The sequence below is a fragment of the Corynebacterium kalinowskii genome, from assembly GCF_009734385.1.
Taxonomy (GTDB): domain Bacteria; phylum Actinomycetota; class Actinomycetes; order Mycobacteriales; family Mycobacteriaceae; genus Corynebacterium; species Corynebacterium kalinowskii.
This window is the reverse complement of sequence record NZ_CP046452.1, coordinates 1,553,656-1,610,029: the sequence shown is the minus strand read 5'-3', so window position 1 is coordinate 1,610,029 and position 56,374 is coordinate 1,553,656. Positions and strand designations below refer to the sequence as shown.

The 56,374-nt window shown below is 58.6% G+C and carries 56 protein-coding genes (2 of these 56 running past the window's edge); 30 read left to right on the top strand and 26 right to left on the bottom strand.

The annotated features are described in order from the left end of the window. Together CKALI_RS07600 and CKALI_RS07595 are read right to left on the bottom strand one after the other, a co-directional pair. Positions 1–1,133 carry the 5' portion of an amino acid permease gene (locus tag CKALI_RS07600; RefSeq protein WP_156192721.1) on the bottom strand. Its footprint begins 229 nt before the window's first position, so the window shows 1,133 of its 1,362 coding nt (coding positions 1–1,133); it begins with the start codon at positions 1,131–1,133; its stop codon lies beyond the left edge, outside the window. Positions 1,134–1,238: 105 nt separating this feature from the next. Then, on the bottom strand, positions 1,239–2,183 hold the full coding sequence (locus CKALI_RS07595) for a DapH/DapD/GlmU-related protein (protein ID WP_156192720.1): 945 nt from the start codon (positions 2,181–2,183) through the stop codon (positions 1,239–1,241). 168 nt (positions 2,184–2,351) lie between these two features. Here CKALI_RS07595 and CKALI_RS07590 point away from each other — a divergent pair, with 168 nt between their 5' ends. From CKALI_RS07590 to CKALI_RS07565, 6 genes are all read left to right on the top strand, one after another. Continuing rightward, positions 2,352–3,179: an LOG family protein gene (locus CKALI_RS07590; RefSeq protein ID WP_156192719.1), complete on the top strand. Its 828-nt coding sequence runs from the start codon at positions 2,352–2,354 to the stop codon at positions 3,177–3,179. A gap of 61 nt (positions 3,180–3,240) precedes the next feature. Then, positions 3,241–4,053 (top strand): dihydropteroate synthase, encoded by an 813-nt coding sequence (gene folP / locus CKALI_RS07585; protein WP_156193705.1) that lies wholly within the window; start codon positions 3,241–3,243, stop codon positions 4,051–4,053. Next, entirely contained in the window at positions 4,050–4,814 is a 765-nt protein-coding gene (locus tag CKALI_RS07580; RefSeq protein ID WP_156192718.1) for a glucosyl-3-phosphoglycerate synthase, read from the top strand. Before folP ends, CKALI_RS07580 begins: the two co-directional genes overlap by 4 nt. A 27-nt stretch (positions 4,815–4,841) precedes the next feature. After that, on the top strand, positions 4,842–5,153 hold the full coding sequence (locus CKALI_RS07575) for a DivIVA domain-containing protein (protein ID WP_156192717.1): 312 nt from the start codon (positions 4,842–4,844) through the stop codon (positions 5,151–5,153). Between the two features lie 131 nt (positions 5,154–5,284). Continuing rightward, the gene (locus CKALI_RS07570; RefSeq protein ID WP_156192716.1) at positions 5,285–5,452 is read left to right on the top strand and encodes a DUF3117 domain-containing protein; all 168 of its coding nucleotides are present in this window, start codon (positions 5,285–5,287) and stop codon (positions 5,450–5,452) included. An 84-nt stretch (positions 5,453–5,536) separates the two neighbouring features. Continuing rightward, positions 5,537–6,403, top strand: a complete 867-nt coding sequence (locus CKALI_RS07565) for a methyltransferase domain-containing protein (RefSeq protein ID WP_156192715.1) — start codon at positions 5,537–5,539, stop codon at positions 6,401–6,403. Here CKALI_RS07565 and CKALI_RS07560 read toward each other — a convergent pair. The 4 genes from CKALI_RS07560 to glgA form a co-directional block, all read right to left on the bottom strand. Then, a complete protein-coding gene (locus tag CKALI_RS07560) occupies positions 6,400–7,872 on the bottom strand; it encodes a GH32 C-terminal domain-containing protein (RefSeq protein WP_156192714.1) in 1,473 nt (490 codons plus the stop codon). The two genes, CKALI_RS07565 and CKALI_RS07560, sit on opposite strands and share 4 nt — an antisense overlap. Positions 7,873–7,998: 126 nt before the next feature. Continuing rightward, on the bottom strand, positions 7,999–9,945 hold the full coding sequence (locus CKALI_RS07555; RefSeq protein ID WP_156192713.1) for a sucrose-specific PTS transporter subunit IIBC: 1,947 nt from the start codon (positions 9,943–9,945) through the stop codon (positions 7,999–8,001). Positions 9,946–10,052: 107 nt separating this feature from the next. Continuing rightward, on the bottom strand, positions 10,053–11,351 hold the full coding sequence (locus tag CKALI_RS07550) for a glycoside hydrolase family 32 protein (protein WP_156192712.1): 1,299 nt from the start codon (positions 11,349–11,351) through the stop codon (positions 10,053–10,055). 73 nt (positions 11,352–11,424) lie between these two features. Then, a complete protein-coding gene (gene glgA / locus CKALI_RS07545) occupies positions 11,425–12,597 on the bottom strand; it encodes a glycogen synthase (RefSeq protein ID WP_156192711.1) in 1,173 nt (390 codons plus the stop codon). A 206-nt stretch (positions 12,598–12,803) separates the two neighbouring features. On the opposite strand from glgA, the gene glgC reads away from it, so the two are divergent. Then, on the top strand, positions 12,804–14,021 hold the full coding sequence (gene glgC / locus CKALI_RS07540; protein WP_156192710.1) for a glucose-1-phosphate adenylyltransferase: 1,218 nt from the start codon (positions 12,804–12,806) through the stop codon (positions 14,019–14,021). Between the two features lie 121 nt (positions 14,022–14,142). Here the strand turns inward: glgC and CKALI_RS07535 are convergent, their stop codons facing one another. Next, positions 14,143–14,775, bottom strand: a complete 633-nt coding sequence (locus CKALI_RS07535; protein WP_156193704.1) for an O-methyltransferase — start codon at positions 14,773–14,775, stop codon at positions 14,143–14,145. 258 nt (positions 14,776–15,033) lie between these two features. Here CKALI_RS07535 and sigE point away from each other — a divergent pair, with 258 nt between their 5' ends. From sigE to tatB, 3 genes are read left to right on the top strand one after another with little or no spacing between them, the layout of a single operon-like run. Further along, on the top strand, positions 15,034–15,669 hold the full coding sequence (sigE, locus tag CKALI_RS07530; RefSeq protein WP_156192709.1) for an RNA polymerase sigma factor SigE: 636 nt from the start codon (positions 15,034–15,036) through the stop codon (positions 15,667–15,669). A 48-nt stretch (positions 15,670–15,717) separates the two neighbouring features. Then, the gene (locus CKALI_RS07525) at positions 15,718–16,098 is read left to right on the top strand and encodes an anti-sigma factor family protein (protein ID WP_156192708.1); all 381 of its coding nucleotides are present in this window, start codon (positions 15,718–15,720) and stop codon (positions 16,096–16,098) included. A gap of 52 nt (positions 16,099–16,150) precedes the next feature. Next, positions 16,151–16,612, top strand: coding sequence for a Sec-independent protein translocase subunit TatB (gene tatB / locus CKALI_RS07520; RefSeq protein WP_156192707.1), 462 nt, complete (start codon positions 16,151–16,153; stop codon positions 16,610–16,612). Here tatB and CKALI_RS07515 read toward each other — a convergent pair. From CKALI_RS07515 to CKALI_RS07500, 4 genes are read right to left on the bottom strand one after another with little or no spacing between them, the layout of a single operon-like run. Continuing rightward, on the bottom strand, positions 16,609–17,634 hold the full coding sequence (locus tag CKALI_RS07515; protein WP_156192706.1) for an FAD-dependent oxidoreductase: 1,026 nt from the start codon (positions 17,632–17,634) through the stop codon (positions 16,609–16,611). The genes tatB and CKALI_RS07515 overlap by 4 nt on opposite strands. A 17-nt stretch (positions 17,635–17,651) precedes the next feature. Beyond that, positions 17,652–18,776 (bottom strand): Mrp/NBP35 family ATP-binding protein, encoded by a 1,125-nt coding sequence (locus CKALI_RS07510; RefSeq protein WP_156193703.1) that lies wholly within the window; start codon positions 18,774–18,776, stop codon positions 17,652–17,654. 20 nt (positions 18,777–18,796) lie between these two features. Continuing rightward, positions 18,797–19,414 (bottom strand): DUF1003 domain-containing protein, encoded by a 618-nt coding sequence (locus CKALI_RS07505; RefSeq protein WP_156192705.1) that lies wholly within the window; start codon positions 19,412–19,414, stop codon positions 18,797–18,799. Positions 19,415–19,423: 9 nt separating this feature from the next. After that, positions 19,424–20,728 (bottom strand): magnesium transporter MgtE N-terminal domain-containing protein, encoded by a 1,305-nt coding sequence (locus CKALI_RS07500; RefSeq protein WP_156192704.1) that lies wholly within the window; start codon positions 20,726–20,728, stop codon positions 19,424–19,426. 128 nt (positions 20,729–20,856) lie between these two features. Here CKALI_RS07500 and CKALI_RS07495 point away from each other — a divergent pair, with 128 nt between their 5' ends. Continuing rightward, positions 20,857–21,369 (top strand): general stress protein, encoded by a 513-nt coding sequence (locus CKALI_RS07495; RefSeq protein WP_156192703.1) that lies wholly within the window; start codon positions 20,857–20,859, stop codon positions 21,367–21,369. Here CKALI_RS07495 and corA read toward each other — a convergent pair. After that, entirely contained in the window at positions 21,366–22,460 is a 1,095-nt protein-coding gene (gene corA, locus CKALI_RS07490; RefSeq protein ID WP_156192702.1) for a magnesium/cobalt transporter CorA, read from the bottom strand. The two genes, CKALI_RS07495 and corA, sit on opposite strands and share 4 nt — an antisense overlap. A gap of 164 nt (positions 22,461–22,624) precedes the next feature. Here corA and CKALI_RS07485 point away from each other — a divergent pair, with 164 nt between their 5' ends. Continuing rightward, positions 22,625–23,302 (top strand): type 2 periplasmic-binding domain-containing protein, encoded by a 678-nt coding sequence (locus tag CKALI_RS07485; protein WP_156192701.1) that lies wholly within the window; start codon positions 22,625–22,627, stop codon positions 23,300–23,302. On the opposite strand, the gene CKALI_RS07480 is transcribed toward CKALI_RS07485, so the two are convergent. Then, on the bottom strand, positions 23,292–23,921 hold the full coding sequence (locus tag CKALI_RS07480) for a hypothetical protein (RefSeq protein ID WP_156192700.1): 630 nt from the start codon (positions 23,919–23,921) through the stop codon (positions 23,292–23,294). The two genes, CKALI_RS07485 and CKALI_RS07480, sit on opposite strands and share 11 nt — an antisense overlap. Positions 23,922–24,019: 98 nt before the next feature. Here CKALI_RS07480 and CKALI_RS07475 point away from each other — a divergent pair, with 98 nt between their 5' ends. Further along, on the top strand, positions 24,020–25,423 hold the full coding sequence (locus tag CKALI_RS07475) for a DNA polymerase IV (RefSeq protein WP_156192699.1): 1,404 nt from the start codon (positions 24,020–24,022) through the stop codon (positions 25,421–25,423). On the opposite strand, the gene CKALI_RS07470 is transcribed toward CKALI_RS07475, so the two are convergent. Further along, positions 25,392–26,333, bottom strand: a complete 942-nt coding sequence (locus tag CKALI_RS07470; RefSeq protein WP_156192698.1) for an asparaginase — start codon at positions 26,331–26,333, stop codon at positions 25,392–25,394. The genes CKALI_RS07475 and CKALI_RS07470 overlap by 32 nt on opposite strands. 167 nt (positions 26,334–26,500) lie before the next feature. On the opposite strand from CKALI_RS07470, the gene CKALI_RS07465 reads away from it, so the two are divergent. Both CKALI_RS07465 and CKALI_RS07460 read left to right on the top strand, forming a co-directional pair. Beyond that, on the top strand, positions 26,501–27,034 hold the full coding sequence (locus CKALI_RS07465; RefSeq protein ID WP_407643745.1) for a hypothetical protein: 534 nt from the start codon (positions 26,501–26,503) through the stop codon (positions 27,032–27,034). 263 nt (positions 27,035–27,297) lie between these two features. Further along, on the top strand, positions 27,298–27,501 hold the full coding sequence (locus tag CKALI_RS07460; protein ID WP_156192697.1) for a YgaP family membrane protein: 204 nt from the start codon (positions 27,298–27,300) through the stop codon (positions 27,499–27,501). A 68-nt stretch (positions 27,502–27,569) separates the two neighbouring features. Here the strand turns inward: CKALI_RS07460 and CKALI_RS07455 are convergent, their stop codons facing one another. Further along, entirely contained in the window at positions 27,570–29,159 is a 1,590-nt protein-coding gene (locus CKALI_RS07455; protein ID WP_156192696.1) for an ABC-F family ATP-binding cassette domain-containing protein, read from the bottom strand. A 77-nt stretch (positions 29,160–29,236) separates the two neighbouring features. After that, positions 29,237–30,145, bottom strand: coding sequence for a hypothetical protein (locus CKALI_RS07450; RefSeq protein WP_156192695.1), 909 nt, complete (start codon positions 30,143–30,145; stop codon positions 29,237–29,239). 81 nt (positions 30,146–30,226) lie between these two features. Between CKALI_RS07450 and lspA the strand changes: the two genes are divergently transcribed. From lspA to CKALI_RS07435, 3 genes are read left to right on the top strand one after another with little or no spacing between them, the layout of a single operon-like run. After that, on the top strand, positions 30,227–30,718 hold the full coding sequence (gene lspA, locus CKALI_RS07445; protein ID WP_231580434.1) for a signal peptidase II: 492 nt from the start codon (positions 30,227–30,229) through the stop codon (positions 30,716–30,718). Next, positions 30,711–31,634 carry an RluA family pseudouridine synthase gene (locus CKALI_RS07440; RefSeq protein ID WP_156192694.1) on the top strand — a complete coding sequence of 308 codons (924 nt, stop codon included), beginning with the start codon at positions 30,711–30,713 and terminating at the stop codon, positions 31,632–31,634. The genes lspA and CKALI_RS07440 overlap by 8 nt, the downstream gene beginning before the upstream one ends. Further along, entirely contained in the window at positions 31,631–32,173 is a 543-nt protein-coding gene (locus CKALI_RS07435; protein WP_156192693.1) for a hypothetical protein, read from the top strand. Before CKALI_RS07440 ends, CKALI_RS07435 begins: the two co-directional genes overlap by 4 nt. Here CKALI_RS07435 and rarD read toward each other — a convergent pair. Further along, a complete protein-coding gene (rarD, locus tag CKALI_RS07430) occupies positions 32,157–33,008 on the bottom strand; it encodes an EamA family transporter RarD (RefSeq protein WP_156192692.1) in 852 nt (283 codons plus the stop codon). The two genes, CKALI_RS07435 and rarD, sit on opposite strands and share 17 nt — an antisense overlap. A 66-nt stretch (positions 33,009–33,074) precedes the next feature. Between rarD and dnaE the strand changes: the two genes are divergently transcribed. Continuing rightward, complete coding sequence (dnaE, locus tag CKALI_RS07425; protein ID WP_156192691.1) at positions 33,075–36,635, top strand: DNA polymerase III subunit alpha; 3,561 nt, start codon at positions 33,075–33,077, stop codon at positions 36,633–36,635. Positions 36,636–36,715: 80 nt separating this feature from the next. On the opposite strand, the gene CKALI_RS07420 is transcribed toward dnaE, so the two are convergent. Further along, the gene (locus CKALI_RS07420) at positions 36,716–38,497 is read right to left on the bottom strand and encodes a choice-of-anchor I family protein (RefSeq protein WP_231580433.1); all 1,782 of its coding nucleotides are present in this window, start codon (positions 38,495–38,497) and stop codon (positions 36,716–36,718) included. Positions 38,498–38,654: 157 nt separating this feature from the next. Between CKALI_RS07420 and ilvA the strand changes: the two genes are divergently transcribed. Beyond that, a complete protein-coding gene (gene ilvA / locus CKALI_RS07415; RefSeq protein WP_156192690.1) occupies positions 38,655–39,959 on the top strand; it encodes a threonine ammonia-lyase IlvA in 1,305 nt (434 codons plus the stop codon). Here ilvA and treZ read toward each other — a convergent pair. Beyond that, complete coding sequence (treZ, locus tag CKALI_RS07410; RefSeq protein WP_231580432.1) at positions 39,951–41,666, bottom strand: malto-oligosyltrehalose trehalohydrolase; 1,716 nt, start codon at positions 41,664–41,666, stop codon at positions 39,951–39,953. The genes ilvA and treZ overlap by 9 nt on opposite strands. 63 nt (positions 41,667–41,729) lie before the next feature. Here treZ and CKALI_RS07405 point away from each other — a divergent pair, with 63 nt between their 5' ends. The 5 genes from CKALI_RS07405 to CKALI_RS07385 are packed head-to-tail and all read left to right on the top strand — an operon-like array spanning position 41,730 to position 43,912. After that, positions 41,730–42,209 carry a hypothetical protein gene (locus CKALI_RS07405; protein ID WP_156192688.1) on the top strand — a complete coding sequence of 160 codons (480 nt, stop codon included), beginning with the start codon at positions 41,730–41,732 and terminating at the stop codon, positions 42,207–42,209. Continuing rightward, positions 42,199–42,657 carry a GyrI-like domain-containing protein gene (locus tag CKALI_RS07400; RefSeq protein WP_156192687.1) on the top strand — a complete coding sequence of 153 codons (459 nt, stop codon included), beginning with the start codon at positions 42,199–42,201 and terminating at the stop codon, positions 42,655–42,657. Before CKALI_RS07405 ends, CKALI_RS07400 begins: the two co-directional genes overlap by 11 nt. 8 nt (positions 42,658–42,665) lie before the next feature. Then, positions 42,666–43,301: an IMPACT family protein gene (locus tag CKALI_RS07395; RefSeq protein ID WP_156193701.1), complete on the top strand. Its 636-nt coding sequence runs from the start codon at positions 42,666–42,668 to the stop codon at positions 43,299–43,301. Between the two features lie 10 nt (positions 43,302–43,311). Further along, positions 43,312–43,542, top strand: coding sequence for a hypothetical protein (locus CKALI_RS07390; RefSeq protein ID WP_156192686.1), 231 nt, complete (start codon positions 43,312–43,314; stop codon positions 43,540–43,542). 7 nt (positions 43,543–43,549) lie between these two features. Beyond that, complete coding sequence (locus CKALI_RS07385; protein ID WP_156192685.1) at positions 43,550–43,912, top strand: RNA-binding S4 domain-containing protein; 363 nt, start codon at positions 43,550–43,552, stop codon at positions 43,910–43,912. Between the two features lie 183 nt (positions 43,913–44,095). On the opposite strand, the gene CKALI_RS12305 is transcribed toward CKALI_RS07385, so the two are convergent. The 7 genes from CKALI_RS12305 to CKALI_RS07355 all read right to left on the bottom strand — a co-directional run bounded on the left by CKALI_RS12305 (position 44,096) and on the right by CKALI_RS07355 (position 52,688). Continuing rightward, a complete protein-coding gene (locus CKALI_RS12305) occupies positions 44,096–44,224 on the bottom strand; it encodes a hypothetical protein (protein ID WP_269076349.1) in 129 nt (42 codons plus the stop codon). Between the two features lie 48 nt (positions 44,225–44,272). After that, positions 44,273–45,277, bottom strand: a complete 1,005-nt coding sequence (locus CKALI_RS07380) for a GTP pyrophosphokinase (RefSeq protein ID WP_156192684.1) — start codon at positions 45,275–45,277, stop codon at positions 44,273–44,275. Positions 45,278–45,287: 10 nt separating this feature from the next. Then, complete coding sequence (treY, locus tag CKALI_RS07375; protein ID WP_156192683.1) at positions 45,288–47,702, bottom strand: malto-oligosyltrehalose synthase; 2,415 nt, start codon at positions 47,700–47,702, stop codon at positions 45,288–45,290. Between the two features lie 90 nt (positions 47,703–47,792). Continuing rightward, positions 47,793–48,434, bottom strand: coding sequence for a hypothetical protein (locus tag CKALI_RS07370; protein WP_156192682.1), 642 nt, complete (start codon positions 48,432–48,434; stop codon positions 47,793–47,795). Between the two features lie 85 nt (positions 48,435–48,519). Beyond that, positions 48,520–49,854: an exonuclease domain-containing protein gene (locus tag CKALI_RS07365; protein ID WP_156192681.1), complete on the bottom strand. Its 1,335-nt coding sequence runs from the start codon at positions 49,852–49,854 to the stop codon at positions 48,520–48,522. A gap of 51 nt (positions 49,855–49,905) precedes the next feature. Further along, a complete protein-coding gene (gene glgX, locus CKALI_RS07360) occupies positions 49,906–52,125 on the bottom strand; it encodes a glycogen debranching protein GlgX (protein WP_156192680.1) in 2,220 nt (739 codons plus the stop codon). Positions 52,126–52,139: 14 nt separating this feature from the next. Next, positions 52,140–52,688, bottom strand: a complete 549-nt coding sequence (locus CKALI_RS07355; RefSeq protein ID WP_156192679.1) for a TetR family transcriptional regulator — start codon at positions 52,686–52,688, stop codon at positions 52,140–52,142. Between the two features lie 130 nt (positions 52,689–52,818). On the opposite strand from CKALI_RS07355, the gene CKALI_RS07350 reads away from it, so the two are divergent. The 5 genes from CKALI_RS07350 to nadA form a co-directional block, all read left to right on the top strand. Further along, entirely contained in the window at positions 52,819–53,496 is a 678-nt protein-coding gene (locus CKALI_RS07350) for an RAD23 family protein (RefSeq protein ID WP_156192678.1), read from the top strand. 107 nt (positions 53,497–53,603) lie between these two features. After that, on the top strand, positions 53,604–54,611 hold the full coding sequence (gene bioB / locus CKALI_RS07345; RefSeq protein WP_156192677.1) for a biotin synthase BioB: 1,008 nt from the start codon (positions 53,604–53,606) through the stop codon (positions 54,609–54,611). 5 nt (positions 54,612–54,616) lie between these two features. Beyond that, positions 54,617–54,877, top strand: coding sequence for a biotin synthase auxiliary protein BsaP (bsaP, locus tag CKALI_RS07340; protein WP_156192676.1), 261 nt, complete (start codon positions 54,617–54,619; stop codon positions 54,875–54,877). Positions 54,878–54,889: 12 nt separating this feature from the next. Next, entirely contained in the window at positions 54,890–55,480 is a 591-nt protein-coding gene (locus tag CKALI_RS07335) for a hypothetical protein (protein ID WP_156192675.1), read from the top strand. Between the two features lie 68 nt (positions 55,481–55,548). Beyond that, positions 55,549–56,374: the 5' portion of a quinolinate synthase NadA gene (nadA, locus tag CKALI_RS07330; RefSeq protein ID WP_156192674.1), read on the top strand. Its footprint extends 218 nt past the window's final position; the window shows 826 of its 1,044 coding nt (coding positions 1–826); it begins with the start codon at positions 55,549–55,551; the stop codon falls past the right edge of the window.

The following is a 56,374-nucleotide window of genomic DNA, read 5'->3' as shown; positions in this document are numbered from 1 at the left end:
CAAATGACGATCAGGCAGCCGCCCACGGCGTTGAGGAGGAACTCCAGCAGACCTGCTGGGTTCCAGTACTGCAGCGCCACCGAGGCGAACGCGAACAACATGGACAGCAGCACGGCGTTGTTGGGTACGCGAGCAGTGTTCAACTTGGCAAAGATTGCCGGAGCATCCTGCTTCCGCGCCAGGGAGTAGACCAAACGGGAGGTGGCATAAATCTGGGCGTTGAAAGCAGACAGCAGTGCCAGGACGATAACCACTTCCATGATCATCGCAATGCCTGGAATGCCAGCTTGGTCCAGGATGATAGTAAACGGGGACTCAGCAGCAGACTTTGCGCCACCGATGCTCGAGTAAGGCAGCAGGAAAGTGATTGCCAGGACAGAACCCAGGTAGAACAGGGAAATGCGCCAGATCACGGAGCGTACCGCGGTAGCGATCGCCTCGGCAGGCTTTTCGGACTCGGCGGCGGCGATGGTCACAATTTCGATTCCACCAAAGGCAAAAGCAACGGCCAGCAGGCCGCCGGCCACGCCAGGGATGCCATTGGGCATGAAGCCGTGTTCGCCGATGAAATTCTTGGTACCCACGAATTCGGTACCTGGGAGCAAGCCGAAGACCATCAGAACGGAGATCACAAGGAAGGCGATGATCACGGCGACCTTGATGAAGGCAAACCAGAACTCAAATTCGCCAAAGCCGCGGACCTGCATCAGGTTGATAACGGCGAAGATGACTACGCAGATCAGGGCAGGAATCCACGGCGCTACACCGAACCAGCCACCCATGATGGCCGCAGCACCTGTCATTTCGGCGCCCATCACCATCACCAGCATGAACCAGTACAGCCAGCCCAAGGTGAAACCGGCCCAGTGGCCGAAGGCCATTTCGGCGTAAGTAGCAAAGGAGCCGGAGGCTGGTCGAGCCGCGGCCATTTCGCCAAGCATCTGCATGACGAAGATGACGATAATTCCGGCAGCGATGTAGGCGAGCAAAACGGCTGGTCCGGCGAGCTGAATGCCCACACCGGTTCCCAGGAAGAGACCGGCGCCGATGGCAGAACCCAGGCCCATCATGGTGAGGTGACGGGTCTTGAGGCCCGTACCCAAATCTGATTGTGTGCTGTCCACGGTTGTCATGTTTTAACTAAACAGTGTAGACCTGCAATTCACCAAGTCGAGTGCTGCATCAATCTCAAAAACGGAACAAACCGTCTCATTTTCCCCGCTTTTAGGGGTGGGGCATTAACCCGCAGGAACTACTTGACGCGCGACGGGTTCCGAGTGGTGCGGTTCGCGCTTGATCGTCCAGTTGTCTTGACCAGCGATGGTGTGCGCAGGCGCGAGGGAATCGGACTCTGGGAAGTAAAGGATCGTGTCGCGCTCGACGACCAAGTTGGTTCCGATGACGCAGTTGTCTCCCAGGTCGAGTCCGATCACGCCTCCGGAAACACCAAACTGGCAATTTTTGCCCACTCTCAGCGGGATACGTTGGCCAGTTTCAGTCTTGGTTCCCATCAAAACAGCGCTGAGCTCGACTCGGGTGCCTTCATTGATGACGACAGAAGATGTCAAGCGCCCCTCAATCTTGGCAGGCCCCAGTGATCCAGCGTCAAAGGAAACGAATCCTTCGCGAAGCACAGATGTGCCCGGTGCCAGGTAAGCGCCTAAGCGAACGCGTTCGGCCTCCGCGATACGGATTCCGGAAGGGACCACATAGTCCACCATGCGAGGCAACCGGTCGACGGCGTACACGTGAATAAGGCCACGAGAGCGCAGTGCGCCGCGCACATACTCGAAGTTGGTAGGCAGGCATGGCCCCTTATTGGTCCATACCACGGTGGAAAGCAGCTTCAGTGTCTGAGACATGTCCATGCGCCCTGGTTCGACTAGGCGGTGCGAGAGCAAATGGAGTCGAAGATAGACGTCGTGGGCGTCGATAGCCGGTTCGGTGATGTCTCGGATCGTGGTTCGTACCGCGACCTGTTCCACCATTCGGTCCTCATCCAGTCCGACCAAAGACAGCATCTGTGGCGTGAGATCCTGGGCGCCCAAACGAACAGTCTGGGATTCAGGGCCATTCGCCTCGTCCCACTCCTTCAGCTGAGGTTCCTGGTACCAGGTATCCAGCACAGTTCCGTCTGAGGCGATGTTTGCAATTCCCTGAGCTAGGGCACCCATAATCGTCATAGCTCCAGTCTAGGCCGACCTGCCAATCCTCGGCGTATTCAGCTCGTTTATTAAATACAGGGGTGGGGCTCTTGCGTGCTAGTCCAGCAGAATGTTCAGAAAACTACTAGCGTCGAATAAGTATCTATGTGACCAGTGGCCGACCATCGTCGGCGAAAGAGGTGGATTGTGGCACCAAGTAGGACTCCAAACGAAAGTAAGAAGCGTTTGCTACGTGGCCCCGTACTGCTTCGGAAATCCGGCCCGCAGGAAAGCACTACTGACCAGCGACTACTTGATCAGCAGCACAATATTGATTGGCTGCACACCGATCCGTGGCGCGTTCTGCGCATTCAGAGCGAGTTTGTTGATGGCTTCGGCGCCCTCGCTGATTTGCCACTCGCCGTTACCGTATTCGGATCTGCTCGCATTAAGGAAGGCCATCCGTACTACACCTGGGGTCAGCAGATCGGCGAGAAGCTGGTTGAGGCCGGCTACGCGGTGATTACCGGTGGCGGACCAGGCCTGATGGAAGCACCGAACCGTGGTGCCTCTGAGGCTGGCGGTCTCTCCGTAGGTCTCGGCATTGAACTGCCACACGAGCAGGAGCTCAATAACTGGGTCGATCTGGGCCTGAACTTCCGCTACTTCTTCGTGCGCAAGACCATGTTCCTCAAGTACTCCGAAGCATTCGTCTGCCTCCCAGGCGGCTTTGGCACACTCGACGAACTCTTCGAGGCCCTGTGCATGGTCCAGACCGGCAAGATCACCAACTACCCGATCGTGCTTGTGGGCAGCGAGTTCTGGGGCGGGCTTGTCGACTGGCTCCGCGACCGCCTGATCTCCGAAGGCATGATCGCAGCGAAGGACATCGACCTATTCATGGTCACCGACGACGTGGACGAGGCCATCGAGTACATCGTGAGCCGTCACGCCAGCCTGCGCAAGGACAACGACTTGGCCTATGGGGACAAGACCGATGCCTCTGAGGTAGCAGCCGGGCTTGTCGACGACTAATCCACGGTCACCCGTGGCCTCCGGCTTCGCTGATCCAGCGAACCCCGGACTGGCGGTGGTGATGGCCATTGTGAACCGAACGCCTGACTCGTTCTATGACAAGGGGGCGACCTATGCCGTCGATAAGGCGCTGGCGGCGGTAGACGCGGCGGTCGTGGCAGGGGCGCGCATCATCGATATTGGCGGGGTGAAAGCCGGTCCTGGACAAAGGGTGGACGCGGTCGAGGAATCCGAGCGCGTCGTGCCACTCATCGCTCAAGTGCGAATGGCGTACCCGGACTTGGCGATTTCGGTCGATACCTGGCGCAGTGATGTCGCCGACGCGGCGATTCGTGCCGGGGCAACCCTCGTCAATGACACGTGGGCTGGGCACGATCCTGAGTTGGTGCAGGTAGCGGGGCAGCACCGCGTGGGATATGTCTGTTCACACACCGGTGGGGCCATCCCGCGGACCCGCCCGTACCGAGTTCACTACGACGACGTGGTAGCAGACGTTATTGCCGAGACCACTGCCTTGGCAGAGCGAGCGGTGGCGTGCGGGGTTCCCGAAAACCTGGTGTTTGTTGATCCGACCCACGACTTTGGAAAGAACACCTTCCATGGTTTGGAGCTACTTCGTCGCATCGATGAGGTGGTGGCTACGGGATGGCCCGTTCTGATGGCGCTGTCGAACAAGGATTTCGTGGGAGAGACCGTCGGCCGCCCTGTTGATCAGCGGGTTCCAGGTACTTTGGCGGCGACGGCGTGGTCGGCCGCGCGGGGAGTGGCTGCCTTCCGCGCGCACCAAGTGCAGGAAACAGTGGACGTGATCCGGATGACCGGCGCCATCGCAGGAACCGCCCATCCGGTGAGTACGATTCGGGGGTTAGTATGAGCGAGCTGCTTCGACGCGCCAGCGTCGTCATCCCCGCGTTGAATGAAGGCGCCACCGTCGCCGAGGTGGTCCGGTGCGCTGTTGCGGACGGGCCGGGGGAAGTGATCGTGATTGATTCCGATTCCACCGACGCAACGGCTCGAGAAGCGGAACGGGCTGGGGCGGTAGTGCTGAATTGGCGTGAAGTGCTGCCTGATGTCGAAACTCGACCAGGCAAAGGCGAGGCGCTGTGGCGCGGGGTAGCTGCTGCGCGGGGCGAGATTGTGGTTTTCCTCGATGCTGATCTGCTGCAGCCACGATCGCACCTCGTTCGTGACCTGGTGGCTCCATTTTCGGCAACTGAAGTGCAGCTGGTGAAAGGGCATTACCAACGGGCATTCGAGGGTCATGCCACCGGCGGTGGGCGAGTGACTGAACTGACCGCAAAGCCGTTGCTGCGCCACTTCTTCCCAGAACTGAGTGGGGTGCAACAACCCTTAGGAGGCGAATACGCGATCCGCCGACCGGCCGCACGGGAGCTGCCGTTCACGGAAGGGTACGGGGTTGAGGTAGGACTGTTGCTGGACGTGGCTGAAAAATACGGGCCTGAAGCGATCGCGCAGGTGGACCTTGGCTCAAGATTTCATCGAAACCGGCCGCTTGCTGAGCTGGCGCCCATGGCGGACATTGTCTCTCGCACTGTCTTGTCTCGCGTTCCCGAATTACTGCGCACGGTGGCGAGACCGCACGAGCGTCCCCCGCTTGCTACTCTTTCTACATAAACTCATCCGCTGATCAAAGGTGAACCCATGCTTACTTGGCTCATGTATATCGTTGGCTTAGCCGTTGTCGTGGCACTGCTCACGGTGGTCTTTGGTAAGGCGTTCGGGCGGGGCGAAGTGATGCCTCCGATCGTGGATAACGTTTCGCTCCAAAAGCTGAACGCTGCTGCCTTGGCTCGTTCTGACTTCGAAGCTGTTCGCTTCGACACGGTGATTCGTGGCTATCGACAGGATCAAGTAGATGCCGTGATTGCCGAGCTGACCGATGAGATTCGTGCGCTTCGCTCCGTCCAGGGTGTAAAAAACACGCTGAAAGAAACGTCAGCCACTGAGTTGTGATCCGTCGTCTACCCGATGGTAAAAGTGCTCTTGACCTGGAGTTTTGACTTGGGTCCGTACCTTCGGTGAAGAAAGTCACCTAGAATGGGCAGTTAAGAACATTAGCTTTTAAAGTGAGGAGCTGACTGATTGTGGCAGCTATGAAGCCGAGGACCGGCAATGGGCCGATGGAAGCGGTTATCGAAGGTCGCAAGATTGTGATGCGCATCCCGACTGATGGCGGTGGCCGTCTCGTCGTAGAGCTCAACCAAGAAGAGGCGGCGGAGCTGGGAGCTCTGCTCGTAGAAGTCTCTAGCTAAACAGCAATTTTGTTTCTATCGGCACCACGACAACGCTATCGTTGTTGTGGTGCCGTTTTCCCTATTGAGAGATGAGGTACGCGCATGCTGCGTGACGTGATAGATATTCTTGCCGATCCTACTGACGGTTCAGCGCTGCAGCTTACCGACGACGATCGTCGCATTGTCTCTGATTCCGGACATTCCTTTGACATCGCCCGCCAAGGCTACGTGACCTTAGCCGGAGGCGAGGGACTTAAGCACACCGGCGACGACGCGGACATGATCGCATCCCGGGAGACTTTTCTGTCCGGTGGCTACTTCGCGCCGTTTGTGGAGGCAGTGTCTGCCACCATCAATCAGGCGTTGGATGAGGCAAATGTCGCCGACGAGGATCGCCCAGCAATCGTCGAAATTGGTGCTGGTACCGGCTACTATCTCGCGCACGCTCTAGACGATGTTGCCGAATCCCGTGGCGTTGGCATTGATATCTCAGTACCGGCTGCTAAGCACCTTGCCAAGTGTCATCCGCGCGCCGGGGCCGTCGTCGCAGACGCTTGGCAGCGGCTGCCCATTCGGGATCGTGCAGTAGATGTCATCACTGTTATCTTCGCACCTCGGAACCCTGAAGAATTCGCCCGGATCTTGAAAGAAAAGGGTCAGGTTATTGTGCTGACCGCGCACCCGGGGCACCTCGACGAACTCCGCGAGCCCTTGGGAATCATCGGCGTCGAGCCTGGAAAGATCGAGCATCTGATGGAAAAATCTGCGGGGTTCTTGGAGCGCATTGGTGAGGACGAGGTCATCGAATTCCCGATGGAGCTCGATCGGGCATCGATCGCAGCACAGATTGGCATGAGCCCGTCTGCGCGACACATTGAGGCAGAGGATCTAGAACGCCGCATTGCGGCGCTCCCGGAAAAGATGATCGTGACCGCGAAGGCTCAGATCACTCGCCTGCGCCTAGCCTAAAGCTCATCCTCGCCAGGCAGTGCTGGCTCCATACCGTGGAACTTTGGAAAGTCCAGCGGGAACGTGGAGCTTTGCTGTTCAATGACAGCAGAGCCCACGGCAGTTGTGCGGAACTCCACGATGCGTGACTGCGCATAAAGTCGGCTCGCCATCGTCATCGCGCCACCATCGGCAAAGACTTCCACCGCGGAACCGTCCACGATAATCGTGAGAGCATCAGTGTCCGCCGCGATCAGTGGGCCCTCGGCGATGTGATCGCCCTCGTGGTTTGGGTTCATCGACCGATCGAACGTCAGTAGGTCGCCCTGATGGCAGACTACGGCGGCGGTGCGGCCTTGGTCGTCGATAAGCTCCACTTGCACCTCGGCGTCGGCGGCGGAGGCGTCGATAAGCGCGGTGAGCATGCAGGCACGCTCGGAGGTGCGAATTGCGGCCGGCAGCCCTGGGGTCGGGGTTTGGTAGATCAGGCCATCCTGCAAGGTGGTAACGCGTGGCAGGGAGAGACAATTGGCCCAGCCTTCCTCTGCAAGACTGAGGTGCTGGCTTGGGTCGTCGTAGCGTCCGATGCCATTCATCAGGCCAAAGATGTTGGCGGAGCTGTAATCAGGGAGGTCGGTTTGATCCGCCAGGCTGACATTTGTGTTGCGCGGGCGGGTGAAATCGTGGCCGAAGTCCAGGCGCGTGAACGAGGTTTTCACGGTGAAGGTCGAGCCCGTCAGCTGACCGATCAGGTAGCCGGAAATGTCGATGCCTTCGTGTTCGATGGTTACCAGCAAAACGTCGTACATCTGGCCGTCGACCTCGTCCGACAGGCGGATGATGCGCGGACTCACCAAGCGTTCGACTGCTTCTAGGCCTGTGGTGCCATCGAAGGTGAGTGGGCCACGAAGGCTCCACTCACGTCGATCATAGGAATCCAGCACCATTAGTTGTGGCTTGTCCTGGTCGCCGGAAACCGCGAGCATGAGCCAGCCTTTGAGGGGCTCGCCGCTCACTTCGTCATAGTCCCAGCGCGGTACGACACAAGGGGAGCGGAAGTCGACGAAGCCGTCCCGGTTGCCGACCACCTGACCCACACGGCGCACATGCTTATCGACGGCTGACGCGTCATCAGAAACTTCTTCCAGCGAGGCATCGATGTCCTCAACTTCGGCGACGTGGATGGACGTGCCCTCCTGGTTGATGGAGGTGAAATAGAGCTCGGTAGATCCGCTCCGCGTGCCGATGACGGCTCCCGCGCGCACTTTGATTTCGTCGCCTTCGGGGGCGATGGCGTCGTCGCAAATGTCCCAATCGAAGGGGAGCTGATCGGCGAATTGGTGCGCCCAGCGGGCAGGAGCATCGAGCTCAGGCTGGTATTGGTGGAACACGTGCCACTGGTTGCCACTGCGCAGTACTCCTGCGGGAGCGTTGAGGATGCCTCGCTCTGCGGTGATGTGGAGTTCAGGCCTGTGGGTGTAGTAGCTCATGGTCGATTCCTTCTGCTGACCTCGGGTCCATTAAGAAAATGACTTCGGTACGCTGGCTGCGCCCTGGAAGGGATACAACCAGCGTACCGATTTCGGGCCGACTGGGGAGCTTACTGGAAAAGGTTGCTAGTTAACGTCTGCCGTTGCTGCTGGTGCGACATTCGCTGCGAGATCGCCGATGGTGATAGCGCCAGGCGTTGCTGGGGTGACTGGGCCTAGTTTCTTCCAGTTTGAGACCACGACTGGGGTTGTGGTGTCGAATCCGGCTTGCTTGATGGCGTCAATATCGAAAGTGCCCAGGAGGTCTCCGCGATGGACCGCGTCTCCCTTCTTGACAGCCGGCGTAAATCCGGTGCCCTTCAGCGAAACGGTATCAAAGCCGATATGCATGAGAATCTCAACGCCATCGTCGCTGCGGACGGCGAAGGCGTGACCGGTAGGAAACGCGACTTTGACAACGCCGTCGACGGGGGAGCGAAGCTCGCCAACGGTTGGCACCACAGCAAAGCCCTTGCCCAGCTTGCCGGAGGCAAACATCTCGTCGGAGACATCTTCCAGCGGGATCAGCGCACCCGTGAGTGGGCTAGCAATTTGCCACTCGCCAGCTACCTCGGGAAGGGCTGCCGGAGCGAGATCAGTGGCAGGTGCGGCATCTGGGTCAAGCGAACCCTGGGTTTTGCGCAGGTGTAGTGCCCATGCGTAGGAGGCGACGAAGGAGATCACGAACGAGGTGGCTACACACACCAAGAACATCGGAATGTCTTGGGCGCGGATGGAAACGAAACCGATGAAGCCGGCTGCGCCCAGTGCGATGGCCTTGACCTTGAACAGTGCGATCATGGCGCCGGTGATGCCAGCAGTGCCCATGGCGATGTAGAACGGCCAGCGAAGGCGAAGGTTTACACCGAAGATGGCGGGTTCGGTGATGCCGAAGCAGGCTGACAAGCCGGATGCGGTCGCTAGACCCTTGAGCTTTTCATCTCGGGTGGTCAGGCCGACGGCGAGTGCTGCGGCGCCTTGAGCGACGTTGGCCACAGAGGCGGTGGCGAAGATAAAGGAACCGCCGGCGGCGAAGAGCTGCAGCTCAACTGGTGGGAAGGACTGGTGGAGGCCGGTGATCACGATCGGGGAGTAAATCAAGCCAAAGATCAAGCCACCGACTGGGCCGGCGAAGCTGTAGATATTTTGGAGTCCGATCGCGAGGGTGTCGCCAAGCCAGCGCATGGCGGGTCCCACAGCGATGAAGGTGAGAAAGCCTGTGATCAGCAGGGTCAGCACTGGTGTGACTAGGAAATCGACAGTGCCCTTGAGCTTGGAGTGCAAGAATTTCTCAACTGTGGCTAGGATCCAAGCGACCAGGAGGATCGGGAGAACGGTGCCTTGGTAGCCAGCTTGGGCAACCTGGAAACCGAAGAGATCCCAGTAGGTCATCGTGCCTTCTTGGATAGAGGTTGCGACCTCGTAGCCGTTGATGAGGCTTGGGAAAACCATGGCCATTGCGATGCCAGCGCCGAGGTACTCGTTACCGCCGAACCGCTTGGTTGCGGTGAACCCGACCAGGATCGGTAGGAAGGCGAATGGTGCCGCTGCCAGCAGGTTAATCATCTCGGCCATGCCTGTGATGGCTGGGAACATTTCTACCAGCGACTGAGGGCCGAACAGATCCTTCGCGGTGAGGATGTTGTTGATGGCCATCAAGAGACCGCCGCCAACCAGGATTGGGATTAGCGGAACAAAGATGTCGGCGAGCATTTTGATCGCCCGAGAGAAGGGGTTGCCTTCCTGTGCAGCAACGCTTTTGAGTTCTTCCGTAGAGACGGAACGAGTGCCGGTGAGTTTGGTTAGCTCGTCGTAGACGCTGTCTACGTCGCCAGGCCCGACGACAATCTGGTACATGCCGCCAGCCTCGAAGGTGCCCTTGAGATCGGGATCGTCGTCGAGGGCTTTCTGGTTGATGCGGGACTTATCGTCAAGAACAAGGCGAAGGCGCGTCGCGCAGTGCGCTGCTGCCTTAATATTGGACTCGCCGCCGAGCGCGGCAAGAGTTCGCTGTGCTACGGCTTTGTGATCCATAGCGCCCTCCTGGATGATGTGGTGCTGATAACAGTGGGATTCTGCCTGTTATCTTCATCCTATGGGAGGTTCCTATTTTTGAATAGCGTTATTCTATGTGACTTTGTCTACTTTTCTGTTGCAAAACCAACATTCGAACCGTGGTAGAACACCCGTGAAGAAAACGCTATGCCACCGGCGAAAATCTCCAAGCACGACCCGTCAACGATGGCGAGAACTTCCACATCTTCCGACAACTTCGGCGCTACTCGGCTCTCAGCACCCCGTGTGAGTTCAAGCTCGGTGCCACAGTGCAGAACCGCCAGCTCGCGGCTTTCGCCTTCAGTTAGTACTAGCCGGTCTCCGCTTCGGAGGGTGCCTTGCCACACCGCCACGGGGCCGTAGTCTGCAGTTGCTGGGGCAGAGCTTATCGACGCCCACGGCTGCTGCCACACATGGCCGTCGATAAGCTCGAGGCGTCGCACCATCGTGAGCGCGTGCACCCAACCTTCAGCTTTAGTCGGCTGTTCGTCCTGGGCGGGGAGACCCATCCACCCGATCAGGAGCGGTTCCGGGCTGTTGCTCGCGATTTGTGGCGCGTAAAACTCGTGGCCGAAGTCCAGGATGGTGAATCCGCGCGTGACCGTGAAACAGTTCCCGTTGAGGTGGCCGACGACGTAGCCACAGCAATCCGCAGCCGGATAGGGGTCGGACATGCCTTGGGGGAGGAATAGGAGAACATCGTAGGTGTGTCCGTCATGTGCGTCGACCATTGAGAAGAGATTTGGGCATTCCCACATATACCCACCCGGGATGAGATCTGGGGAGAAACCTGGGCGAGCGTTGCTGAGATCAAACTCGATCGGGCCGGCGAAATCCCAGTGGCGCCGATCCTGTGATGTATACAGAGCTACGTGACCCGTTTCATCTGCACGCTGGGCACCAAGTACCATGACCCATTCGCCGTCTCGGTACGTTACGTGCGGATCCCGGTAGTGCGCGGTAAACCCGTCCGCTGGACCTTCGATGAGTGGATTTTGTGGGTGTCGGATATGGGAACCACCGTCCGAGCGGTGCCGGCCGGATACAGTCACCAAATTCTGGGTCGCGCGACGCACCCCGCCAGGTTTCGCATTTCCGGTATAGAACAATTCAAGTTCGCCATCGATCATCACGGCTGATCCGGAGTAGCAACCGTCCAGGTCGTAGTCGGTCAACGGAGCAAGTGCATCCGGAAAGTGCTGCCACGTGGGATCGTCCCGGGTTGTGGTGGCATGCCCCCAGCCCGTCCGCTTCGCCCCGAAAGGCCACTGCGGATCGTGCTGGTAGTAGACGTGCAAGATGTTGCCGTCAAGGTACACACCATTCGGATCATTGAGCCTGCCCACGGCAGGAGTGAGATGGAAACGAGGACGCAGCGAACTCATGATCCCAGGTTAGCGGCGAAACAAGAAAAGGCGCGACCACTAGCTGTGGCCACGCCTTTTCCATCGGGGAAACTTACATCAAGGACTTGTAAACATCTACTGTCTGTTGCGCGATAGTTGCCCAGGAGAAGTCGTCCACCGCGCGCTGGCGACCAGCTTCGCCCATCTTCTTGGCGTTTTCGCGATCGGCAACCATCTTGTTAACGCCCTCAGCGATGCCGCGTTCGAAGCCTTCAGCGTCGCTTTCGTCGTAGTGAACGAGGGTGCCGGTAGTGCCGTCGACGACAACCTCAGGGATACCTCCCACATCGGAAGCGACAACTGCGGTGCCACAGGCCATGGCCTCCAGGTTTACGATGCCGAGTGGCTCGTAGATGGATGGGCACACGAAGGTATCGGCAGCGGTGAGGATTTCCTGAATCTTGTCCTTTGGCAGGAAGTCCTGCACCCAGAACACGCCGTCGCGCTGCGCTTGGAGTTCCTCGACCAAAGCCTTGGTCTCGGCTGCGATCTCAGGGGTATCTGGCGCGCCCGCGCAGAGGACGAGCTGGACGCCGTCGTCGAAAAGCTTGGCGGCCTTGATCAGGTGGCCCACACCCTTCTGACGGGTGATGCGACCGACGAATGCCGCGATCGGCTTCTGCGGGTCTACGCCTAGTTCGGTGAGGACAGACTCTGGATTGTCCTCGAAAGTTGGGCGTGGCTGCCAGAGCTGGGTGTCGATGCCGTTGAGTACGATGCGCACCTTGTCCGGTTCGATACGTGGGTAAGCATCGAGGATGGAATCCTTCATGCGGGCAGACACCGCGATCACCGCATCTGCGTATTCCATCGCATTCTTCTCTGACCACGAGGACACCTCGTAGCCGCCACCGAGCTGCTCGCGCTTCCATGGGCGGTGAGGCTCCAGGGAGTGTGCCGTAGCAACGTGCGGGATGTCGTACAGGCGGGCGGCCAGGTGGCCGCCCAGACCTGCGTACCAAGTGTGAGAGTGGACAACGTCGACATTGTTTGCCGCGTTGGCCATTCGCAAACCGGTGGAGAGAGTCTGAATCGACGCGTTTGCATCCTTCAGTTCTGGGTCAACGCCGTGGACATAGACGTTTGCTTCGTCACGAGGCGCGCCCATGCAATGCACGTCAACCTCAGTGATCTCACGCATGTAGCGGGTGAGCTCCGCAATATGTACGCCAGCACCACCATAGATCTCTGGTGGGTACTCCTTGGTCATCATTCCAACTCGCATACTTTCGAATGTAGCCATGATCGCTTTTTGCTGCAGAACACTTTCGCTTCACGACGTCATCCGACTCACAAACGGGGGAGGGAAACCCACACGTCACTGCTAATGAATTTAACTTTTGTGACGTTTTAGCAGGTCAGTGCGCCTGGTGAGCAAAAAGGGAAGCGGACCCACTGCGCGGTCGCGCGAATGCAGATACGTTGGAAGATGTGAGAAGCCAACCACATGTTCTAGCAATCGTTCTCGCTGGTGGCGAGGGCAAGCGTCTGTTCCCGTTGACGGCAGACCGAGCCAAGCCAGCCGTGCCATTCGGCGGTACCTACCGACTCGTCGACTTCGTACTGTCTAACTTGGTCAACGCAGGTTTTATGCAAATCTGCGTACTGACCCAGTACAAGTCCCACTCGTTGGACCGCCACATCTCCCAGTCCTGGCAGCTGTCTGGCCTGACCGGCCAGTACATCACCCCAGTTCCAGCGCAGCAGCGCCTGGGTAAGCGGTGGTACACAGGCTCCGCCGACGCAATCCTGCAGTCCCTGAACCTGATCTACGACGAGAACCCTGACTACGTCATCGTTTTCGGTGCAGACCACGTTTACCGCATGGATCCGCGCCAAATGCTTGATGACCACATCAAGTCCGGCAAGTCCGTCACCGTCGCAGGCATTCGTGTCCCACGCTCCGAAGCGCACGCATTCGGCTGCATCAAGGCTGACGATGATGGGCACATCACCGAATTCTTGGAAAAGCCATCCGATCCTCCTGGAACTCCTGATGACCCAGAGATGACCTTTGCGTCCATGGGTAACTACATCTTCACCACCGATGCACTCATCGCTGCGCTGACCGCGGATGAGGATTTGGAAGATTCCACCCATGACATGGGTGGCGACATCATCCCTTACTTTGTTGAGCAGGGTGACGCTAACGTCTACGATTTCTCTGCCAATGAAGTGCCAGGTTCTACCGGGCGCGACAAGGGCTACTGGCGCGACGTAGGTACCATCGACGCTTTCTACGAAGCTCACATGGATCTCATCTCGGTCTTGCCAATCTTCAACCTGTACAACCGAAGCTGGCCAATCCACTCCACGGAGGAAGGAAACTTCCCGCCAGCTAAGTTCGTCCAGGGCGGTATCGCGCAGTCGTCCATGGTTGCCTCCGGCTGCATCATCTCCGGCGGAACTGTGCGCAACTCCGTTCTCTCCAACAACGTCATCGTCGAAGAGGGCGCAACGGTCGAAGGTTCCGTGCTGATGCCGGGCGTGCGAATCGGTAAGGGCGCTGTCGTCCGCCATGCCATCTTGGACAAGAACGTCGTGGTTTCCGAAGGTGAATTCATCGGTGTGGATCTGGAGCGTGATGCATCACGCTTCACCATCTCCGCTGGTGGCGTTGTCTGTGTCGGAAAGAACCAGCGCGTCTAGTTTCTTCTCGCTGAAAGGGGGCCCGATGGTAATCGGGCCCCCTTTTGGATTCTTTATTTGTCATACGGATGAAATCTTGGCGTAGACAGCACATTTCATCGCTGAACCAAATAGGAAGTGACTAGCCTTGCTTAGTCACGATCGTCATGCCTGCACCGAGCGGCAGGCGCGTGACCAGTGCCTTGTCCAGATCGCGCAAGTAGGCATCAGCCTCTCGCGCCGACACGGTGTCCCGGTCGGTCCTGGTGGTGTCGGAAAGGGTGCCGTCGAGAAGCGAATCAGCCAGAACCAACACGCCACCTTCCACCAGCAGTGGCCAGGCAGCATCGATGAAGGCACGCTGATCAACAGGTGCGACATCACCGTAGACGAACTGATAAGAGTTGTTCGCCAACCGGCCCATCACTTCCAACGGGCGGGACGGGAGGAAACGGAAGGAAGAAGACTTGTAGCCTGCCTGCTGGAAGCAAGCTTTTGCCTTCTTCTGATGCTCGGACTCTGGGTCGATGCAGGTGAGGTGGCCTTTGTTGCCGAGACCTTCCAACAGGTACAGCCCGACGACGCTAGCGGCTGGAGTGACTACGATTGCGCCAGCGGCGGCTGGGGTAGCAGCGCCGGCAGCGAGGGTGCGCAACAAGGCGCCAGTGATGGCATCAGGGGTGCTCAGGTGAAACTCCTCTGCGTGTTGGTACGCAGTCTCCATTGCTGGAGTGGAGTCAGTGGTGTTCTTAATGTAGGTGCACAGGGTTTCCATCGCAGTTTCAGTCACGTTGGATAGTGTAGGTGGAAAACGGCAGGTGGTGGGCGATAAACACCGTCGAATCCCTGAATCTGTGACTGCAGTTGCTTATTGGGGCTGTCGGGAAGATGTTGTGAAGAAGTGATCGGACTTTAAGTTCGCTCACATCCAGTAGGAAACAAAAACTCACTTTCCGTTGTTATAACTAATGACAACGTCGTCAGGAACACATAGAACTGGCGCATGGACAGGAAGATCAGGCACAATACTTTTATGAGCTCTTTCGATTCCCCGGATCTGCCCATTGCAGAGGTTGCCGAGGAACTTGCCCCACTGACTGGCACTGCTGCATTTGATGCAGGACACGCAGACATGCCGACGTGGGCGGAACTCGTTGCAGAACACGCAGATAGCGTCTACCGGCTGGCTTTCCGTCTGTCCGGTAATCAGCACGATGCGGAAGACCTGACCCAGGAAACCTTCATGCGCGTGTTTCGATCGATCAAGAGTTACCAGCCGGGAACCTTTGAGGGCTGGCTGCACCGCATCACCACCAACCTGTTTTTGGACATGGTGCGCCACCGCAACAAGATTCGCATGGAAGCCTTGCCGGAAGACTACGATCGCGTCCCAGGCACGGATCTGACTCCGGAGCAAGCTTACTCGGTATCCAACCTGGATCCGGTGCTTCAGACTGCACTCGATCAGCTCAGCCCGGAGTTCCGTGTCGCCGTCGTCCTTTGTGACGTGCTGGGTCTGTCCTATGACGAGATCGCCGACACCCTGGGCGTGAAGCTCGGTACCGTGCGTTCTCGTATCCACCGTGGACGCTCCCAGATCAGGACGTATCTGGAGCAGGCCGCTATCACGGATGAGAACGCTCAGCTGCTCATCCCGGTACAAGGCTAGGATTGAAGTGTAAAAGGATCGATGCGCGAGAGAAGGAGGTTGACCACTATGCACTTTTCTCGCCCGTCAGGCCCTAACCCAGGGCATCGTGAGTTTTCCTCCGTCGAACATCTCAGCGCAGAGGCGGTCGCTGGCTTCGTAGACAATGAACTGCCAACAATTGCGATGAACCGAGCCCGGATTCACCTCGTGCACTGTCAAGAGTGTCGCGCCGAAGTGAGCGAGCAACGTCGCGCGGCTGAGCGCCTGCGCCGCATCGCCGACGAAAAGGTTGAGGTTCCGTCGACACTCATGGCCAAGCTCACCTCCATCGCGCAGTCCTGCCCAGAGGGGCCGGACGCTCAGGAAGTTGCCCACCCTCGTGGCGAAACGATCCTGGCTAAGGTCGAAGTGTTCTATCGCGCAGTGCGCAAGAACCAAGGCAAATAGCCACCAGTAGTCACGCGCGACTTTTCCGCTCCAAGAGACTAAGGTTGTAACGGTGTTTAGCGATGTTGGTTGGGGCGAAATTCTCGTCATTATTGTGGTCGGACTGATCGTTATCGGTCCGGAGCGGCTCCCGAAGGTCATCCAAGATCTGCGTGCCGCTATTTTCGCAGCTCGGACGGCCATTAATAATGCTAAGCAGGGTTTGAACGAAGAGTTCGGTTCGGAGTTCGATGACTTCCGCAAGCCAGTGGCAGAGCTTGCCACGCTCACGCGCATGGGCCCACGTGCCGCGCTGACCAAGACTCTGCTCGATGGCGATGACTCGCTCTTCGATGCGTTCGACCCGAAGAAGGTCATGGCAGAGGACACCGCTGGCGAAACCGAGCGCGCACGTGCGGCGCTCTACCAGACTGATCCGAAGCAAGAGACCACCCCGGAAACCAACAAGGTGGAGCGCCCCGATGACGACGGAAAACCTGCTGCTGGCGGATTCTCCTGGGCGGATATTACCTAAACATCAGCCATAATCGCCTGCGCAGCCGAACGGGCGTAGGGGTTTACTCCGATGATGGTATCGGCTGCCGGCCCCACCCAATCGCCGTAGCCCACCAGATGCATCCGAGGTGCGTCCACCAAGGCAGTGCCGGACAGCTCGAGCCCGTAGCCCTTCAGATGGCGCAGCGCTGGGCGAAAACCCGTGCACCACACAATGGCATCGATCGGTTGTGCGCGACCGTCGGCCCACACCGCGCTTGTCGACGTCAATCGTTGAAACATACTATTGGCCTGCAACATGCCCGCATCCAGGGCTTTCTTCACAGGCGGGACCAATACGATGTCCCCTAAGTCTGAGACCTTTGGTGCAGTGTCGCCGGCGTTGATGGCAGCGATATGCTGGGCCGCAACGGAAAAGAGCCGGGCGCCGTCGTAGTCCTCCGGAAGAAACCTAGGTGGCCGTAGGGTGCACCATGTAACCGTAGCGCTTCCGGAAAGATCGGCAGCGATCTGGGCACCAGAGTTTCCGCCACCAACAACGGCGACTCGCAGGCCTGTGAAATCTTCGGGCCCGCGATAGTGACGAGAGTGGAGCTGAGTGCCCTGGAATTGGCGTTGCCCGGGAATGCTCGGGACGAAGGGGCGGGAAGCGTTACCGGTGGCGTTGACCAGATACTCAGAGACAATGGCGTCACCGTTGGATAAGTCCGTGTGGAAAGGGCCTCGACCACTCGTGCGCAGGGCAGTTACCGGGCGACGAACGTCAAAACGATAGCGCTGCTCATAGGCAGAGAAGTAGTCGATAATCTGATCTGGCGACGGGTAGGAATCTGGTGGCAGGGTCAACTGCCAGCCGGGTAGCGATGAAATCCGGGCAGGGGAGAACAGTCGCAAATTGCCCCAGGTGTGATTCCAAGACGCTCCCGGTGAGGCTTCTGCGTCGATGAGGACTACTCGAAGCCCCGACCTGCGCAGATAATAAGCAGTAGCAAGGCCAGCCTGACCGGCTCCGATGATGAGGACATCACAGCGCTCGATCATAGCTAGCCTCCTTTGCACTACTTGGCGGAAACGCCAAGCCCCAGGGTTTTGCCCGCGATGGAATCGCGACGCTTGTGTAGCGAATCCGCAATCTTATTAATCGCTACTGCAGTAGGAGATTCCGGTGCGACGATGACCACTGGCATTCCGGAGTCGCCGCCCTGGCGCAGGGCAGGATCCAGTGGAACTTCTCCGAGGAGTGGGACATTGGTGCCGGTGAGCGTCGACAAGCGCTCAGCAACCTTCGCGCCACCGCCTTCGCCGAAGACAGCCATCGTGGAGCCGTCGGGAAGCACCATCGCACCCATGTTCTCGATGACACCGGCAACTCGCTGGTGCGTCTGCAACGAGGCGGTACCGGCCCGCTCAGCCACCTCAGCTGCAGCATCTTGCGGGGTAGTGACCACGAGGAGTTCAGCGTTTGGCAGGAGCTGGCCGACGGCAATCGCGACATCACCGGTTCCCGGGGGAAGATCCAACATGAGAATGTCGAGGTCGCCCCAGAATACGTCCGCCAGGAACTGTTGAATCGCGCGCTGGAGCATCGGTCCGCGCCACATGACAGGGGCGTTGCCCTCCGTGAAATGGGCGATCGAAATCATCTTCACGCCATGTGCCTGAACAGGCATGATCATGTCATCGACAGCGGTGGGCCGTTCGTCGGTGCCGAACAGGCCCGGGATGGAGTGGCCGTAGATATCGGCGTCGACAATGCCGACCTTCAGACCGCGTTGAGCGAGAGCGACGGCAAGGTTGGCCGTCATGGAGCTCTTACCCACGCCCCCCTTGCCGGAGGCAACCGCGAAGACGCGAGTAGTAGAGGACGCCTTGGCAAACGGAATCTCAGGGTTGTCGGCGTGGCCACGCAGGGAGGTGCGCAGCTCGCGACGCTGCTCGTCGCTCATTACGTCGGTGGAAACCGAGACGGCGCCGATGCCGGGGATCTCTTTGATAGCAGCCTCAGCGTTAGCCACGATGGTGGTCTTCATCGGGCATCCAGCAATGGTGAGATAAATCTCCACGTCGACGTTCGGGCCGTCAACTGCTACGGATTTCACCATGCCCAATTCGGTGATGGGCTTGCCGATTTCGGGGTCATCCACGCGCGAAAGCGCAGCGCGGACATCGGATTCAGAAATCATGTGAGTCACGGAAGCTAATCCTACCGCGTAGGGCTTTCGCCCTCGTCCAGCGCCTGGTGCTTTTCAGCGACATCGCCATGGCGAGGTTCTGACAGTTCGGAGGAACTGCGATCATTCTCCCGCTCGTGTTCACGCGCGATGCGTGCGGCCGACTCGTCATCCAGTTTTGCTTCGATGCGTTCGAGTAGGCCTTGGACATCCTCCAGCTCTCGACGCAGGTAGTCGCGGGTGACGGCGTCACCAAGGGACAAGCGAACGCTGGCCAGCTCTCGGGCCAGAAATTCCGTGTCGGCTTTGGTCTCCTCAGCTCGCCGGCGATCTTCCGTGATCGTCACGCGGTCGCGGTCTTCTTGGCGATTCTGCGCCAGCAAAATCAGCGGGGCCGCGTAAGCAGCCTGAGTAGAGAAAGCGAGATTAAGCAGGATGAACGGATATGGATCCCAACTCCACCACCAAGCGCCGGCATTCAGGGCGATCCAAATGATGACAAAAACCGTCTGCCAAAACAAATACTCGCCGGTGCCAAAGAATCGAGCGACTTTTTCGGCGAAGGCGCCCACAGCATCTGCGTCAACACGGAGAATGCCTTTGCGGGGACCAACAGCGGGAGTGTCCAGCTGGGAGCGTTTGTCCGCCATGGTGCCTCCTTAACGGGCTGATGAAGGGGTGTGAGAGTGAATCGGATCGGGGCGCAAGCCAAGCTCACGCCAGTCCTCCGGTAGGAGGTGATCGAGCAGGTCGTCGACGGCGACGGCCCCGAGCAAGTGATTGTCCTCGTCGAGCACTGGACCACACACCAAGTTATACATGGCAAAGTAGCGAGCGGCTGTCTCGTGCGTATCGTCCGCATACAGCGGTGGTAAGTCCGGGTCCAGAATGCCGCCAACTAGCGAACTCGGCGGTTCGCGAAGCAACTTCTGTAGGTGGACGCACCCGAGGTACTTTCCAGTAGGAGTCGCTGTCGGCGGGCGAACCACAAACACTAGCGAACTCAGTGAAGTAGGCAGATCAGGATTTCGCGCCATTGCAAGCGCCTCCGCCACCGTGGTTTGCGGAGTAAGAATGAGTGGCTCGGGGGTCATTAGAGCGCCCACGGTGCCTGGCGAAAATGTCATGAGGCGTCGGACTGGAGCGGATTCTTCTGGGTCCATCAGTTCCAGCAGGACGTCTGCCTTTGCATCGGGAAGCTCGCCCAACAAGTCAGCGGCATCATCCGGGTCCATTTCCTCCAACACGTCCGCTGCGCGCTCTATGTCGAGTGCCTCAATAAGCTCTGCCTGGTGATCGTCTGGCATCTCCTGGATGATGTCGGCGAGGCGTTCGTCGTCAAGCTCCTCGGCCACTTGTTGGCGCTGCAGCATAGACATTTCGTGCATCACAGTCGCGATATCGGCTGGGCGCATGTCATCGAAAGAGGCGATGATCTCGGTGGTGGCATCCGTCTGGCCAAAGCCACCGGAGGTTGCTCCAAGCACGTGTGCCCAAGGCACCACATGCAGGTCGGCGCGACGACCAAACTTCGGACGATCACCGAATACCGCCAAGCGGGAAATGACCCAGTCGCGTGTGCGGGTGCGTTCGAGCTCGACGTCAGCAATCTCCACGGGCTTATAGTGCAAATGAGGCAATTCTGGATCATTGACCTGGACTTTTGTGCCGACTAGATCCTGCATCACCGTGGATTCACCCGAACGAGGCTTGAAACCTCGCATGGATATCGAGCCGGACACCAGCGTGATATCTGATGGGTCGATGTTAGCAACACGAAGCAGCGGGACAAAGATGCGACGCTTATTCGTCATTTCCACCACGAGTCCCAGGGCCCGGGAGAGATGGGTGGTCGGGCGAATGCTGACTACGACATCGCGCACGCGACCGATGGGTTCTGCATCGGGCCCTCTGACGATCATTCCGTTGAGGCGGCCAGCGTATACCCGAGTTGTAGTGCTCATAACTGGCCATTGTAGTGGTGAGTGGACGATTCTTGGGCGGGGCCTAGTGCACAATCCAACCTGGGAACATTCTGGTCTGTTTATCCGTTGAACACGGTAGTAAACGTCACTAATTGCATAAGGATGTCATGGAACCGCAGCGAAAAGTCGCCACCCCAGCCCAGGTCGACCCGCGCCCGCTCCCTTCCGGGTGGCCGGTGGGCAGCTTTGCCACATATGGGGAGGCTCAGGCGGCCGTCGATATGCTTTCCGACGCTGGTGATTTCCCAGTCAACGAGCTCACAATCGTGGGTGTCAATCTCATGGAGGTTGAGCGCGTAATCGGCCGTCTGACCTGGGGGAGGGTGCTGCTCGGCGGGGCCGCCTCCGGTGCCTGGATGGGCGTATTCTTTGGCCTTCTCATGGGACTGTTCAGCAACAACTGGGTAGCACCTTTGATCGCAGGCATTCTGATGGGCGTTGTCTTTGGCATGATCTCCGCAGCCACGAGTTATGCCAGCACCCGTGGCCAGCGCGATTTTAGCTCCCAGACCCAGATTGTGGCAGGGCGTTACGACGTCCTGTGTTCGCCGGAACACGCAAGGTCGGCCCGCGACCTCATTTCCCGCGCTAACCTAGCGGGAAAGCTGAAAGTGGATTAGAGCCATTTGTTGCGTTTGAAGAACCACCACATGCCCATGATGGAAGCAAACATGATGAACAGGACGACGTAATAGCCGTACTGAGTCTTCAGCTCCGGCATGTTTTCAAAGTTCATGCCGTAAATGCCAGCGATCATCGTTGGGACCGCCGCCATACCGACGATGGCGGATAGGCGACGCATATCCGCATTCTGCTGCATGGACACCTTCGCCGAACCTGCATTGATCAGGGAGGTGAGTCGTTCATCGTGTGAGGCGATGAGATCCATGGCAGAGATTTCATGGTCGAGGACGTCGACGAAGTATTTGCTGATTTGATCTGAGAGCAAACCCTGTTGGTTTGTGGTGAGGGTGCGAAGCGCAGGAGCAAGCGGATCGATGGCGTGGCGCATTTCTAGGATCTCTCGCTTCAGGCGATAGATCTGCTCAATATCGAAGCTCGTGCCGGGGGCGAACACTTCGTTTTCCAGCTCATCCACGTCGATGGACAGCAAGCGGGCGATGCGAATGTAGTCGTCGACAAGCACGTCAGCAATCAGCCATGCGACCGCCGACGGGCCGAGCGCGCACCGCTCCGGATCGAGCTCCAGGCGCTTTTTCAAGCCGGTGATGGTTGATTGCTCGCCGTGGCGAATCGTGATGATGAAATCGGGGCCGACGATCATTTGGACCTCGCCGGTTTCGATGATCTCTTTAGCGTCGGTAACGATGGCATCATCGGTGTACTTCACCGCGCGGATGACAAAGAAGAACTGGTCGCCGTAACGATCCACTTTGGGGCGCTGTCGCGCGCCCACGGCATCCTCCACAATCAGATCGTGGACATCGTAGGCCTGGGAGATGAGCATCATTTGGCGCTCATCGGGTTCATAAAGACCGAGCCACACGTAGCCCGAACCGGAACGACGCACTTCCTCCAAGGCTTCGCGGTAGTTGTAAGATCCCCGGACTGGTACTCCGTCTCGGTAGATCACGCAACGCTCGATCGCCCGCTCTACTGGGACGCGAAGTTTTGATCCTGTCTCTTGCGAGGGAGGCTGAGGTAGGGTATCCGGCTTCGGCCGTTTGGGGAGCGGGAAAGTGTTCGCCATCGCTGAACCTCCTCAGGTGCAAGTGGGGATTAACTTCACAGACATTACAACCCTATCTACCTGCCGACCAAGTGGCAGAAGGAGTCGAAGCTCCTGCTCGAGGACTAGTCGAAGTAAAGTGGTAGCAGTTATCAGACAATGCGTTTGAGAAAGGCGGTTGTCCCGTGAGGGGAGTGGCTACTCGATGGGCAGTGGGAGCGACGCTGTGCGCTGTCGGCTTCACTGCAGGTTGTGCTAGTGAGCCACGAGGTGAGATGCGTGAATCGGAACGAGATACCATCTTAATTTCCATCAATGACGAGAGATACCAGCAGCAAGCCTTTGGCGAAGTGATTACTGGAGCTTTCGTCCGCAGCGGCCGAGAGGCATACTTGGAGACTGAAAGAAACTCCATGGACAAGCCGCGGATCAGTCGATTGGAGTCTGGTCAGGTAGATCTCGTCGTGGGTTGTACTGGCGAGTTTTTGCACTATCTTGATCCGGCGCTCGCGGAGAAACTGTCGAAGGAATATCTCGCAGACAAAGCAAAGGGGTTGGATCCAAATGACGGCACCTGGCGCGACAAGGTTTATCAGGCGATGGTCGGTTCCTTGCCGTCCACGCTGATGGCCACTGACCCCTCCAATGCCCAGGGCTGCGACAACTATGAGGGCCCGGAACTCCCACAGAACGTGGTCCCAGTCTTTCGCGAAACGGCGCTCAGCCGTGACGATCGCGGCATCCTTAACAAGGTCACCGGTGGTATCAGTACAAAGGACTTGGACACACTTTTCGACGGTGATCAGCGACGAGAGGCAACTCATTCACGGGCAGAGGCGCTGCTCAACAAACTCACATTTTAGCTGTTCGGAGCAATTGTTCTTGCTCATTCAGCTGGTTCGCCCCGACACGGATGAGCATGAAGGCGAAGGTTAGTTCGGAAACGACAGTAAGCACCATGACCTCAGGGTCATACGGTCGAATTGGCAGTCCCGCAAGATGAAGCCCGGTCTGCAGGGCACACACCACTGCATATAGGTAGAAAAAGACCGCCAACCACTTGGGGAAACGCTCATCTAGCTGCAAACAGTGGGCCATGAAAAACACTGCCACCGCCATGAGCACTTGAGCAATGTGATAGTTGGTCGTGAAACTGGTGACATTGGGTTGTACTTCGAGTAAGTGCGTAACGGCGCGAACGTAGAATCCGACGGCGACAGCGTTGAAGACGAACAGCATGAGCGCAGATTTTGGTGCGGAGCGTCGGAAAGATACAAAGATTAGTACCGTGCCGAGTAAGTACAGCATGGCAGCGCCAAGTCTAAGGAGACATCCGTGGATTGAATTAACTCCTAGCAGCACGGCGCCAGATTGTGTGAAAAGATACCCGATCCAGGCCAGGCCGCCGGTAATGAGCGCCAAACTGTTGGTTCTCGGGTAGACGGAAATCGCAGACTTGACTGTGTGGTCGATGGCGGACACTTTGACTCCAGTGCTACGAGAATTCCTATACAAGCAACAGTTAATCATAAAGCTTAAGCATTTGTACCCAGAAAAACGGTTCGGGATATGCTCGCAGCATGCAGCGCTGGGTTTTACACATCGATATGGATGCATTTTTTGCGTCGGTCGAGCAACTGACCCGACCAACGCTGCGTGGTCGCCCGGTGTTGGTCGGCGGAATGGATGGTCGGGGAGTGGTTGCTGGCGCATCCTATGAAGCCCGTGCGTATGGGGCTCGTAGTGCGATGCCGATGTATCAAGCTCGCGCACTCGTAGGGTATTCAGCGGTCACGGTTCGACCCCGTCATGTTGTGTATCAGGCCGCCTCGCGTCGGGTCTTTCAACTGGTGACGCAGCGCTCCGGGGTGGTCGAACAGCTGTCGATCGACGAGGCGTTTCTAGAGCCCGAGGAGTTGATCGGAGCTAGTGCGCCCCAGGTCAGTCAGTGGGCGGAGGACCTCCGAGCGCTCATCTGGCAGGAAACAGGGCTGCCGGCCTCGATCGGTGCTGGTGCAGGAAAGCAGTTCGCCAAGATCGGCTCCGGAGAGGCCAAGCCGGACGGTGTGTTTGTGGTGGAGCGGGACCGGCAGCATGAGCTTCTCGATCCGCTTCCGGTGCGAAAGTTGTGGGGCATCGGCCCCGTGGCTGAGGCGAAATTGGCTCAGGTCGGTGTGGAAACCATCGCTGACTTCGCGGCGCTTTCCCAGCGTGATGTTGAGATAACCCTTGGTAAGAACTACGGAGTTGGCCTGTGGGAGCTCGCTCGAGGATACGATGAGCGGCCCGTCGTACCACGGGCAGAAGCGAAGCAAGTCAGCGCCGAGCACACCTATCCACAAGATCTCACCACCACCGCGCAGGTGGACGAAGCGGTGCAGCGATCCGCTCGAGATGCGCACCGACGCTTGCTTCGCGACGGCAGAGGCGCCCGCACCATCACGGTGAAAACCAAACTCGCGAGCTTTGAAACCGAATCCCGATCGATGACGCTGCCTTATGCCACCGACGAGTTCGCCACATTGCATGCAAGTGCGCGAAAGCTGACGCGCTATCCCGACCAAGTCGGTCCCATCAGACTCATCGGAGTGTCCTATTCGGGTCTGGAGCTGGAACGACAGGATGTGATGTTTCCGGAACTTGATCAACGCGTGGTTATCGAGACCTCCGGGAACTATGAGGCTGGAGTGCGTGGCGATGTCAAGGATGCAGAGATTTCGGTGGGTAGCGAAGTAGTCCATAGTGACTCTGGCACCTCGTGGCGCAGTACCCAGGACGTGTTTCACCCAGAATTTGGCCACGGCTGGGTGCAGGGTTCGGGCCACGGCGTGGTCTCGGTTCGATTCGAAACCCGCACGACCACCCGCAGCCTTTCCCGGAGTTTCGCTGTCGATGACCCCAAACTAGTACCGGCTGATCCTTTGGACAGCCTCGACTGGGGCGACTGGCTGGCTACATCAAAGTCGCCAGATGGCGACCTGTAGCAATCGAGATCGCCAGCAACACCCGAGCCTGTGCGGAGCGGAAGTAGGTCGTTGGGAAGGCGCCCTTTGCGTGCAGTGATGCGCCACCACCTACGCCGCCATAGCTCGGTAGCACTTCGCCGCGGGGGACACGGGTGCTAAGGGCGACGGGGATCCCGGCTTCGAGGACGTCGATAAGCCCGTGCGCGAACTCTGTGCTCACATTGCCCGAACCCATGGATTCGACCACAATTCCATCGACTTTCTTGTCCTTGAGGTAGTCGAGGATATCGCGACCCGCGCCAGGGTAAGCATGGACGATACGGACGTCGAGGCCGGCGAGCTCAGCGAGATCCACGGGAACCGGGCGGGTTGGTTCCTCCGGACCATTGGTGGCGAAGGCCAACTCCTCGGTTGTGTGCCATTTGGTGGCTCCACGGGCTGGGAGTACCGCGTGGCCGAAGACGATCAAGCAGCCGATGCCGTGTGCGGAATCGTCGCTGGCGATCACGATGGATTCGAAGAGATTGTTCGGCCCGTCGGATTCAGGATGGTCGAAGGGCTTCTGGGAGCCGGTGAACACCACGGGGCGCGGATCATTGTGGAAGGTGTCCACCGCTACCGCGGTCTCCTCCATGGAGTCGGTGCCGTGTGTGACCACGACGCCGGATACCGTGGGGTCTTCGAGAACGTCGTGAACTGCCTGGACGATTTCATCGATGTCCGCAAAAGTCATCGATGATGAATCCAAGCGCGTAAGCTCACGAACTTCAATGTCCATGGTGCCCGGGGCGAATCGAGCTGCCACCGGCGCTACGAGCTGTTCCCCAGACACAGTGGGGAGCAAAATACCATTGCGGTCCGCCGTGCAGGCGATAGTTCCGCCTGTGGTGATGACAACGACTTTGTTAGGGGCAGCTGTTTCAGTCATAGAATTAACACTCTCACATGTAACGAAGCAATGGACTCTTGGGGATACCCATGGTGCGCGTGTTATTATCGCTGACGCGCCAGTTGTGAGGACGCCTGTGCAGAAATCTAACGCTAGGCCCCGGATGAAAGAGTCTTCACAAGACACCAACTCTCAAGGAGATTTCGTTGAAGTTTTCCACCAAGGCTGCGGCCGTAACCATGATCGCCGCTGCTCTGAGCCTCACCGCGTGCTCTGGTGACGAGCAGCCAACTAAGTCCCAAACCACTAGCGCGACTTCCAAGTCGGCCCCGGCAAAGGGCGCTGCACCAGCGCAGCCAACTGCAGCAGACCTCAACGCTGTGCTCGGGACTGCTACTGATCCTGCTGCGAGCGTGGAGCAAAAGACCAAGACTGTGCAAAAAGGTGAGACCGCTCCGGAGCTCTTTGAGACCATGACCAAGTCCAAGCAGGACTCTGGTGCAAACTTCCAGGTTGTGGATCCGATTCTCCCGGGCTACACCCCAGATTCCGTGCTTGCTACCGTGAATTTCACCATTCCTGGTCGTGAGCCACAGGCTGCTGAGAACGTGGAGTTCGTCCACGAGGACGGTGCCTGGAAGTTGTCTCAGTCTTGGGCCTGCACCCTGATCAAGAACACCGTGGCTCCGGAACAGGTTCCAGCCATGTGTGAAGAAAAAGCTGGCGTACCAACGCCTTAATTCCTATTTTTCCGTAAACGGGAACGAGCAATACTCGATACACGAAACCCGGTAGTCGGGGTAGATCAACTACTGAAATGGCCAGATTCGCCTGAGTAGTGGATTAGCTGCCCTGACTATCGGGTTTCGCGCGTCAGGAATCGGTCAGGGTTATTCCGGGTAGGAATGGCTCGGTGATCTTGGGCCACACCCGGGGGTGCTGTTGATGTGACATCAAACTCTAGATAGTTCATGAAACATCTAAGCGACCTAAAATAATGGGCATGAAACCAAACGAAGGATCCCTCGATCGCGGTCTTCGCGCCGTGCTTGCCATCATCGCAGCTGCTTGCGCAGCTTTTGTTACCTCTGGAACCACGTCCATCATCTTGTGGGTTGTCGCGGCCATCCTCGCGCTCACCGCAGCTGTTGGCTTCTGCCCGCTCTACCGTATTTTCGGCATCTCCACCTGCAAGGTTAAGAACTAGCCTTTTCCTCGACGGCGATCCCCTCAGTTCATGAAAAAGTGACTGAGGGGATCGTAATCGTTTTCGGGTCAGCGTGGGCTCAGATCCAGACGTCGGCCCTGCCAGCGGGATCGCAGCCACCGGTCGTGGCTGGCAATGATACAGACTCCCGGATAGCTCGCGAGAGCTGCTTCTAAGTCTTCGGCCAGGGCGAGGGCGATGTGGTTGGTTGGCTCGTCCAGAAGCAAGACTGGTGGAGGATCGCTGAGCACCATGCCAATGGCTACCCTGCGCTGCTGACCAAGGGATAGCTCCCGCATTGGGGTGTGCATGTGCCCATCATCCAACAAACCGAGCTCAACAAGGCTGGCGCAGTACTGCGCAGGCGTGGCGTCAAGCGAGGGCCATTTGACGTCCTGCGGCAGATAGCCAATCCGCGCGCCATCAAAAACGGTGCGGGTGCCCGTAAACTCGGCAATCTCGCCAGCAACGACACCCAGGAGGGTCGACTTCCCGGCGCCGTTGGGGCCCGTCACCAAGACGGATTCCCCAGCAAAGAGTTCGAAGGTCAACGGTGCGAGTCTTCCTGGCACGGCGATCTTTTCCAACCGAAGCAGTGGCTCTGAAGTCCCGAATTTCATAGTGTCAAGCTGGCGACTAAAGGAAAGTGCCGGGTGTGGCTCGGGGATTTCGAAGCGCTCCAACTCTGCCAGGCGTGCCCGGGTTGCGGACAAGCGATTGCCGACGGTTTTCGCGGCTCGATCCGAGTAGAACTTGGCGGAAATCCGAGACTCTGATTTGGACACTGTGGAGTGAAAAACATCCGACTCCGAAATACCCAACTTGTTCTCAAGTTCCAGGCGCGTTTGTTCCTGAATCGCGAAATCGTGCTCCCACCGCCGACGCGCTGCGGCGCGCCATTCGAGATAGTCACTGAACGAGCCCGTGTAGAGGGCGCCCTGGCGGGAGTCTTCGCCATAGCCGCCCTCGGCTCCCAAAGCGGGATCGAGGTCGATGATGTCAGTTGCGCAGTTGTCGAGGAACCACCGATCATGGCTGGCGGCAATCACCGGCCCAGGAAAACGCTCGAGCTCTCCGATGAGGAAATCCACAGTGTTGGCATCGAGGTGGTTCGTCGGCTCGTCCAGCAGCAGCCCGTCCGCAGGTCGGAGTAGCAGGGCAGCAAGAGCGTAACGACGCCGTTGGCCTCCCGACATGTCCCCAATAGCGGTACTGGCAGGCACGCCTTCCAGCCCGAGCCCAGCCAGGACTTCAGCCACGCGGGCATCCAGAGTCCACGCCCCAGCTTGTTCAGCGCGTGCCAACGCGAGATCGAATTCTTCGGTGACATCGCGGTGGGCCATCTCGGCGCCGAGGCGTTCAATGTCGGCTTCTAGCTGGCGGATGTCGGCGACTGCGGCGTCGATAAGCGTGCTTGCTGGCGCGTTGGGTGGCAGGGTCGTTTCTTGCTCGATGAGCCCGACGCGGGGCGGCCGGGTGATGGCGCCGACATCGGGGGCGCTGCCTGCGAGCAGCGAAAGGAGAGTGGACTTCCCAGCACCGTTTTCACCGATCAGGCCGGCGATGCGGCCTGGGGTGACGGTAAAGGAAATGTCGGTCAGGACACGGCGCGTGGGATAAGAGAAGCTGACGCGGTCGAGACGAAAGAGTGCGGGCATGGGTGATCCTTAAGTTTGTGGAGGTCGTTGGGGAGCTGCCGGTGAACTTAAGAAGATGCCATGGCCATCATTTTAGCCTATGAAAACTTGATTCCCGAACCAAAGTCCTGGAAAACGCGGGTTTGAGTCTCGTCTTGGCCGTAGACGACGCGGGTAGCCAGGAAGAACTCGCCAGCGGTCGGCAGCGGCTTGCTCAGATCAATGGTGAAGTGGCCGGTACCGTTCGAGGTGGACTGCATTACCTTCAGCTCGCCTTGGCCACCTTGGTCGCCGATGTTTAACGCGCTCACAGCTGGGCGCTCGCTGACGGCTACCTCGAGCTCGGCGAGATCGCCGTTTCGGGATACCAAACGGTAAGTCGAATTGCGCAGCATCGTGGAATCGCCCGCCACCCGGTTCTCCACCATCCAAGACGCTCCTGGGGCGATCGGCTCCTCTGGGAAAATAATGGGCTGCGCGAGCAGCTTCATCAGATAAAGCTCAGCCACCGCACGCCCCTGATCGGTGGAGTTTGCTGGCGCGCTCAGTTGTACCTGTTCCGCGCGTCCAGTAGGTTGGCCCGTCCAACTCAGTTGGAAACCAGAGGTGGAGTAGACGTCAGAGGCGTAGGCGATATTAGAGTGCTTCGGATCCTTCATCGTGAGGGTGACATCACGCGGAGACTCGCCCGACACGGTGGCATCCACGGCGGCGCTCAGAGTTTCCACATTCGGGTGGGCAGGTGGCTGCGGATCCAACGTCGCGACATCTCCCGTGCCCTGCTCGAAGCTATCCGAAAACTCCATCGCGACCTGCTGGGTGACTCCGCTATCGCGAAAGGAAACTATCTCGGCAGCGCCTTCTCCTGCGTTCAGCACAGTCACTTTCGGGGCATCAACGGTCAAAGACACCGGCTGCTGCGCCTCAGGAGCCGGTTCATGAGAACCACACGCAGATAGGACACCGAGCGAGAGAGCGACGAGCACTGGCATGAGCTTCAGTTTCATACTAAATAAAGCTACTAGCTCGGGGCCCAGTCTCGCGAAAACCAGGGGCGGAATAGAAAAACGGGTGGGTAATAGGGAATGATGGAACGCGTGAAAGGTGAAGGTAGGAGTTATGTGAAACTGATGGCGATTATTGCCATCCTGGCCGCAACGATCGACCAAGTAACAAAAGCGATCATGCTGGCCACGCTGGAACCGGGAATTCCACAGCCGGTGATCGGCGACTGGTTCCGCTTTTATCTCCTGTTTAACCCCGGCGCCGCGTTCTCCATGGGCACCAACTCCACGTGGTTGTTCACCACCATTCAATTGTGCTTCGTGCTCGGCATCGCCTGGTATTCCCGTATGGTTCCGGAAAAGTGGCAGGCTATTGGATTAGCACTCATCGCAGGTGGGGCGCTCGGCAACCTCATCGATCGCCTGTTCCGCGATCCTGGCTTCTACTTCGGTCACGTAGTGGATTTCATCTCCGTGGGTAGTTTCGCGGTATTCAACATTGCGGATTCCTGCATCACCATCGGAGTGATCTGCTTTGTGTTCGGCGTCATGCGAGAGGATCGGGCCCATGCGTGAATCACGTCAACTCCCAGTTCCTGAGGGACTCGCGGGCATGCGTGTCGACGCCGCGCTGGCCAAACTCCTAGGCCTGTCCCGCACCGTTGCCGCCGAGCTCGCCGAAGCCGGAGACGTGCTTATCGACGGCCAACAGGTCAGCAAATCCGATCGCCTGACGTCCGACACCTGGCTCGATGTCACCTTGCCGGAGCCTCCGGCGCCGTTGGTTCCGAAAGCGGAGCTCGTGCCGGGGATGAACATTTTGTACTCAGATCAGGATGTCATTGTCGTCGATAAGCCCGTGGGCGTGGCGGCGCACCCGACGGTTGGCTGGGAAGGACCCACGGTGGTCGGGGGACTGGCTGCGGCGGGGTTTCGCATTTCTACTTCCGGACCGCCGGAACGCAAGGGCATCGTGCAGCGCTTGGATGTCGGAACGTCGGGCGTGATGGTGGTGGCCGCCTCGGAGCGCGGATACACGGTGCTCAAGCGCGCTTTCCGGGACCGTACCGTGACCAAGACCTACCACGCATTGGTGCAGGGCCATCCGGATCCAACCACCGGCACTATCGAAGCCCCTATCGGTCGGCATCCGTCGGCGGGTTGGCGTTTCGCGGTCACGACGGATGGCAAGCCCTCGGTGACGCATTATGAAACCATTGAGGCTTTTCGCGAGGCGACGTTGCTCGAAGTGCACCTGGAAACCGGGCGCACCCACCAGATTCGCGTGCACTTTTCCTCGCTGCACCACCCGTGCTGTGGTGATCCGATGTACGGCTCCGATCCGAACCTCAGTAAGCGACTCGGGTTGATCCGGCAGTGGCTGCATGCGGTCAAGCTTGGGTTCCATCACCCCGCGGATGGCCGCTATCTGGAAATTGAATCGCCTTACCCGGCCGACCTGCAGCATGCCCTGGACGTTTTGCGGGCATGAGCGCGGATAAGTTGCGCAAGATCTTGGCGCTGCTAGCGACCTTGATCATCATCGTTGCGATCATCGTCGCAGGGTTCAGCGATCGCACCAACAAGCCGATGCTGATCAACGGCGACAGCCTGGGGCAGGATCATGACGAACCATTCGCCGCTTACCAAGAGCGCGCCGCCGCCTCATTGAACCAGGCCACGGGGGATTCTTGGGCGCTCCTCACGTTCACAACCCCGCAGCGCGCCGAGTCGGCAGGCGAGCTTATCGACGCCATCGGCGTGCGTCGCGCCAGCACCCTTGTGTTCGCCACGCACACGCCAGTTCCCGTCCCGCAGCCGGTAGCACCGGAGACCCACGCCGAGGTGTTTGCGCGCTGGACACCGGCCGATCAGGATCTGATCGCCCTGGTGGTATTTGACTCGGCTGATGCTCTCCGCGAGATTGCTGTGGATCCGCGGTTGGCGTCGGTGGAGGTATTGCCTGCCGATGCTGCCTACGGGCGATTCGGGATCAGGCCCGTGCTCGTGCCTGCTACTTTTCCCGGCTAACCAGCCAGATGTCGGCCAGGAAGATCGCCACCGATACCCAAATGATGATGAATCCGATCCAGCGGATCTGCTGAAGCTGTTCGTGCATGACCAGTACTGCCCACAGCATCTGCATGGTCGGGGTCATGTATTGCAGCATCCCGATGGTCGACAGCGGAACGAGCTTGGCTGCGTGGCTAAAGAGCAGCAGTGGGATCGCAGTGATGAGTCCGGAGCTGATGAGCAGCGCAGCATGGCCGACACCTTCCGACGCGAACGTCGACGTGCCCTGTACCGCCAGGTAGATCCAATAGCCAGCAGCAATGGGGAAGAGCACCAAGGTCTCGGCGGCGAGTGACGCTTCGGCGGAGAGCTGGACCCGCTTCTTGATCAAGCCGTAGATTCCGAAAGAAAATGCGAGGGTGAGGCCGAGCAAGGGTGGCTGACCCGCGAGCGCTGCCAAGATGATGACCGCGATGGCTGCGATGACCACGCTGAGCTTTTGTAGCGGTCGCAGCCGTTCCCCGAGGAATACCATTCCCAGCAGCACATTGACCAGCGGGTTGATGAAGTAACCTAGCGCAGCTTCCGCCACATGCCCCGAGTTCACCGCCACGACGTACGTCAGCCAGTTAATAGCGATGAAGAAAGACGCCACCGACACCAACAACCACGTGGCTCGGTCTGCAGCTTTTAGCTCCTTGATAGAGCCGCGCACCACGATGAGTAGCAGCATGATGCCTGCGGTCCACACGATGCGATGTGCCAGGATCTCCGGCGGGCTGGCCGGTTCCAGCAGGGGGAAGAAGGCGGCGAATCCGCCCCACATCAAGTAGGCAAGCACTGCGTACATCATGGGGATACACCTTAGCGTGCGGGCTGAGTGCCTACCCGCTTGACACTTTCAGTAGACTCTCGGCTTATGGGCAATTCTTCCTTCGTTCATCTGCATAATCACACTGAGTATTCGATGCTCGATGGAATGGCAAAGATCGACATGCTTGCCGACGAAGTCGTCCGCCAAGGCATGCCCGCCGTCGGCATCACGGACCACGGCAACATGTACGGCTCGGATGCTTTTTACCGGAAGATGACCGAGGTGGGAGTCAAACCCATCATCGGCATTGAGGCCTACCTCGCTCCAGAATCTCGCTTCAACAAACAGCGCATCCGGTGGGGCGAACCACACCAAAAGTCTGATGACGTCTCGGCATCTGGTGCGTACCTGCACCAGACCATGGTTGCTGAAAATGTCGAAGGCCTGCGCAATCTCTTCTACCTGTCGTCGATGGCTTCCTATGAAGGCCAACTGGGTAAATGGCCACGCATGGATGCCGAAATCATTGCTGAGCGTGCTTCGGGCATCATTGCGACCACTGGCTGTCCGTCCGGTGACGTGCAGACCCGCCTGCGCCTGGGCCAGTTCAATGAGGCCCTGGAAGCCGCTGCGATGTGGCAGGACATTTATGGCAAGGACAATTACTTCCTTGAGTTGATGGACCACGGCCTGGACATCGAAAACCGGGTGCGCTCCGAGCTGTTGGAGATCGGCCGCAAACTGGATCTGCCACCACTGGTCACCAATGACTGCCACTATGTGCTGGAATCTCAGGCGCAGGCTCATGAGGCAATGCTGTGTGTGCAGACGGGTAAGACGCTGCACGACGAAGACCGCTTCAAGTTCGACGGCAGCGGCTACTACATCAAGACCGCAGCCGATATGCGCGCCACCTGGGACCACACGGTGCCGAGCGCGTGTGATAACACCCTGCTCATTGCTGAGCGCGTAGAGGACTACGGGGAAATCTGGGTCGAACACACCCACGATCGCATGCCTATCGCCGACGTCCCAGAAGGGGAGACCCCGACTTCCTGGCTGTACAAGGAAGTCATGCGCGGTCTGCAGGAGCGCTTCCCTGGTAAGGAAGTGCCGCAGGAGTACATCGATCGTGCGAAGTACGAAATCGACGTCATTGATATGAAGGGCTACCCGTCCTACTTCCTCATCGTGGCCGAGCTGATCAAGCATGCCCGCTCCGTTGGCATTCGTGTGGGGCCGGGCCGTGGTTCGGCAGCTGGTGCACTCGTGGCTTATGCGCTGACCATCACCAACATCGACCCGATCGAGCACGATTTGCTGTTTGAGCGCTTTCTCAACCCGGAGCGTCCGTCCGCACCCGATATCGATATCGACTTCGAAGACCGTCGTCGCGAAGAAATGATCAACTACGCCACCGAGCGTTGGGGCGAGGACAAGATCGCCCAGGTGATTACCTTCGGCACGGTGAAGACTAAGCAGGCATTGAAGGACTCCGCCCGCGTGCAGTTCGGCCAAGCTGGCTACCAAATTGCCGACCGCATTACCAAGGCGCTACCTCCGGCCATCATGGCTAAGGACATTCCATTGTCGGGTATCACGGATCCCGATCATCCGCGATTTGGTGAGGCCGGCGAAGTACGCAGCCTTATCGAGACCGACCCTGACGTAAAGAAGATTTATGACACGGCCCGAGGCCTCGAAGGCGTCGTCAGGCAGGCAGGCGTGCACGCCTGTGCCGTGATCATGGCGTCGGTGCCTTTGCTCGACTGCATCCCAATGTGGAAACGCCAACAAGACGGCGCGCTCATCACCGGCTGGCCATACCCGGCGTGTGAGGCCATCGGCCTGCTGAAGATGGACTTCCTGGGCCTGCGCAACCTCACCGTGATCGGTGATGCGCTGGAAAACATCAAGCTCAATCGTGGTATCGACCTCGACCTCGAAGGTTTGTCCACCGAAGACGAAGAAACCTACAAACTGCTCGCTCGTGGCGACACCCTGGGCGTGTTCCAGCTTGATGGTGGCGGTATGCGCGAGCTGCTCAAGCGTATGGAGCCGACTGGGTTCGACGACATCGTCGCCGCTTTGGCCCTGTATCGCCCGGGCCCGATGGGGGTGAACGCCCACCTGGATTACGCTGACCGCAAGAATGGTCGCCAGGCCATCAAGCCGATTCACCCGGAGCTGGAAGAGCCGCTGAAGGAGATCCTCGGCGATACCTATGGTCTGATCGTGTATCAGGAGCAGATCATGCGTATCTCGCAGAAGGTCGCAAACTACACTGCTGGCCAAGCAGACGGCTTCCGTAAAGCCATGGGTAAGAAGAAGCCGGAGGTGCTCGCCAAGGAATTCGTTGCCTTCGAAGCCGGAATGAAGTCCAATGGATTTTCCTCCGAAGCTATCAAGGCGCTGTGGGACACCATTGAGCCATTCGCTGCGTACGCGTTCAATAAGTCTCACGCCGCAGGCTACGGGCTGGTGTCATTCTGGACTGGCTACCTCAAGGCCAACTACACCGCAGAATACATGGCAGCATTGCTCACCTCGGTCTCTGACAAGAAGGATAAGTCTGCCATCTACCTTGCTGACTGCCGACACCTGGGCATTAAGGTTATGCCACCAGATGTCAACGAGTCTGTGCTCGACTTCGTGGCCGTAGGCAAGGACATCCGCTTCGGCCTTGGCGCCGTGCGCAACGTAGGCGAGGACGTAGTGGAGTCCATCGTCACATCTCGAAAGGAGAAGGGACACTTCAAGGACTTCTCCGACTACCTGGACAAGATTGACACGGTGCCGTGCAACAAGCGCGTCACTGAATCCCTCATCAAAGCAGGTGCCTTCGACTCCTTGGGCCACCCGCGCAAGGGACTCATGCTGATCCACGAAGACGCCGTCGATTCCGTCATCACCACCAAGAAAGCCGCCGACAAGGGGCAGTTCGACCTCTTCGCAGGATTCGGCGGTGGCGAGGACGAAGCCGTGGAGAACTTCTTCGCCGTCCAAGTGCCCGAAGAGAACTGGGAACGCAAGCACGAACTAGCCCTCGAACGCGAAATGCTCGGACTTTACGTCTCCGGGCACCCACTCGACGGCTATGAAGAAGCGCTCGCAGAGCAAACCGACACCGCGCTCACCACGATCCTCGGCGGAGAGCTGCGACACGGGGCCGAGGTGATTATTGGTGGCATTATCTCGGCCGTCGATAAGCGCTACAGCAAGAAGGACGGCTCGCCGTGGGCGATCGTCACGGTGGAAGACCACAACGGCGCGTCCGTGGAATTGCTCGTGTTTAACAAGGTCTACGCGCTCGAGGCGACGAAGCTGGTGGAGGACAATATCATCCTCGCTAAGGCGCACATCTCGATCCGCGACGACCGCATGAGTTTGTTCTGCGATGCGTTGCAGACCCCTGAGCTGGGCATCGGCGGTGGCGCTGGGCTGCCGCTTCGCCTGGTGATGCGGACCGATCAGTGCACGATGGAAAACATCACGCGGCTGAAGGAAGTGCTCAAGTCCAATGCCGGTGAGTCTGACGTGTATCTCAAACTCGTCGATGGGGAGAACTCCACCATGATGGTGCTCGGTGAACACCTGCGTGTGAACCGCTCTGGCAACCTCATGGGTGATTTGAAGGCGACGATGGGGCCAGGGATTCTGGGGTAGTTAGCACGTGTCGAAAATGGAAAAGCAGACTGTAGGAGAAGGAGATTTCCTACAGTCTGCTTTTCCAGATTCCGCAGGGTTTACTTGCCCATTGCGCGGTGGATCATGTCGATGATCTGCTGGTGCAGGCCAGGGATGTGCTGGATGGCAGCTCCGGCCACACCCAGAACAGCGAGGATGGCTGCGAAGATACCGAAGGAAGAGCCGGTGGAGGAGCCATCAGAAGAGCTCGAGGAGGACTCTTCCTTCTGCTCGACTACTGGCGCGGTGATCTCGTAGACAGTGGTGCTGCCAGAGACCTCGTTGCCGACGGCGAGTAGTGGCTTGCCGTTTGGAGACTGCGCAGCTGGGATGAAGGTCAGGCCTTCTGGGCCGAGGTCGCCAGCAGCAGCGGTGGTTGGGTCGGCGGTGAAGTCGCGGTTGTTGATGTAGGCCTCGAACTTCGCGGCGGACGGATCGGTGATGTCGTAGATCATGACGCCGGAGACGCGCTCCAGGCCGATGAAGGCAAAGGTACGGTCGCCGATCTTGCCGATGGCCAGGCCTTCAGCCTCTGGGCCCTTGTCATCTGAGCGGTCGTCGAGCGTGTTCTCGGTGTGGTCGGAGTTGAACAGCACGCCGTCAATGCCGGAGAGGATCTCTTCGAACTGGGCATCGGAGTTGAAGACTCGGTTGCCCTCGGCATCGAAGATCGAGAAGCCGCGGCCACCGAAGGCGTAGAGCTCATCGTAGGTGCCGGCGTCGTTCTTGCCTAGGGAGGTGGTGACCTTCAGGCGGCCCAGATTCTCTTCGGCCTGGAGGGCTTCGATTTCCTCAGCGGTCAGGCCCTGGAAGCCTTCAGACAGCTTCAGCTTGGCGACGCGCTTTTCCTCAGAGTAGCCATCCCAGTCGCGAGAATCGCCCTCGTTGGCGGTGACGAAGTAGGTCTGGCCGCCAGCGGTGTAGGTGCCGATGGCGTCAGGAAGCAGCAGGGCCTTGACTGGAGCGTTGCGCAGCTCGACCTTGCCGTCCTTATCGGAGAAGTCGAACGGGACCACGGAGTGATCGACCGTGCCCAGTGGCAGGAGCTTTTCGACGGTCGCGGTAGCGATATCAATGACAGCCACGGCGTTGTTCTCCTGCAGCGTCACGTAAGCCTTGCCGTCCTTGGTGGAAATGTACTCAGGCTCCAGGTTCTGTACATCGGTGCCCTTTGGGCCAAAGACGCGCACGCCTTCTGGGAGCTTGCCTTCGAATGCGTCGAAGGTAGCGGTGTTGACCTCGGTGGCTGCTGCGAGGTTCTTTGGCAAGGTGATGACGGAGACGGAGCCGTCAGGGTCGACGGAGTAGTCTACGGCTGGCTCGCCTTCGTTGGCGACGAGAGCGTATTTGCCGTCCTCAGAAATGGTGACCATGTCTGGGAGAGCGCCCACTGGCAGGGATCCGAGGATTTCACCCTTGCCAGCAGCGTCAAAGAAAATGACGGAGCCGTTGTCGGTCTTGTTCTCAGGTTCGACGGCTGCAACGGCGAGGCCGTCGGCACGCACAGCTACGGAGTTGACAGTGGTGCCTGCGCCAGCGGAGACGGTGTGCAGCTCGGTGAGCTTCGTTGGGTCGGACGCATCCAGGACAGTGATGGAACCGGAGAGGGCGTTAACTACCATGAGGCGCTTGGAGGCGGCGTGGTAGACGACGATTTCCGCAGCAGACTTTTCGAAGACGCCAGTCTCGTGCGTGCCGATCGGCTTGATATCGGTGATGGTGGCACCTGCGGCGATTTGGGTGATAGGCGCTGCAACGATGGCCGCCTGAGCGGTAGAGGTCAGCATGAGGGTGGCACTGGCGGCCAAGGCGGTGGCGATGGCGCCGAAGCGGGTCTTCACGATTTTTCAATCTCCTGCATATAAACGGATGATAACGATTGGTAAGTATGTAGTAGGCGGTTAACGTTGATGTATCTACAGGGTGAATGGCGGGTTAATTTGCGGAATGAGACACCCATCTCACTATATGGATCGACTGGCGCGGTAGAATAAGTCCATGACTGATCACGAAAAACTGGAAAATAAAGCTCAACCAGCAGAAATCTCCGCAATCCGTGCGGCTGACATTCAACTGGCGCAGGCGCGAATTTCCACCGTGATCGCCCCCACGCCGCTGCAGTTTTGCCCCCGACTTTCCGAAGCCACCGGTGCCCAGGTGTACTTGAAGCGCGAAGACCTGCAAGACGTGCGCTCCTACAAGATTCGCGGTGCCTACAACAACATCGTCCAGCTCGACGAGCAGCAGCGCGCAGCAGGCATTGTTGCCGCTTCCGCGGGCAATCACGCGCAAGGCGTGGCCTACGCGTGCAACGCACTCGGTATCAAGGGGCGCATCTATGTGCCTGAATCCACTCCAAAGCAGAAACTCAGCCGGATCCTGGTCCACGGCAAAGAGTGGGTGGAGCTGAAGCTGGCCGGCGCCAACTTTGATGAAGCCTCCGCTGCAGCGCATGAGGACGCCGAGCGCACCGGAGCGACCATGGTGGAGCCGTTCGACGCCCGCGATACCATCATCGGCCAGGGCACGGTAGCTGCCGAGATCCTGTCGCAGCTTTCGGCTACCGGTAAACACCCGGATGCCGTCGTCGTGCCAGTAGGCGGAGGCGGGCTGCTGGCCGGTGTGCTGTCCTACCTGCACGACATGTCCCCGCGCACCGCCGTCATTGGTGCCGAGCCACTCACCGCCGCCTCCATGCAAGCGGCACTGGAAAACAACGGTCCAGTAACCCTCAAGGACATTGATCCCTTTGTCGATGGTGCTGCCGTCAAACGGGTGGGCAATTTCACCTACCAGGTGGTGGACAAACAGCGGTCCCGACTGCACATGATGGCCATTTCCGAAGGCGCCGTCTGCACCGAAATGCTGGATCTTTATCAAAACGAGGGCATCGTAGCTGAGCCCGCAGGTGCGCTCAGCGTTGCTGCTCTGAAAACCATGCCAATTGCACCCGGCCAGGTGATCGTCTGCATCATCTCAGGCGGCAACAACGATGTGTTGCGCTACAACGAGATCGTCGAGCGCTCGCTGGTGCATCAGGGGCTCAAGCACTACTTCCTCGTGAATTTCCCACAGGAGCCAGGCCAGCTGCGCCACTTCCTCAACGAGGTCCTCGGCCCAGACGATGACATCACTCGCTTCGAGTATTTGAAACGTAACAATCGCGATACTGGTGCAGCGCTCGTCGGTGTCCAACTGGGCCGTGCGAGCGACCTTGAGGCACTGCTGGAGCGCATGGCGGTGTCAAAGATCTACTGCCAGCAGCTGCGCCCCGGAACCCCGGAGTATGACTTCTTAACCTAGTTTGATCAGCGCGAAACCCCAGGCGTCGAGCACCGTCTCTTCCTCTCCGACCTGAGGCGCGGTAAAGGTGTAGACGAGCTCGCCACCGACCGGAACCGTCACAGGATCGGCTGAGAAGTTGGCCACGAATGCTACGTCTTCGTGGCTGAACATCAGCCAGTGTTCGTCGTACTGTACCTCGAGGTGTTCGAGGTACGGGCGCGCTAGGCGCAGCTCGCGGCGCAGTCGCAGCAAGATCCGATAGGCCTCAAGAATCTGCTGCTGGTCCGAGTCAAAGGACCAGTCGAGTTTCGAGGCAAGAAATGTGCTTTCCTCACCAGGGTCCGGAACCTCTTCTGGCGACCATCCGCTGCGCTTGAATTCATTCAGGCGGCCCTCACGGGTGAGTCGCAGCAGCTCCGGATCGGTGTGTGAGACGAAGAAGGCGAAGGGGGTTGTGGCGCCGAACTCTTCGCCCATGAACAGCATCGGAGTAAACGGCAAGCTGTAAATGACTGCTGCCTTCAATACTTGCTGGGCAGGGGAGAGGTTCATCGAAGGGCGGTCGCCCGTCGCGCGGTTACCCACCTGATCGTGCGTGGTGGTGTACGTGACGAACTTCGATGCTGGCACGATTGTCGTATCCAGGCGTCGGCCGTGAATCCGCCCGCGGAAGGTGGAAAAAGTCTCGGCATGGAAGAACACGTTCTTGATGGTGGTAGCAAGAACTTCCGTGGTGCCAAAATCAGAGTAGTAGGCGTGCTGTTCTCCCGATACTAGGGTGTGCAGGGCGTGGTGGATGTCATCAATCCACTGGCCGTCCAAACCGTAGCCACCTGACTGTTGGGCACCGACGAGACGAGGATCGTTCTGATCTGATTCGGCGATCAACACTCTGGGAATGCCCGTGGTCGCTTCGATTTCGTTCTTTAGATAGGTGAGCTGTTCCAACAGATGAATGGCACCGGGATCCCAGAGCGTTTGGACAGCGTCGAGCCGGATGCCGTCCACGTGAAACTCCTCAAACCACATCCGCACAGCATCATGGATATAGGCTCGCACCGCATCCGAACCGAAGCCACTGAGGTTGACAATGTCGCCCCACGGGGTGCTGCCGGCTTGGGTGTAGGGCCCAAACATGCCGTTGTAGTTTCCCTCGGGGCCGAAGTGGTTGAACACGCAGTCCATGACCACCGCGAGGCCAGCATTGTGGGCAGCGTTGACCAGCTCCTTCAGACCGTGGCGCCCGCCGTAGCCTTCGTGCACCGCGTGCCACTGAACTCCGTCGTAGCCCCAGTTCCGATCGCCGCTGAAGGGCTGCACTGGCATGAGTTCGATGGTGGTGACACCCAGTTCCTTCAAATAATCCAGCTTCTCAATGACCCCGGCGAAGGTTCCTTCCGGCGTAAACGTGCCCACATGCAGTTCATAGAGCACTTGACCAGGCAACACACGGCCGGTCCACTCATGGTCCGTCCACTTGAAGCCACGGTCACTGACCATAGACAGCCCATGAACACCGTCAGGCTGCTCAGTGGTACGAGGGTCGGGAACTAGTTGAGACCAGTTGTGGCCGTCGAAAAGGCTAAAACCATAGCGCTGGCCCGGGACCTGTTCGACTGCGCTCGCCCACCAGCCGCCGTCGCGCGCGGTCATCACATGGGAGGTTCCATCGACCTCAAGACGGACATCGATTGCGTTGGGAGCCCAGACTTCGAAAACAGACATAACTACCAGGCTAACCATTTTCTCGCCTGGCAGCACCCGCTCACGCGTGGGACACTGATTGCCATGAGCCCAGAATCAGAGATACTGGATCGACTCGATATCACGAAGTCAGACAAAGCCATGCTCCGCGAGCGTCTCGCACAATCCGTCACGTCTTTCGTTGCGGCCGCCACGTCTCTGCTGCAGGGGCGCGACTCGGGAAGCACCACCTCCAAACAACTGCGAACCCTGATTGGCCTGGTCATGGACCCAGCTAGCCAATGGAAACAGCGCGACACCCAGCGTCTGGCTGAGCTGGTGAAGGCATACCGCAGCGCTCCGGGAAAGCTCGCAATTTTCTGTGCGGACCCGGACACCCGTCAATGGCTTGCTCGCAGTTTGCAGGTCGCCCTCGATTTCGATCGCCGCCCGAGCCATGGCGTTTATGCGGTCCGAGCCAATCCTGCTTTGGCGGAGGCGGGGGAGATCATTGTGGTAGCTCCTGGTGATTCGGTGGCGCAGGGGTACGAGCGCTCCTTGGTATTCTTGGGGAATGATCACTGAGTTCCAGCTTCTGGATGCCCCTGCGGTACCGACGGTCGTCGTTAAGCGCGCGGAAGTTGCGGCGACGCACCTGCCTGAGCTTTTCGACGCCACCTTCGCCCGCTTCCACGCGGCCATCGCCGAGGGAGTTGTGGCGCCCTCCGGTCCGCCGTTTGGCCTGTATTTGCGCATGGAAGACACCCTGGACATCGAGATCGGCTTCCCTGGGGTTTTACAGTCTCCCGATGAGAACCTAGTGGCTTCCGAATTGCCCGCCGGCCGGATCGCTTCTGCACAGTACTGGGGTAGCTTTGATGGTTTGCCGTTGGCTTGGGCCGAGTTCGTGAGTCACGTTGCAGGTCAGGGGCTATCCGTCGCGGGACCGTGCTGGGAGAGCTATGTCACCATGCCGGAACCAAATATGGATCCCACCACCATCCGCACGGATCTTTTCTGCGCAGTGTCTTGATCGACAACATCTATCGTCGCCCAATTGCAGGCGAAATATTTACCAGCGAACTCGATATCAAGCGATCGACATTCCTGGGATTTGTCACCCGTGCCACCGACGAAGCCAGCGCACGTGAGTTCGTTGCCTCCCTAAAGCGTCAGTATCCGGATGCGCGCCACCACTGCAGCGCGTTTATCTACCACGTCGATGATGCCAACCCCATCGAGCGATCCAATGACGACGGGGAACCCTCCGGCACTGCAGGACTACCCATGCTCGACGTTCTGCGTGGTAGCGGGCTGCTGGATATCGTCGCCGTTAGTGTCCGCTATTTCGGTGGCATCAAACTGGGAACCGGCGGACTCGTACGCGCGTATTCCGAATCCGTCACGTCCGCACTCGCCTCTGTCCGGTGCGTTGACCGGGCGCGCCGGGAGTTGTATTTGGTCAGCTTGGACCATTCCATTGCCGGGCGCATCGAGGCCGATCTCCGTGGTCGCGGATTCAGCGTTGTGGATACGGCCTATGGCGCCCGGGTGGACATGACGGTCGGGCTCGAGCCCGGGCAGCGGGGCCGACTTGATGCCTTCCTTGCAGAAGCCACGCAAGGGCTTATCGACGCCAAATTGATCGGCACAGAATGGATAGAGGTCCACTGCTAAAATCGACCCTATGACGATGCAACCATACCCACGCAACCCAATTGAGCAGCGCAAGGCAGCAGTCCGTAAGTACAGCAGGAACGGTGCACTTGCCGTCGCTAGTGGTCTGCTCGGTGGCGTGGCGCTGTGGATGCTCATTGATCCAGTCTTCTTGGTCCTTGGGTTGATTGTTGCCGTGGTTGGCGGTTTCGTGAACTACCGACGCGTGCAGAGGATTGTTAATCACCGCGACGAATACTAGGCCGCGGGTGGAATCCGTTCGAATAGACGCTTGGGTGTGGGCTGTCCGCATTGTCAAGACTCGCTCCGCTGCGGCCGAAGCATGCAAAGCGGGCCACGTGAAGCTCAATGGTGTCGCAGTTAAGCCTTCTCAAAATGTCGTTCCAGGTGATCGTGTGCGGGTCTGGGTCGATCACAAACAATGGGACGTCGAGGTTGTCCAGACCTTGAAGAAGCGAGTTGGGGCCGCCATCGCGCGCACTTGTTATGTTGATCATTCGCCTCCACCGCCGCCGAAGGAATTGATTCTGTCTATGCCCCGACGCGATCGAGGAGCTGGTAGGCCAACCAAACGGGAACGCCGGGAAACTGACCGGTTGATGGGGCGGTAGTTTTCTGTTGAGGAGCCATGGGTAAACCTTCGTACTAACCCAAGGTTTACCCATGATGCGGGCACGGCACGGGTTCGTTTGGTGGGTAAACCTGTCCAACGAGCCAAGGTTTACCCACAGATGTCGGCAGAAAAACCAAAAGCCGGGTCAAAAAGACCCGGCGTAAAACTCTGTAGCAACAAGCTACATATTGAGGCCCCAGTTAGCTGGTGGGAAATCAATACCCCGCTCGCGGAAGAAATCGGCAATGGTCAGCGCCCACACGTGGATTGCGTCGGCGACCTGTGGGAAATCGTGCAGGGTGGAGCCCATAGCGGTTCTTCTCCTTAAAAGTAGCTCTGATCTGTAACGATATTAAACCTAGTCTACGGCTTCGGCAATCCCAGCATTGACCATTACCGCGAGTCGGTTCTTCAGGCGGCTCGCACGTTGGGTTGCGTGCTTGCCCAGATCTTTCGTTCGTTCGATATGGCGACGACCGTATCGGCGAAGAAGGAGGTCGTCGATAATGCGGACCTGGCCGGGCACGAACTGGTATTTGAGGGCTGCTTCGACCGCAGCGATGTCGGTGTCGTCGAGAAGATCGCGCAGCTCACGGACGGTGGTGATGCCGTTGACGGCGAGGATCTCCTCGAGCCAGGTGTAGTACTCGGACCGGGAACGGGGAAAACGATTACCGACCAACATCGCGAGCACGCCGGGGAGGGTTTCTGCGGACAGTTCGACGTCGTCGCCGGCGTTGGGTGCCTCACCCTGAATGCGGGCGATTTGGTCGAACTGCTGGTCGGCGAGCTCGATGAGCCCAGCCGCGAGAGCGAAGGCGCGGTCAATGCGCGGATCGTGCTCGTCGGTGCCTTTGTAGCGGATGTCGTGTTCGAATTCGGCCCAGGCGTGTTGCAGCACGGTACGCACCTGAACTTCAAAGGTGAAGCCACGGTAGGGGGCGAGGTCGTCGGAGTCCTCGGGCACTTGCAAGATCATGTGGTGGGAGCCGTAGCCAAAGCCGCCGGCGATGCGGGTTTCCGCGGCCTTATCGACGCTCTTGAGCACGTTAAACTGCTTCCCGAGCACGTCTAACACCACCGGAATATCCGCAGAGAAGTAGGTAGTGATGCGGATACCGATGATGTCCTTGATGTCGTGCCACGGATCTGGGTAGCGAAAATCCCCGGTGTCGGTGCGCTGCATCGCTTTGGCTTTGAGAGAGCGCCAGGTCTTGGTGCGGGCGGCGACCCGGTCGAAGGAGACACCGGCATCGACCAGTATTTCTTCGATTGTTTCCCGGAATGCCGATGCGGCATCGGGGTGCTGTCGCACCCAATCGTGATAGACCGCCCCAAGCGCGGGGATTCTCTTTGGACCCATGGGCTCAATGCTAGTGGCGCACCACCGTGAGCAACGCGGTAGGCAGGATTTCGAAGAGTTCAGACAGTGGGACTGTGCCGGAGAAGGTGCGTCCGGTGAGCGATTCGTGCCATTCGCCCTCCGGGAGAGTCAGGGTAGTGTCGCCCCAGCCACCATTGTTTTCGAGCATGATTGGCTTGCGGGTACATACTGCGATGACTTGCAGATCACGTTGCGAGGTACCACGCGCCATGCCAACCATGTGTGCCTCTGCGGGGCCCACGGCGTACACGGCTTGGTAATCGGCGCCAACGAAGCACTCTGGGTGGCTCTGTCGGGCGCTCAGTGCCGCAGAAACGACCGCGAGTTTTGCCATGTCTGGGTCGCTGACGGATTCGGCGGTCACCACGCCCTGCTCCTTCAGCACCGCTAGCTTCTGGCTGCGCGCGGTGTAGTCGATGAAGCGGCGATTATCCGGATCAACCAAAGTCTTGGTAAAGAATTCGCAGCCTTGGTAGATATCGGGGACACCTGCACCGATCAGCTGGAGCATTTTGCGACCGAGGGAAATCGTGGTGGCTGCCGGTGCAATGAGACCGACGAATTCGTTGAGGTGCGCCGTGGCGGGGCCGTCGAAAAGCGCGTCGACCCAGTGCTCGATCGAATCCTCGAAGGTGGCCACTGGCTCGGTCCAGGAAGTGTGGATGCCGGCTTCGCGGATGGCTTTCTGCGCGTAGGCCTGGAAGCGGGTGCGCAGATCGTCGGTAGGCTGTCCGTCTTCTGGCCACACGCCAATCAGGTTTTGCAGCAGGAAGTGGCCAGTGGCACCGTCAGGCGGTGGGGTGATAGCAGTGATGCTGTTGATAAATTCGGCGAACTCGCTCGGCACTTCGGAGATTTCAATGATGCGGGAGCGCGTGTCTTCGCCACGCTTCGTGTCGTGGGTCGACAGCGTGGTCATGGACTTCGGCCACAGCAGTGCACGTTCGTTTTGTAGCAAATGGAATTCGGAAGCCGAGACACCGAAGCGTCCCGGTGCGCCGCCGACCTCCTGCAACGCGACCAAGCGAGAGGCCCGGTAGAACATCTTGTCCTCCACGCCCTTGGCCATGACGGCGCCACATACCTGCGCAAAGCGCGTCGCTGCTTCACCGTCTACTAGCAAGGCCGCGGCGATGATATCGAGCGCATCGCGATGCGAGGGGAAACGCTGAACCATCTGGGCGATGACGGTGGCGGTGACACGCGAGAGCGAAATGTAGTCCGCACGGTAGACCGGCATGAAGGCGACCAGTTCCACGATGGTATCGATCAGCTGTTCATCGGAGATGTGTGGGCCGGCAGTGGAGAAATTGTCGCGTCGCATGGCGCGAGCTAGGCGACGCACCTCGGCCGCAAGCTCACTTGCGGCCACTTCGCGCTTGAGAGAATGCTCGTTGGCAACCAGTGAAGCTTCATCCCATGGGGAACCCGTGTGCTGCATAGAGAGCATAGAGAGGGTGTCCTCGCCCTCGCGGGCGACAAAGACACCGTCTAACTCGCGAAGGGCATCGTAGCCGGTAGTACCGTCCACCGTCAGGCGGGGATCGAGTGGCTCGGATACTCCGAGGATCTTTTCGACGATCAACCAGCGGTCTGGGCCCACGACATCGCGCAGGCGAGTGAGGTAACCGAATGGATCGGCCAGACCATCGGGGTGGTCGACTCGGACACCATCGATGAGGTCAAGAGCCACGAGCTCGCGCAGCACCTGGTGAGTGTGTTCAAACACGAGTGGATCTTCCTGGCGCAGGCCAGCCAGCTCGTTGACGGAGAAGAAGCGACGATAGCCGATGATGCCGTCCCGCCAGTACATCAGTTTGTAGGACTGCTGGTCGTACACTGCCAGGGGATCCTCACCCTCGGTTCCTGGCCGTACTGGGAAAATATGGTCAAAATAGCGCAGAACTGGCTCACCTTCGAATGAGTCCAGGGTGAGTTTGGCAGCGTCGTCTGGGGCGCCGAGCACCGGAAGGCCCAGCTTGCCACCCGCACCATTGTCCTCGTGCCAGTCGATGTCGAAGAAGTGCTCGTACTGCGAGTCACGACCGTTCTTGAGAACGTCCCACCACCATGGATTTAAGGCTGGTTTGGCCACGCCAACATGGTTGGGCACGATGTCGATGATGATGCCAAGACCCAACGAGTGGGCCTTTTGCGCCAACGCCTTAAAACCTTCCATGCCGCCAAACTCTGGGTTGATGGAAGTCGGATCAATCACGTCGTAGGAGTGATTAGAATCTGGCAGCGCGGTGAGAATCGGTGACAGGTAGACGTGGGAGACTCCCAGTTCCGCGAGGTACTCGAGCTGATCTGCGGCCTGGGCGAAGCCGAAGGCACGTCCGAATTCGTCAGCCTTGGGGCCGCGGAGCTGGAATCGGTAAGTTGCGGTTATCGGGCGACGCATGTCTTTATCATCCTCTTGGTTCGTCCGTCAGGTGACTTGTACTGCACCAAGTTTAGGGAGAATCCGCTCGCGGTGTCTGCTGTGACCCGGTCAGCACATGATCGGAGTCTTCAAATCTTCACCGGAAGTCGGGGGATCTATCAGCGCGGAATCAACCGGAAAGCCCTGGTAAAACCGCAAGGAGTGGAAAAAATAGTCGGCTCGAGTTGTTAGCCCAAGACGCGGCAGGTCCGTTCGGAACGCCGCGGGGGTGATATCAGCGGCGGAAGCGATCACCGTGTCAGGTCCGAGGACATGGAAGTAGGCGGTGTCACTGCCGAAGACTTTGGTGGCGCAGCGCTGGATTCGGGAAAACAACAGCGGATGTGCGATCCACTCCGATACGACTCCAGCCCTTACCCGGATTTGAATGGTGCGTGGCAAGTTAGGGGAGTGAAGATGGCGCACAAGGAAGGACGCTGCATCGGCGTCGCAGGCATCATCGACGATGCGCTCAGCGATGGACCGCCACGCGACGAGAGGGCTCAGCCCTAACGCGGCGAGCTCCGCATATCCTAAGATCCGGTCCGGCCCCTGGGAAGGTGAAAAAGCGACGCGAATGTTCTCAGACAACGCGATAGTCGCCGGTGCGGCGGCAAATCCTTCGCTGCTCAAGGCTGCCATGTCCAAGTCTGCAGTGCTGCGCAAACGCAATACCAAATCCTGGACGCCAGTAATATTTTCTAGCGACACTTCAATCCCCCTAATTAATAGAAACCCTCCTACTTACTTAGACTGCTCTAAGAATAGGAAAGGTTCCACTCGAGGAAGAAGTTTTCTAAAACGGGGGTTGTTCGTCCAATCCCAAGGCGGTGTAGAGCTGTTTTTCAGTCCAAATGGTCAACTTTTGTCCCTTTTGGATGAGCTCTTCAGCCCGCTTTTGTTTGGAAGTCACGGTAGCCCACGGGCCACACACCAGGATGGTGGTTTTCTTAGTGACGTTCTTTCCGATCGTCGCCCCCTGGGCTGCGATCCTTTCCCACAAGTCGCCCTTCTCGAATGGCGCAAAGTCACCTGTCAGGGTGACATTCTGGCCGAAAAGTGCCCCACCAGGATCAGCATTCGGGTTGGGATCGGGGACTACTTCTGGGGTAGCCACTCGCGACCAAGGAGCGGAAGAAGAGCGGGCAGGCTTGTCGGCGGGGGCAGGTACCTCAGCAGCTGCAGGCTTGTCGACGGCCAATCCTAGCTTCTTACGCTGCAACGCTACGCCCGCTCCGCTGCGATCCTTGAGCACCGGGTATACGCGACTAGGTTCCAAGATGCCCAGGGTAAAGCCTTGAGAGAAACAGAACTCGACAAAGCTGCCACTGTAGTCAGCACGCCGGGCAAGCTCCACGAGGATGCCGCCACACGCAGCCGCATCAGCGGTGGCGTCGTGATGTTGTGTGAGGTCAACACCTAACCCAGCAGCGACGGTGGGGAGCTTGTTGTTGGTAAAGCCTAACTTGGCTGCTCGGCACATCAGCAGGGTACAGCCGAAGTACATCGTGGGAGCAGCTATGCCGCTGGCGGCGCTGGCTCGGGACAAGGCCGTGAAGTCGAACTGTGCGTTGTGGGCGACCAGTGGGTCGTTGCCGACAAAGTCAATGAACGCGGCGAGGCGATCTGGAAATTCGGGGGCATCAGCGACTTGATCTGGGGTGATGCCGTGGATCGCGACGTTGTCTGGATCGAATTCATCAAGACCTTGTGGAGGCTGAACGTACCAGGACACGGAGTCGGTGGGGATACCGTCGACGAAGCGAACGGCGCCCATTTGGCAGATCGAACCCCAGTCCGCGTTTGCGGTTTCGACGTCGAACGCGACGAAGTTGAGTCCGGGAACTGGGGACACCGCAGCAGGGGATTCGCCGTGACGCGCAGCATCAATGGCTGCGGCCAGCTGCCTGGCTTGTTCGGCTTGTCCAGGGCTAAAGATAATCCTCTTATCGGCTCCCAAGAGGGAGACCGAGCCACTGAGGACTGTAGTTGGCTCGGAAACCTCAACCCTGGTGATTTCGGATAGGGCAATGGTGACGTTCTCGTAATGCAGCGCCGTCAAGAGGGGCGAGTATCGAATGTCCACACCAGAGGCATGTACGTCGATTTGGGCACCGTGCGCTGCGATCACTGCTATCACTCTTTGCTGTTTCGAAGGTGGCTCAAGTAAACGAAAGCGAGTCTACTTGGCTACTTCGGCAGCAGGGGAATCCGCTGGTACTTCTTGCACTAGTTTCCTAGCAGGTGCTTCTGGTGGGGTCATCTGCTTGAGCAGCATTGCGCTGCGCCCTGGTACAACGAGGTGCCCAGCCGCTGAGTAAATCGCCTCATCGGCTGGGATGCCGGTGTCATCAGTGGTGTCGATCTGCAGCTTCCAGCTACCACCCAGGGTGGCATCCGGGAGGGTGAAATCGATGTCCTCATGGTAGGCGTTGAAGCACAGCAGGTAGGAGTCATCAACAACGCGCTGACCGCGCTCATCAGGCTCCGCGATGGCGTTGCCGTTGAGGTAGACCATGATGGATTTACCGGCGGTAAAGCCCCAATCTTCATGCGTCATGAGGCGACCCTTGGCGTTGAGCCACGCGACATCGCGCTCCGGCATATCGTCGCCCAGTGGGCCACCGGCCAGGAAGCGACGACGACGGAACACTGGGTGGTCGCGGCGGATCTCCATCAGGCGGCGGGTGAACGCAACCAAGTCCTTGTTCTCTTCCGCGTCCTTCCAGTTAACCCAGGAGAGCTCGGAATCTTGGCAGTAGACGTTATTGTTGCCTTTTTGAGTGCGGGACATTTCGTCGCCGTGGGCAATCATCGGGGTGCCCTGGGACAGCAGCAACGTAGTGAGGAAGTTGCGCTGTTGCTGACGACGCAGCTTCTTGATTTTGGGATCGTCGGTTGGGCCTTCAACACCGCAGTTCCACGAGCGATTGTGTGACTCACCGTCGCGGCTGCCTTCGCCGTTGGCTTCATTGCGCTTTTCGTTGTAAGACACGAGGTCATTAAGAGTAAAGCCATCGTGAGCGGTGACGAAGTTGATCGAGGCGGTTGGGCGACGGCCGTTATTGGCGTAGAGGTCAGAGGAGCCGGTGAGGCGGGAAGCGAATTCGCCCAGGGTGGCAGGCTCGCCGCGCCAGAAGTCGCGCACGGTGTCGCGGTACTTTCCGTTCCATTCCGTCCACAGTGGTGGGAAGTTGCCCACCTGGTAGCCACCTTCGCCGATGTCCCACGGCTCGGCGATGAGCTTGACCTGGGAGACGATGGGATCCTGCTGGACCAGGTCGAAGAATGCGGAGAGGCGATCAACATCGTGCAGTTCGCGGGCCAGGGTGGATGCGAGGTCGAAGCGGAAGCCGTCCACATGCATTTCAGATACCCAGTAGCGCAGGGAATCCAAGATCAGCTGCAGGGAGTGCGGGTGGCGCACATTCAGGGAGTTACCGGTACCGGTGTAGTCCATGTAGTGGCGCTTGTCGGATTCCACCAGGCGGTAGTAGGCGGCGTTGTCGATGCCACGGAAGGCAATGGTTGGGCCCAGGTGGTTACCTTCAGCGGTGTGGTTGTACACCACGTCGAGAATGACTTCGATACCTGCTTCGTGGAAAGCGCGGACCATGCCCTTGAACTCGGAGACAGCGCCGCCGGGCTTGGTAGCGGCTGCGTAGTCCTGGTGTGGGGCGAAGAAGCCAAACGTGTTGTATCCCCAATAGTTGCGCAACCCGAGCTCGCGGAGGCGGTCGTCTTGCAGGAACTGGTGGACTGGCATGAGCTCGATGGCAGTGATGCCAAGGTCCTTGAGGTAGTTGATGATGGCAGGGTGTGCCAGGCCTGCGTAGGTGCCTCGAAGCTGCTCAGGAACGTCTGGGTGAGTCATGGTCATGCCCTTGACATGAGCCTCGTAGATGACCGTCTCGTGGTACGGGATCTTCGGTGCCCGGTCGTTTGCCCAGTCGAAAAACGGGTTAATGACTACCGAACGCATGGTGTGCAACAACGAATCTTCAGTGTTGCGGCCGTTCGGGTCTTCCGGGTTCGTTATGTCGTAGCTAAAAAGCGATGGGTGTCCATCGAACTCGCCGTCGAATGCCCTGGCATATGGGTCAACGAGCAGTTTGTTTGGATCGCAGCGGTGACCGTTGTCCGGATCGTAAGGGCCGTACACGCGATAGCCGTAGCGCTGGCCTGGCTGGACGCCTGGGAGGTAGCAGTGCCAGATATGCGCATCGACTTCTTCGAGCTCGATGCGCTCTTCGTTCTGGTCACGGTCGATGAGGCAGAGTTCCACCTTTTCCGCAATATCCGAGAACAAAGCGAAGTTCGTACCCGCACCGTCGTAAGTGGAACCGAGGGGATATGCCTCTCCCGGCCAAATCTGACGAGAGCTGTCTTGAGGTGTTGTCATGAGAGTTACTCTACTTAACGATCACTGAGGGCACCGGCTAAGACCAGCGTCAGCCCTTCTCTGAAGAGGTTTTCATCATCAGGCTTTTGCTCGGCTTGCCCGTCTAACGCGACTTGCAACTGGTGACGAGACTGCTCCTGTGAGGTGGCTCCCAGAGTGAAGTTGATCAATGTGGTCGCTACCAAAAGCGTACGTTCTGCTGACAGGTTTTCGCGCTCGAGGGCGTCGATAAGCCCAGCGGTAATGCGAGCGGTGATGTCACCGACAGGCAAGGCTGCCCCGACCACTTCAGCGCCATCGCGATGTGCCATCATCGCCGCGCGGAGCGTCTCGCACAGGGCGGTAGCGCTGGGCTTATCGACGTCAATGGCCTGCCACACCGGTTGCAGAATCTCCAACGCGATCGCCTCAATGAGCGATTGTTTGTTGGGGATGTGCCAATACAGTGCGCCGGGCACCACTTCGAGGTGTTTGGCAAGGCGCCGCATTGTCATATCGGCCAAGCCGTAGGTGTCGAGGATCTCGATGGCCGCGCCTACGATGTTTTCACGAGTTAACTGCACAAAGACAACAATAGAACGTCGATGTCGGGAGGGAGTGGATTGAGCTTGGAGTAGAGCTCAAGTGCATTTGGTCATAAGATGTGGTGAATTTCCAGTTTCTAAAACCTATCGAATGTGGGAGCAGTGCGGCATGAAGACGAAGAAGACGTTCAAGATCCTGGGTGCGAGCTTGATGGCAGTGTCGCTGTTGACCGTGACAGCTTGCGGTTCCAACAAGGATGGCGAGAAGGACGGATCGGTATCAGCGACTACATCCGCGGCAGTTAGTTCCGCCGCACCGGTTTCAACGAGCGCTGCGGAAAGCCCCGTGGCCACTTCTGGAACCGATGCTCCGAAGGAAACCACCTCCGCTGGCGAAAAGAAGCCAGCAACCTCGGCAGCCGGCGCACCGCAGCCAGCACCGCAGGCCCTGCCAGGGCAGGTTCCAGTGGCCACCGTCGCGCCCGCAAAGAACGGCCGACCAGGCACTCCGGCCGAGACCCAAGCGATTACTGACATGCTCAAACGCCAGGAAAGCGCAACGACTGTCAACGAGTATTTCAGCATTTTCGTGGACAGTATGTGTTCGGAAATCATCAACGAACAGGGTGGTCCAGAGGCATTTTCCACCGCGGGTGTGCCGGATATGCCACTGGCTGCGATTCCGGAATACCAGGCGACCGCTACCAAGGTGACAGGTGTGGATGACGTACTGATTGAGGGTGAACGGGCGACGGCAAAGGTCACCACCGTGACGGGCGCAGGCGAGACAGCCGCTAACACGATGGCTTTCCGCAATGAACAGGGCAACTGGAAGCTCTGTCGATAGCAAGTACCCCCGCGTTTCTTGAACAGCGTTCAATTATCGGTGTAGTGTGAGCTTGTGCACACTGTGCCGAGCAACGACCCCTGGACACATAAGGAACGTGAAACATCATGACCACCGTCGATACTGACATCCTCGAGCTGGCACGTGAAAAGGTCCTCGAGCGCGGTGAAGGACTGAACAAGGAAGAAACCCTCGCCGTCCTCAACCTGGACGAGGACCGAATTCCCGAGCTGCTGGAGCTCGCGCATGAAGTCCGCTTGAAGTGGTGTGGTGAAGAAGTGGAGATGGAAGGGATCATCTCCCTCAAGACCGGTGGCTGCCCTGAGGATTGCCACTTTTGCTCCCAGTCCGGTTTGTTCGACTCCCCAGTACGATCCGCGTGGCTGGATATCCCGGCGCTTGTCGACGCAGCCAAGCAGACCGCCAAGACCGGTGCCACCGAATTCTGCATCGTGGCCGCCGTTAAGGGCCCAGACGAGAACCTCCTGCAGCAGCTGGAAAACGCCGTGGCCGCCATCAAGTCTGAGGTCGACATCGAGGTTGCCGCTTCCATTGGCATCCTGACTCAAGAGCAGGTCGACCGCCTGGCTAAGGCTGGCGTGCACCGCTACAACCACAATCTTGAAACTGCGCGCTCCTTCTTCCCGAACGTTGTCACCACCCACAGCTGGGAGTCCCGTCGTGAGACGCTGGCTATGGTCGCCGAAGCCGGAATGGAAGTGTGTTCCGGCGGCATCCTCGGCATGGGTGAGACCCTGGAGCAGCGTGCCGAGTTCGCACAGGACCTGGCGGAGCTCAACCCGACCGAAGTTCCGATGAACTTCCTGGATCCCCGTCCGGGCACCCCGTTTGCTGACCGTGAGGTCATGCCAGCTCAAGACGCGCTCCGCGCCATTGGTGCGTTCCGTCTCGCTCTGCCACGGACCATCCTGCGCTTCGCTGGAGGTCGTGAGCTCACCCTTGGTGACCTTGGTGTGGAACAGGGACTGCTCGGTGGCATCAACGCCATCATCGTGGGCAACTACCTGACCACCCTGGGTCGCCCGCTTGAGCAGGACCTGGACATGATGGGCAAGCTGCGACTGCCTATCAAGGCTCTCAACGCCACCGTCTAACAACAATGAAGACACCCGCTAGCACCGAGTTGTTAGAGGCGCTGCTCACAGGAGCTGCGCCAATCTTCCACCCAAACACAGGTGAAAAGATTCCTGACGATGGTGAGCTGAGCATTCAGCTTTCCCCAAGCGCCCGCGCCGGGCTCGAGGCACCGCGCTACTGCCCAATTTGTGGCCGTCGCATCGTGGTTCAAGTGCGCCCCGATGGGTGGGATGCCGTGTGTTCTCGGCACGGTAGTGTCGATTCGAAATACTTGGATCGCTAAACTTCCGAAAGTATGAAGGTCACCCAGCAGGCTCCAGATTCCACTTCGACCGTGCGACGGTCCGGCCGCACGGTTCCCACTGTGGTGGGTGGTTATGCCGAACTGCTCGTCGTTTCGCTCGCCGCGTTTGGGCTCGCAGGGCTTGGTTGGGGCCTGTGGCGCCCCACCATGAGCGGCACGATAGCCGAAGGTGGCGGGGTGGAGATCACCGATCCGTCGGTAATGAACGGCAATCGCGAATTCACCACCTTCGGTGTCATGGTGTTCTGTTTTCTAGTTCTTGGCATTGCACTAGCGTTGTGGACTGCTCGCAGGGGGCGACAGTTCATGAGCCCGCTGCTGCTGGTGTGGGGCGTTGTGTGCTCGGCACTTGGATCGGCCTTGTTCTTCCTGTCTGGCACCAAGTTGGCGTTGTGGCGAGTGGGTGTGCCGAATCCGGACGAGCTGCACGTCGGCAGCGAGCTCACCTATCTTCCCGATGTTGGATTGAGCGTCGCGGGGCTCGTCGCTCCCTTCGTTTTTCTCATCTCGGCCTGGTGTTTGGCCATCTTCGGACCCGATGAGGCACCCGCACAAAACGGGGTAGGAGCCCCCGAAGTTTGATGATCACCGTGATAACGTGAGAAATCATCTTTTAGAAACTCGTTTAACTCATAGTGAAGGTTGGAACGATGTCTGCACTACAGGCCCTGGATTCACCGCTTCGCGCGTCAATAAGCCACACTGCCGCTGGCTACGGCGGGGTTGCAGCTGATGAACAGTGGCGCAGCGAGATCGAGCGCTTGAAGCGAGAGCGCGGCGCCGTTATTTTGGCTCACAACTACCAGCTGCCGGAAATCCAGGACATCGCAGACGTCACGGGCGATTCGCTCGCACTGTCGCGTATCGCGGCCGAGACAGATGCCGAGGTCATCATCTTTTGCGGTGTCCACTTCATGGCAGAGACCGCCAAGATCCTCTCCCCAGAAAAAACCGTCCTGATTCCCGACGAAGACGCAGGCTGCTCCCTCGCCGACTCCATCACCGCCGCGCAACTGCAGGAGTGGAAGGACGAGCACCCAGGAGCAGTGGTGGTGTCATATGTGAACACGACCGCGGCGGTCAAGGCGCTTACCGACGTCTGTTGCACGTCATCTAATGCTGTTGACGTTGTCGCTTCCATCGATCCGGCAAAGGAAATCCTGTTCTGCCCAGACCAGTTCCTCGGTGCTCACGTTATTCGGGAGACCGGACGCAAGAATGTGCACACCTGGGCCGGCGAATGCCACGTTCACGCGGGTATCAGCGCCAGGCAGCTGGAACAAGCGGCAATGTCGAACCCAAACGCTGAGCTATTCATTCACCCGGAATGTGGTTGTGCAAACTCCGCAATTTACTTGGCGGGAGAGGGCAAAATCGAGCGGGAACGAGTACACATGTTTTCCACTGGAGATATGTTGACGAATGCTCGGCAACTCTCTGGTGCAACGACTGTGTTGGTGGCCACGGAGCTTGGCA

Excerpts from the sequence above, each read along its gene's own strand:
- CKALI_RS07595 (WP_156192720.1), bottom strand. The coding sequence starts at position 2,183 with ATGACGATTATGGGTGCCCTAGCTCAGGGAATTGCAAACATCGCCTCA.
- folP (WP_156193705.1), top strand. The coding sequence starts at position 3,241 with ATGGCCATTGTGAACCGAACGCCTGACTCGTTCTATGACAAGGGGGCG.
- CKALI_RS07580 (WP_156192718.1), top strand. The coding sequence starts at position 4,050 with ATGAGCGAGCTGCTTCGACGCGCCAGCGTCGTCATCCCCGCGTTGAAT.
- CKALI_RS07575 (WP_156192717.1), top strand. The coding sequence starts at position 4,842 with ATGCTTACTTGGCTCATGTATATCGTTGGCTTAGCCGTTGTCGTGGCA.
- CKALI_RS07565 (WP_156192715.1), top strand. The coding sequence starts at position 5,537 with ATGCTGCGTGACGTGATAGATATTCTTGCCGATCCTACTGACGGTTCA.
- CKALI_RS07560 (WP_156192714.1), bottom strand. The coding sequence starts at position 7,872 with ATGAGCTACTACACCCACAGGCCTGAACTCCACATCACCGCAGAGCGA.
- CKALI_RS07555 (WP_156192713.1), bottom strand. The coding sequence starts at position 9,945 with ATGGATCACAAAGCCGTAGCACAGCGAACTCTTGCCGCGCTCGGCGGC.
- CKALI_RS07550 (WP_156192712.1), bottom strand. The coding sequence starts at position 11,351 with ATGAGTTCGCTGCGTCCTCGTTTCCATCTCACTCCTGCCGTGGGCAGG.
- glgA (WP_156192711.1), bottom strand. The coding sequence starts at position 12,597 with ATGCGAGTTGGAATGATGACCAAGGAGTACCCACCAGAGATCTATGGT.
- CKALI_RS07535 (WP_156193704.1), bottom strand. The coding sequence starts at position 14,775 with ATGGAAACCCTGTGCACCTACATTAAGAACACCACTGACTCCACTCCA.
- sigE (WP_156192709.1), top strand. The coding sequence starts at position 15,034 with ATGAGCTCTTTCGATTCCCCGGATCTGCCCATTGCAGAGGTTGCCGAG.
- CKALI_RS07525 (WP_156192708.1), top strand. The coding sequence starts at position 15,718 with ATGCACTTTTCTCGCCCGTCAGGCCCTAACCCAGGGCATCGTGAGTTT.
- CKALI_RS07515 (WP_156192706.1), bottom strand. The coding sequence starts at position 17,634 with ATGATCGAGCGCTGTGATGTCCTCATCATCGGAGCCGGTCAGGCTGGC.
- CKALI_RS07510 (WP_156193703.1), bottom strand. The coding sequence starts at position 18,776 with ATGATTTCTGAATCCGATGTCCGCGCTGCGCTTTCGCGCGTGGATGAC.
- CKALI_RS07505 (WP_156192705.1), bottom strand. The coding sequence starts at position 19,414 with ATGGCGGACAAACGCTCCCAGCTGGACACTCCCGCTGTTGGTCCCCGC.
- CKALI_RS07500 (WP_156192704.1), bottom strand. The coding sequence starts at position 20,728 with ATGAGCACTACAACTCGGGTATACGCTGGCCGCCTCAACGGAATGATC.
- CKALI_RS07495 (WP_156192703.1), top strand. The coding sequence starts at position 20,857 with ATGGAACCGCAGCGAAAAGTCGCCACCCCAGCCCAGGTCGACCCGCGC.
- corA (WP_156192702.1), bottom strand. The coding sequence starts at position 22,460 with ATGGCGAACACTTTCCCGCTCCCCAAACGGCCGAAGCCGGATACCCTA.
- CKALI_RS07475 (WP_156192699.1), top strand. The coding sequence starts at position 24,020 with ATGCAGCGCTGGGTTTTACACATCGATATGGATGCATTTTTTGCGTCG.
- CKALI_RS07470 (WP_156192698.1), bottom strand. The coding sequence starts at position 26,333 with ATGACTGAAACAGCTGCCCCTAACAAAGTCGTTGTCATCACCACAGGC.
- CKALI_RS07460 (WP_156192697.1), top strand. The coding sequence starts at position 27,298 with ATGAAACCAAACGAAGGATCCCTCGATCGCGGTCTTCGCGCCGTGCTT.
- CKALI_RS07455 (WP_156192696.1), bottom strand. The coding sequence starts at position 29,159 with ATGCCCGCACTCTTTCGTCTCGACCGCGTCAGCTTCTCTTATCCCACG.
- CKALI_RS07450 (WP_156192695.1), bottom strand. The coding sequence starts at position 30,145 with ATGAAACTGAAGCTCATGCCAGTGCTCGTCGCTCTCTCGCTCGGTGTC.
- lspA (WP_231580434.1), top strand. The coding sequence starts at position 30,227 with ATGGAACGCGTGAAAGGTGAAGGTAGGAGTTATGTGAAACTGATGGCG.
- CKALI_RS07440 (WP_156192694.1), top strand. The coding sequence starts at position 30,711 with ATGCGTGAATCACGTCAACTCCCAGTTCCTGAGGGACTCGCGGGCATG.
- CKALI_RS07435 (WP_156192693.1), top strand. The coding sequence starts at position 31,631 with ATGAGCGCGGATAAGTTGCGCAAGATCTTGGCGCTGCTAGCGACCTTG.
- rarD (WP_156192692.1), bottom strand. The coding sequence starts at position 33,008 with ATGATGTACGCAGTGCTTGCCTACTTGATGTGGGGCGGATTCGCCGCC.
- dnaE (WP_156192691.1), top strand. The coding sequence starts at position 33,075 with ATGGGCAATTCTTCCTTCGTTCATCTGCATAATCACACTGAGTATTCG.
- ilvA (WP_156192690.1), top strand. The coding sequence starts at position 38,655 with ATGACTGATCACGAAAAACTGGAAAATAAAGCTCAACCAGCAGAAATC.
- treZ (WP_231580432.1), bottom strand. The coding sequence starts at position 41,666 with ATGTCTGTTTTCGAAGTCTGGGCTCCCAACGCAATCGATGTCCGTCTT.
- CKALI_RS07405 (WP_156192688.1), top strand. The coding sequence starts at position 41,730 with ATGAGCCCAGAATCAGAGATACTGGATCGACTCGATATCACGAAGTCA.
- CKALI_RS07400 (WP_156192687.1), top strand. The coding sequence starts at position 42,199 with ATGATCACTGAGTTCCAGCTTCTGGATGCCCCTGCGGTACCGACGGTC.
- CKALI_RS07390 (WP_156192686.1), top strand. The coding sequence starts at position 43,312 with ATGACGATGCAACCATACCCACGCAACCCAATTGAGCAGCGCAAGGCA.
- CKALI_RS12305 (WP_269076349.1), bottom strand. The coding sequence starts at position 44,224 with ATGGGCTCCACCCTGCACGATTTCCCACAGGTCGCCGACGCAATCCAC.
- CKALI_RS07380 (WP_156192684.1), bottom strand. The coding sequence starts at position 45,277 with ATGGGTCCAAAGAGAATCCCCGCGCTTGGGGCGGTCTATCACGATTGG.
- treY (WP_156192683.1), bottom strand. The coding sequence starts at position 47,702 with ATGCGTCGCCCGATAACCGCAACTTACCGATTCCAGCTCCGCGGCCCC.
- glgX (WP_156192680.1), bottom strand. The coding sequence starts at position 52,125 with ATGACAACACCTCAAGACAGCTCTCGTCAGATTTGGCCGGGAGAGGCA.
- CKALI_RS07350 (WP_156192678.1), top strand. The coding sequence starts at position 52,819 with ATGAAGACGAAGAAGACGTTCAAGATCCTGGGTGCGAGCTTGATGGCA.
- bioB (WP_156192677.1), top strand. The coding sequence starts at position 53,604 with ATGACCACCGTCGATACTGACATCCTCGAGCTGGCACGTGAAAAGGTC.
- bsaP (WP_156192676.1), top strand. The coding sequence starts at position 54,617 with ATGAAGACACCCGCTAGCACCGAGTTGTTAGAGGCGCTGCTCACAGGA.
- CKALI_RS07335 (WP_156192675.1), top strand. The coding sequence starts at position 54,890 with ATGAAGGTCACCCAGCAGGCTCCAGATTCCACTTCGACCGTGCGACGG.